The 55095-nt window shown below is 72.5% G+C and carries 55 protein-coding genes and 1 pseudogene (2 of these 56 cut by a window edge); 27 read left to right on the top strand and 29 right to left on the bottom strand.

Annotated elements, in window-relative coordinates:
• Positions 1–1401 carry the 5' portion of a VWA domain-containing protein gene (locus PGH47_RS21975; RefSeq protein WP_271664848.1) on the bottom strand. The gene continues 270 nt to the left of window position 1, outside the view, so 1401 of the gene's 1671 nt are visible here — the first part of the coding sequence; its start codon is at positions 1399–1401; the stop codon falls past the left edge of the window.
• 276 nt (positions 1402–1677) lie between these two features.
• Between PGH47_RS21975 and PGH47_RS21980 the strand changes: the two genes are divergently transcribed.
• Positions 1678–3759: a PhoX family protein gene (locus PGH47_RS21980; protein ID WP_271664849.1), complete on the top strand. Its 2082-nt coding sequence runs from the start codon at positions 1678–1680 to the stop codon at positions 3757–3759.
• A gap of 17 nt (positions 3760–3776) precedes the next feature.
• Here PGH47_RS21980 and PGH47_RS21985 read toward each other — a convergent pair whose 3' ends face one another.
• Positions 3777–4721 carry a LysR family transcriptional regulator gene (locus PGH47_RS21985; protein ID WP_271664850.1) on the bottom strand — a complete coding sequence of 315 codons (945 nt, stop codon included), beginning with the start codon at positions 4719–4721 and terminating at the stop codon, positions 3777–3779.
• A 178-nt stretch (positions 4722–4899) separates the two neighbouring features.
• Between PGH47_RS21985 and snpA the strand changes: the two genes are divergently transcribed.
• Positions 4900–5553, top strand: a complete 654-nt coding sequence (gene snpA / locus PGH47_RS21990; RefSeq protein WP_376051113.1) for a snapalysin — start codon at positions 4900–4902, stop codon at positions 5551–5553.
• A 164-nt stretch (positions 5554–5717) separates the two neighbouring features.
• Here the strand turns inward: snpA and PGH47_RS21995 are convergent, their stop codons facing one another.
• The 3 genes from PGH47_RS21995 to PGH47_RS22005 are packed head-to-tail and all read right to left on the bottom strand — an operon-like array spanning position 5718 to position 9547.
• Positions 5718–7661 carry an FUSC family protein gene (locus tag PGH47_RS21995; protein ID WP_271664852.1) on the bottom strand — a complete coding sequence of 648 codons (1944 nt, stop codon included), beginning with the start codon at positions 7659–7661 and terminating at the stop codon, positions 5718–5720.
• A 29-nt stretch (positions 7662–7690) separates the two neighbouring features.
• Positions 7691–8692: an endonuclease/exonuclease/phosphatase family protein gene (locus PGH47_RS22000; RefSeq protein WP_271664853.1), complete on the bottom strand. Its 1002-nt coding sequence runs from the start codon at positions 8690–8692 to the stop codon at positions 7691–7693.
• A gap of 42 nt (positions 8693–8734) precedes the next feature.
• A complete protein-coding gene (locus PGH47_RS22005; RefSeq protein WP_271664854.1) occupies positions 8735–9547 on the bottom strand; it encodes an alpha/beta fold hydrolase in 813 nt (270 codons plus the stop codon).
• A 76-nt stretch (positions 9548–9623) separates the two neighbouring features.
• Between PGH47_RS22005 and PGH47_RS22010 the strand changes: the two genes are divergently transcribed.
• Entirely contained in the window at positions 9624–10943 is a 1320-nt protein-coding gene (locus PGH47_RS22010) for an aminotransferase-like domain-containing protein (protein WP_271664855.1), read from the top strand.
• Here PGH47_RS22010 and PGH47_RS22015 read toward each other — a convergent pair.
• Both PGH47_RS22015 and PGH47_RS22020 read right to left on the bottom strand, forming a co-directional pair.
• The gene (locus PGH47_RS22015; protein WP_271664856.1) at positions 10858–11775 is read right to left on the bottom strand and encodes a hypothetical protein; all 918 of its coding nucleotides are present in this window, start codon (positions 11773–11775) and stop codon (positions 10858–10860) included. The genes PGH47_RS22010 and PGH47_RS22015 overlap by 86 nt on opposite strands.
• A 203-nt stretch (positions 11776–11978) precedes the next feature.
• Positions 11979–12425: a hypothetical protein gene (locus tag PGH47_RS22020; RefSeq protein WP_271664857.1), complete on the bottom strand. Its 447-nt coding sequence runs from the start codon at positions 12423–12425 to the stop codon at positions 11979–11981.
• A 144-nt stretch (positions 12426–12569) separates the two neighbouring features.
• Here PGH47_RS22020 and PGH47_RS22025 point away from each other — a divergent pair, with 144 nt between their 5' ends.
• Entirely contained in the window at positions 12570–13784 is a 1215-nt protein-coding gene (locus PGH47_RS22025; protein ID WP_271664858.1) for a PP2C family protein-serine/threonine phosphatase, read from the top strand.
• A 70-nt stretch (positions 13785–13854) separates the two neighbouring features.
• Entirely contained in the window at positions 13855–15129 is a 1275-nt protein-coding gene (locus tag PGH47_RS22030; protein ID WP_271664859.1) for a hypothetical protein, read from the top strand.
• Between the two features lie 9 nt (positions 15130–15138).
• On the opposite strand, the gene PGH47_RS22035 is transcribed toward PGH47_RS22030, so the two are convergent.
• Entirely contained in the window at positions 15139–17136 is a 1998-nt protein-coding gene (locus PGH47_RS22035; protein WP_271664860.1) for an Ig-like domain-containing protein, read from the bottom strand.
• 310 nt (positions 17137–17446) lie between these two features.
• Here PGH47_RS22035 and PGH47_RS22040 point away from each other — a divergent pair, with 310 nt between their 5' ends.
• Positions 17447–18223 (top strand): hypothetical protein, encoded by a 777-nt coding sequence (locus PGH47_RS22040; protein ID WP_271664861.1) that lies wholly within the window; start codon positions 17447–17449, stop codon positions 18221–18223.
• Here the strand turns inward: PGH47_RS22040 and PGH47_RS22045 are convergent.
• The 5 genes from PGH47_RS22045 to PGH47_RS22065 form a co-directional block, all read right to left on the bottom strand.
• Positions 18220–18498, bottom strand: coding sequence for a ribosomal protein L7/L12 (locus PGH47_RS22045; protein ID WP_107904882.1), 279 nt, complete (start codon positions 18496–18498; stop codon positions 18220–18222). The genes PGH47_RS22040 and PGH47_RS22045 overlap by 4 nt on opposite strands.
• 11 nt (positions 18499–18509) lie before the next feature.
• Complete coding sequence (locus PGH47_RS22050) at positions 18510–19274, bottom strand: GAF and ANTAR domain-containing protein (protein ID WP_271664862.1); 765 nt, start codon at positions 19272–19274, stop codon at positions 18510–18512.
• A 303-nt stretch (positions 19275–19577) separates the two neighbouring features.
• Complete coding sequence (locus tag PGH47_RS22055) at positions 19578–20384, bottom strand: TIGR03943 family putative permease subunit (RefSeq protein ID WP_271664863.1); 807 nt, start codon at positions 20382–20384, stop codon at positions 19578–19580.
• On the bottom strand, positions 20381–21400 hold the full coding sequence (locus PGH47_RS22060) for a permease (protein WP_271664864.1): 1020 nt from the start codon (positions 21398–21400) through the stop codon (positions 20381–20383). Before PGH47_RS22060 ends, PGH47_RS22055 begins: the two co-directional genes overlap by 4 nt.
• A gap of 138 nt (positions 21401–21538) precedes the next feature.
• Positions 21539–22888 carry a helix-turn-helix domain-containing protein gene (locus PGH47_RS22065; protein WP_271664865.1) on the bottom strand — a complete coding sequence of 450 codons (1350 nt, stop codon included), beginning with the start codon at positions 22886–22888 and terminating at the stop codon, positions 21539–21541.
• 98 nt (positions 22889–22986) lie between these two features.
• On the opposite strand from PGH47_RS22065, the gene PGH47_RS22070 reads away from it, so the two are divergent.
• Entirely contained in the window at positions 22987–23202 is a 216-nt protein-coding gene (locus PGH47_RS22070) for a hypothetical protein (RefSeq protein WP_271664866.1), read from the top strand.
• On the opposite strand, the pseudogene PGH47_RS22075 reads toward PGH47_RS22070, so the two are convergent.
• Positions 23167–23292 (bottom strand): annotated as a pseudogene (locus PGH47_RS22075) (DUF397 domain-containing protein); the annotation flags it as partial. The gene PGH47_RS22070 and the pseudogene PGH47_RS22075 overlap by 36 nt on opposite strands.
• The gene (locus PGH47_RS22080) at positions 23252–24100 is read right to left on the bottom strand and encodes a helix-turn-helix domain-containing protein (RefSeq protein ID WP_271664867.1); all 849 of its coding nucleotides are present in this window, start codon (positions 24098–24100) and stop codon (positions 23252–23254) included. The pseudogene PGH47_RS22075 and the gene PGH47_RS22080, both read right to left, overlap by 41 nt.
• A 218-nt stretch (positions 24101–24318) precedes the next feature.
• On the opposite strand from PGH47_RS22080, the gene thrS reads away from it, so the two are divergent.
• A complete protein-coding gene (thrS, locus tag PGH47_RS22085) occupies positions 24319–25584 on the top strand; it encodes a threonine--tRNA ligase (protein ID WP_271664868.1) in 1266 nt (421 codons plus the stop codon).
• Positions 25585–25736: 152 nt separating this feature from the next.
• Positions 25737–26693 (top strand): nucleoside hydrolase, encoded by a 957-nt coding sequence (locus PGH47_RS22090; protein WP_271668119.1) that lies wholly within the window; start codon positions 25737–25739, stop codon positions 26691–26693.
• 96 nt (positions 26694–26789) lie between these two features.
• Here PGH47_RS22090 and PGH47_RS22095 read toward each other — a convergent pair whose 3' ends face one another.
• Complete coding sequence (locus PGH47_RS22095) at positions 26790–27722, bottom strand: LAETG motif-containing sortase-dependent surface protein (protein WP_271664869.1); 933 nt, start codon at positions 27720–27722, stop codon at positions 26790–26792.
• Positions 27723–27971: 249 nt separating this feature from the next.
• On the opposite strand from PGH47_RS22095, the gene PGH47_RS22100 reads away from it, so the two are divergent.
• On the top strand, positions 27972–29636 hold the full coding sequence (locus PGH47_RS22100; RefSeq protein WP_271664870.1) for a glycoside hydrolase family 13 protein: 1665 nt from the start codon (positions 27972–27974) through the stop codon (positions 29634–29636).
• A 166-nt stretch (positions 29637–29802) separates the two neighbouring features.
• Here PGH47_RS22100 and PGH47_RS22105 read toward each other — a convergent pair whose 3' ends face one another.
• Positions 29803–30270 carry a MarR family winged helix-turn-helix transcriptional regulator gene (locus PGH47_RS22105; RefSeq protein ID WP_271664871.1) on the bottom strand — a complete coding sequence of 156 codons (468 nt, stop codon included), beginning with the start codon at positions 30268–30270 and terminating at the stop codon, positions 29803–29805.
• Positions 30271–30361: 91 nt separating this feature from the next.
• Between PGH47_RS22105 and PGH47_RS22110 the strand changes: the two genes are divergently transcribed.
• Positions 30362–31597 (top strand): amidohydrolase family protein, encoded by a 1236-nt coding sequence (locus tag PGH47_RS22110; RefSeq protein WP_271664872.1) that lies wholly within the window; start codon positions 30362–30364, stop codon positions 31595–31597.
• A gap of 93 nt (positions 31598–31690) precedes the next feature.
• Here PGH47_RS22110 and PGH47_RS22115 read toward each other — a convergent pair whose 3' ends face one another.
• The 4 genes from PGH47_RS22115 to PGH47_RS22130 all read right to left on the bottom strand — a co-directional run bounded on the left by PGH47_RS22115 (position 31691) and on the right by PGH47_RS22130 (position 36593).
• The gene (locus tag PGH47_RS22115) at positions 31691–32341 is read right to left on the bottom strand and encodes a DUF4142 domain-containing protein (RefSeq protein WP_376060130.1); all 651 of its coding nucleotides are present in this window, start codon (positions 32339–32341) and stop codon (positions 31691–31693) included.
• A 159-nt stretch (positions 32342–32500) separates the two neighbouring features.
• Positions 32501–34693: an FxSxx-COOH system tetratricopeptide repeat protein gene (gene fxsT, locus PGH47_RS22120; RefSeq protein WP_271664874.1), complete on the bottom strand. Its 2193-nt coding sequence runs from the start codon at positions 34691–34693 to the stop codon at positions 32501–32503.
• Positions 34694–34768: 75 nt separating this feature from the next.
• Positions 34769–35587, bottom strand: a complete 819-nt coding sequence (locus PGH47_RS22125) for an ABC transporter permease (RefSeq protein ID WP_271664875.1) — start codon at positions 35585–35587, stop codon at positions 34769–34771.
• A gap of 70 nt (positions 35588–35657) precedes the next feature.
• Positions 35658–36593 (bottom strand): ATP-binding cassette domain-containing protein, encoded by a 936-nt coding sequence (locus PGH47_RS22130; RefSeq protein WP_271664876.1) that lies wholly within the window; start codon positions 36591–36593, stop codon positions 35658–35660.
• 179 nt (positions 36594–36772) lie between these two features.
• On the opposite strand from PGH47_RS22130, the gene PGH47_RS22135 reads away from it, so the two are divergent.
• From PGH47_RS22135 to PGH47_RS22170, 8 genes are all read left to right on the top strand, one after another.
• A complete protein-coding gene (locus PGH47_RS22135; RefSeq protein ID WP_271664877.1) occupies positions 36773–37471 on the top strand; it encodes a TetR/AcrR family transcriptional regulator C-terminal domain-containing protein in 699 nt (232 codons plus the stop codon).
• Positions 37472–37550: 79 nt separating this feature from the next.
• Complete coding sequence (locus PGH47_RS22140; protein WP_271664878.1) at positions 37551–37829, top strand: hypothetical protein; 279 nt, start codon at positions 37551–37553, stop codon at positions 37827–37829.
• Positions 37830–37969: 140 nt separating this feature from the next.
• Entirely contained in the window at positions 37970–38800 is an 831-nt protein-coding gene (locus PGH47_RS22145; protein ID WP_271664879.1) for a carboxypeptidase regulatory-like domain-containing protein, read from the top strand.
• A gap of 224 nt (positions 38801–39024) precedes the next feature.
• Complete coding sequence (locus PGH47_RS22150; RefSeq protein WP_271664880.1) at positions 39025–39543, top strand: hypothetical protein; 519 nt, start codon at positions 39025–39027, stop codon at positions 39541–39543.
• 95 nt (positions 39544–39638) lie between these two features.
• Entirely contained in the window at positions 39639–40478 is an 840-nt protein-coding gene (locus tag PGH47_RS22155) for a DUF4097 family beta strand repeat-containing protein (RefSeq protein WP_271664881.1), read from the top strand.
• 110 nt (positions 40479–40588) lie between these two features.
• Positions 40589–41578: an ATP-binding cassette domain-containing protein gene (locus PGH47_RS22160; RefSeq protein ID WP_271668120.1), complete on the top strand. Its 990-nt coding sequence runs from the start codon at positions 40589–40591 to the stop codon at positions 41576–41578.
• Complete coding sequence (locus tag PGH47_RS22165; RefSeq protein WP_271664882.1) at positions 41575–42357, top strand: ABC transporter permease; 783 nt, start codon at positions 41575–41577, stop codon at positions 42355–42357. The genes PGH47_RS22160 and PGH47_RS22165 overlap by 4 nt, the downstream gene beginning before the upstream one ends.
• Before the next feature lie 146 nt (positions 42358–42503).
• Entirely contained in the window at positions 42504–43250 is a 747-nt protein-coding gene (locus PGH47_RS22170; protein ID WP_271668121.1) for a class I SAM-dependent methyltransferase, read from the top strand.
• A 36-nt stretch (positions 43251–43286) separates the two neighbouring features.
• On the opposite strand, the gene PGH47_RS22175 is transcribed toward PGH47_RS22170, so the two are convergent.
• The gene (locus PGH47_RS22175) at positions 43287–43745 is read right to left on the bottom strand and encodes an FxLYD domain-containing protein (protein ID WP_271664883.1); all 459 of its coding nucleotides are present in this window, start codon (positions 43743–43745) and stop codon (positions 43287–43289) included.
• Positions 43746–43921: 176 nt separating this feature from the next.
• On the opposite strand from PGH47_RS22175, the gene PGH47_RS22180 reads away from it, so the two are divergent.
• Positions 43922–44515, top strand: coding sequence for a DUF7144 family membrane protein (locus tag PGH47_RS22180; protein WP_271664884.1), 594 nt, complete (start codon positions 43922–43924; stop codon positions 44513–44515).
• Here PGH47_RS22180 and PGH47_RS22185 read toward each other — a convergent pair.
• The 6 genes from PGH47_RS22185 to PGH47_RS22210 form a co-directional block, all read right to left on the bottom strand.
• The gene (locus PGH47_RS22185; RefSeq protein ID WP_163016870.1) at positions 44475–44663 is read right to left on the bottom strand and encodes a hypothetical protein; all 189 of its coding nucleotides are present in this window, start codon (positions 44661–44663) and stop codon (positions 44475–44477) included. The genes PGH47_RS22180 and PGH47_RS22185 overlap by 41 nt on opposite strands.
• 110 nt (positions 44664–44773) lie before the next feature.
• On the bottom strand, positions 44774–45142 hold the full coding sequence (locus PGH47_RS22190; protein ID WP_126903801.1) for a DUF6479 family protein: 369 nt from the start codon (positions 45140–45142) through the stop codon (positions 44774–44776).
• Between the two features lie 68 nt (positions 45143–45210).
• On the bottom strand, positions 45211–45660 hold the full coding sequence (locus tag PGH47_RS22195) for a VOC family protein (protein WP_271664885.1): 450 nt from the start codon (positions 45658–45660) through the stop codon (positions 45211–45213).
• 86 nt (positions 45661–45746) lie between these two features.
• Positions 45747–46574: a class I SAM-dependent methyltransferase gene (locus PGH47_RS22200; protein ID WP_271664886.1), complete on the bottom strand. Its 828-nt coding sequence runs from the start codon at positions 46572–46574 to the stop codon at positions 45747–45749.
• Positions 46575–46700: 126 nt separating this feature from the next.
• Positions 46701–47363, bottom strand: coding sequence for a DUF305 domain-containing protein (locus PGH47_RS22205; protein ID WP_271664887.1), 663 nt, complete (start codon positions 47361–47363; stop codon positions 46701–46703).
• Between the two features lie 109 nt (positions 47364–47472).
• The gene (locus PGH47_RS22210) at positions 47473–47835 is read right to left on the bottom strand and encodes a DUF6153 family protein (protein WP_271664888.1); all 363 of its coding nucleotides are present in this window, start codon (positions 47833–47835) and stop codon (positions 47473–47475) included.
• Positions 47836–48073: 238 nt separating this feature from the next.
• Here PGH47_RS22210 and PGH47_RS22215 point away from each other — a divergent pair, with 238 nt between their 5' ends.
• The 4 genes from PGH47_RS22215 (at position 48074) to PGH47_RS22230 (ending at position 50217) form a co-directional block, all read left to right on the top strand.
• Positions 48074–48448 (top strand): Tat pathway signal sequence domain protein, encoded by a 375-nt coding sequence (locus PGH47_RS22215; protein WP_271664889.1) that lies wholly within the window; start codon positions 48074–48076, stop codon positions 48446–48448.
• Complete coding sequence (locus PGH47_RS22220; protein WP_271664890.1) at positions 48445–49080, top strand: class F sortase; 636 nt, start codon at positions 48445–48447, stop codon at positions 49078–49080. Before PGH47_RS22215 ends, PGH47_RS22220 begins: the two co-directional genes overlap by 4 nt.
• Before the next feature lie 131 nt (positions 49081–49211).
• Positions 49212–49706 carry an RNA polymerase sigma factor gene (locus tag PGH47_RS22225; RefSeq protein ID WP_107904855.1) on the top strand — a complete coding sequence of 165 codons (495 nt, stop codon included), beginning with the start codon at positions 49212–49214 and terminating at the stop codon, positions 49704–49706.
• Positions 49690–50217: a hypothetical protein gene (locus tag PGH47_RS22230; RefSeq protein WP_271664891.1), complete on the top strand. Its 528-nt coding sequence runs from the start codon at positions 49690–49692 to the stop codon at positions 50215–50217. The genes PGH47_RS22225 and PGH47_RS22230 overlap by 17 nt, the downstream gene beginning before the upstream one ends.
• 15 nt (positions 50218–50232) lie before the next feature.
• On the opposite strand, the gene PGH47_RS22235 is transcribed toward PGH47_RS22230, so the two are convergent.
• Positions 50233–51165, bottom strand: coding sequence for an expansin EXLX1 family cellulose-binding protein (locus tag PGH47_RS22235; RefSeq protein WP_271664892.1), 933 nt, complete (start codon positions 51163–51165; stop codon positions 50233–50235).
• A gap of 190 nt (positions 51166–51355) precedes the next feature.
• Here PGH47_RS22235 and PGH47_RS22240 point away from each other — a divergent pair, with 190 nt between their 5' ends.
• The 3 genes in view from PGH47_RS22240 to PGH47_RS22250 are tightly spaced (at most 51 nt apart) and all read left to right on the top strand, a layout consistent with a single transcriptional unit that may run on beyond the window.
• Positions 51356–52771 carry a hypothetical protein gene (locus PGH47_RS22240; RefSeq protein ID WP_271664893.1) on the top strand — a complete coding sequence of 472 codons (1416 nt, stop codon included), beginning with the start codon at positions 51356–51358 and terminating at the stop codon, positions 52769–52771.
• Positions 52772–52822: 51 nt separating this feature from the next.
• Positions 52823–54073, top strand: a complete 1251-nt coding sequence (locus tag PGH47_RS22245; RefSeq protein WP_271664894.1) for an AAA family ATPase — start codon at positions 52823–52825, stop codon at positions 54071–54073.
• A protein-coding gene (locus PGH47_RS22250; RefSeq protein ID WP_271664895.1) for a vWA domain-containing protein crosses the window boundary here: on the top strand, positions 54070–55095 show its 5' portion. It continues 510 nt past the right edge of the window; only the first 1026 of its 1536 coding nucleotides appear in the window; its start codon is at positions 54070–54072; its stop codon lies off the right edge, out of view. Before PGH47_RS22245 ends, PGH47_RS22250 begins: the two co-directional genes overlap by 4 nt.

Raw genomic sequence — 55095 nt, forward strand, 5'->3', positions numbered from 1 at the left:
GGCGTTCTTGTCGTAGTGGGCGAGCACGGCTTCCACGGCGGCGTGGTAGCTGGTGCGGCCCATGCGGCCGAGGCCGGCGTGCGCGTCGTCGATCGCGGTCTCGGAGGAGGTGGGGGTGAGGTCGGTGGTGCCGTCGACCTCGGTGGAGAAGAAGACGACGTGCACGGAGGTGTCGGGGGCGTCGGGGTCCAGGTGCTCGGCGAGGGCGAGGGTCTGGTCGGCGAGGGCCTGGGCGGAGCCGTCCTTGTAGTACGGGCGCATGCTCGCGGAGCGGTCGAGGACGAGGTAGACCTTGGCGCGGGCGGTGGTGAGGCCGGCCTTTGCGAGGGCGACGGCGGGTGGGGTGGCCGTGGCCTCGGCTTCGCCTTCGGCCTGGTCGTTCCCACCCACACCGCCCGTGCGGCTCTCGTCGTCGGCCGCGAGTGGCCCCTGTGCGGCGTCCTCACCGTCGGCGACCGCGGGTTCGGGAGCCGCGACGGCCTCGGCTTCGCCTTCGGCCTGGTCGTTCCCACCCGCACCGCCCGTGCGGCTCTCGTCGTCGGCCGCGAGTGGCCCCTGTGCGGCGTCCTCACCGTCGGCGACCGCGGCTCCGTCGTCTTCGACCGCCTCGGCCGGAGCGGCCTCGGGCTCCGCGACGGGCTCCGGCTCGGCGTCGGGCGTGACCTCGGCGGACGCCTCGGGCTCGGGGGCCGTCTCCGGCTCGACCTCGGCGACGGGCTCGGGCTCCGCGACAGCCGCAGGCTCTTCAGCCACCGGCTCCTCCACGGCCGGCTCTGCGGCGGGGGTCTCCTCGACGGCGGTCTCTTCGGCGACGGGGGGCTCAGCGACCGGCTCCTCGGCCGCCGTCTCCTCAGCGACCGGCGCCTCCGTGACGGGCTCCTCGGCAGCCGGAGCCTCTTCGGCGACCGGTTCCACCGCAGCCGGCTCCTCGGCCGCCGGCGTCTCCGCGACAGCCTCCTCGGCCGCCACCGGCTCCTCGGCGACCACCGGCTCCTCGACCGCCGCCGGCTCTTCCGCGACCGGCGCCGTCTCGGCAGCCTGCGGCTTCTCGGCGGCCGGCGCTGTCTCCGCAACCGTCGGCTCCACCGGGTCCGCCGGCTTCGGGACCGTTACGTTGTCGAAGGCTGCCGAGACCAGGTCGTGTTCTTCGTCCTGGATGTCCTGGATGTCCTGGTTGGTCGGCTTGGCCGTCTGCTCGGTCGGCTTCGTTGCCTCCGGGGCCGGGCGGTCCGCGCTTCGGGGTTCCGGGACCTGGGCGGACGGGGCCGGCTGAGGTTCCGGGGACGGGGACGGGACCGTCGGCCGGGCTTCCGGCGAAGGCGTCGTCGCACCCTCTGCTTCGGCGGTACGCGCCTTGCGTGACCGGCCGAATGCGTTCCGCAGGAGAGTGAGAATGCCCATGTGCGCAACCCTTCGCGTGAGTTGATGCCCGTAGATCCCTGGCCAGGACGGACACGTAAGGTTAGCGGCCCCGGATGGCGATCTTGGGGAGGGGCGGACACCTGAGGTCCTCAGGAGTCAAGGGGCCCTTCGGGTCGATCAACGGCGGCGTATCAACTGCCGTACATCCACCCCTGGTTCACCCTTCGTTCATTCAAACGCCCCGCTCCCGCACAAACGTGCTTCTACCGTCCCCCACGCTGCATTCAAGGGGAAGCAAGGGGAGTACCAAGAGCCATGCGTATTCAGTTGCCGATCGTCAGCGTCAACAACGACTCGCATCATGGTGGCAGAGCAGCCCTGACCTGCCGTTTCCGGTGTGGAGACGCCTGTTTCCACGAGGTGCCGAACACCACTACCAACCCATATGTCGGTGATGTCATCGCCGACGCCCTCAGCCGCCGTACCGTGATGCGCGCCGCGGCCGTCGTCACCGCGGCCACCGCGGTCGGCGCCTCCGCCACCGTCGCCGCCCCGAAGGCGAGCGCCGCCGAGTCGGCCGCCGCCACCGCCGCGACCAGCACCCGCCACGCCTCCCGCGGCGCGCGCGGTCTGCGCTTCGAGCCCGTCGCGCCGAACACCGCCGACACCGTGACCGTCCCGGACGGCTACGCGCAGAACGTCGTCATCCGCTGGGGCGAGCCCATCCTGCGCGGCGCGCCCGCCTTCGACCCGGAGAACCAGACCGCCGAGTCGCAGTCGAAGCAGTTCGGCTACAACAACGACTTCCTCGCTCTCCTGCCGCTGCCGGGCGAGCGGAATCGGCAGATTCTCGTCGCCAACCACGAGTACACCGACGAAGTGCTCATGTTCCGTGGCTACGACGCCGCCAATCCGACGAAGCAGCAGGTCGAGGTCGCCTGGGCGGCCCACGGCCTCACCGCCGTCGTCGTCGAGGGCGACCGGCGGTCCGGGAAGCTCACGCCCGTCCCCCGGCACCCGCTCAACCGCCGTGTGACCGCCACCAGCGAGTTCAAGGTCACCGGCCCGGCCGCCGGCTCCGACCTGCTGAAGACCTCCGCCGACCCGACCGGTACCAAGGTCCTCGGCACGCTCAACAACTGCTCCGGCGGTGTCACCCCGTGGGGCACCACGCTGCACGGCGAGGAGAACTTCAACCAGTACTTCGCCAACGCCACCCGGGCCACCGACAAGCGGTACGGGCTCGGGACGGGTGCCACCGAGCGCAAGTGGGAGCGGTTCGACAAGCGCTTCGACGTGGCCCAGGAGCCCAACGAGCCGCACCGGTTCGGGTTCGTCGTCGAGCTCGACCCGTACGACCCCACCGCCAAGCCCCGCAAGCGCACCGCGCTCGGCCGCTTCAAGCACGAGGGCGCCACCGTGCGGCTCACCGACGACGGCCGCCCCGTCGTCTACTCCGGTGACGACGAGCGCTTCGACTACTTCTACAAGTTCATCGGCAGCAAGCGGATGAAGAAGGGGTCGTCCCGCGCGGTGCGGGAGCACAATCTCTCGCTGCTCGACGAGGGCACCCTCTACGTCGCCAAGCTCACCGGTGACTCCCCGGCCATCGAGATCGACGGCACGGGCAAGCTTCCCGCCGACGGTGAGTTCGACGGCAGCGGCGAGTGGATCCCGCTGGCCACGGCGACCGCCAAGGGTGCCGTCTCGCACGTCGAGGGCATGAGCGCCGAGGAGGTCTTCGTCTTCACGCGCCTCGCCGGCGACAAGGTCGGCGCGACGAAGATGGACCGGCCCGAGGACATCGAGCCCAACCCGCACACCGGCAAGGTGTACGTCGCCCTCACCAACAACTCCAACCGCGGTGTCGGCTCGAACGCGAAGGCCGACGAGGCCAACCCGCGCAACGCCAACAAGCACGGCCAGATCCTGGAGCTGACCGAGCGCTGGAACCGCGCCGACAGCAAGAAGTTCGCCTGGACGCTGTTCCTGGTCGCGGGCGACCCGAGCGACCCGGCCACCTACTTCGCCGGGTTCCCGAAGGACGACGTCTCCCCGATCTCCTGCCCGGACAACGTCGCCTTCGACTCCCACGGCAACCTGTGGATCTCCACCGACGGCAACGCCCTCGGCAACCACGACGGCCTCTTCGGCGTCGCCACCCGCGGTGACCGCCGCGGTGAGCTGAAGCAGTTCCTGACGATGCCGAACGGTGCCGAGACCTGCGGCCCGGTCATCCAGGACCGCCGCGTGCTCGTCGCCGTGCAGCACCCGGGCGAGATCGACGGCGCGACGGCCGAGAAGCCGCTGAGCGCCTGGCCCGACGGTGCCGGAAAGATCAACCGGCCGGCCGTCGTGGCCGTCTGGCGCAAGGACGGCTGCGACATCGGCGTCTGAGCCGGTGGCATTACGTCCTACGGGAGTGCTGGGACAGGCGGCTGCGGTTCGTCGTCGTGTTCCAGCCACTCCCGGTACGCGGGCGCCTGCCGCGCCGCCTCCCAGTACGCCTCCTCCAGCGCCGGATACACCCCGTCGAGGTCCGTCTCCGTGCGGGCCGCGAGGAGGAGGCGTACGCCGAGCGGGTCGCCGTGCAGGCGTCGTACCGCCATCGTGGGGCTGTCGGCGTGGGTCGGCTGGCAGACGGCGACGACCTCGCCGGTGGCGACCAGGGAGTCGGCCGTGTAGTAGTCGCCGTGCAGGACGTGCGGGTTGACGCCGGCCGCCCGGAACATCCGCTGCACGGCGTCCCACTCCCCGTCGACCGTCGGGTCGACCATCCAGCGGTCGTCGGCCAGGTCACGCAGGCTGACCTCGGACTTCGCGGTGGCCGGATGGTCGGTCGGCAGTGACACGAACTGCGGTTCGCGCTCCATCAACACGCGTAGCCGCAGCTCCGGCGGGATGCGCAGCGGCGAGCCCTCGACCTCGTGCACGAAGGCGACGTCCAGCTGGCCCTCGGCGACCATGCGCAGCAGGGCGTTCGGGGAGACGTTCATGTGGAGCGTCGGGTCCTGGCCCTGCCCGCGCAGCCGGCGCAGCCAGCCCGCCAGGGCCTTGCTCGCGGTGGAGCCGACGCGCAGCTCCGGGCCGCCGGCCGCGGCCGCCCGTGCCTCGGAGACGAGGGCACGCATATCGGCCACCAGCGGGCGTGCGCGGCTGAGCACCAGCCGGCCGAGCGGCGTGGGGCGGCAGCCGGTCCTCGCGCGCAGGAACAGCGTTCCGCCCAGCTCCTGCTCGATGCGGCGCAGTTGTGTGCTGAGCGACGGCTGGGCGACGCCGAGCTGGCGGGCCGCCCGGTGCAGACTGCCGGTGTCGGCTATGGCGCACAGCGCGCGGAGGTGTCTCACCTCGAGCTCCATGCCCTGGGACATTAAAACGGAATCAAAGCTTTCACCAGCCGCACAAACCCCCTCCGATCCTTGCTAATTGGGGCCCCGATAGGGCAGTGCTATCAGCGATTGCCATCATCACAGCGGCCACACAGGAGCAGACACTCGCCTTGACGACTCACCCCCCACCTAGGAGTCATCGATGCGTATGTCCTTTTCCCTGTCCGCCCGTTCGGCGGTCGCGGTCGGTCTCGGCGTAGCGGCTCTCGGCCTCGGCACGGTCGCTCCGGCCTCGGCCGCTCCCGACCACGCCGGCTACGTCGCCAAGTCCAAGTCCTCGGACTCCGACGCCAGTAGGGCCTTCTTCCAGGCCGTCCTGAAGTCGGTCGCCGAGAAGCGTGCCGCGAACCCGGGCGCCGCGGCCGTCACCGTCACCTACGACGCGTCCGGGGCGCCCCAGTTCAGCGCGCAGATAGCCCGCAGCACCCAGATCTGGAACGGCTCGGTGTCCAACGTCAAGCTCCAGGAGGGCTCGAACGCCGACTTCACGTACCGCGAGGGCAACGACCCGCGCGGCTCGTACGCCTCGACCGACGGTCACGGCAACGGCTACATCTTCCTGGACTACCAGCAGAACCAGGAGTACGACTCCACCCGCGTCACGGCGCACGAGACGGGGCACGTGCTCGGCCTGCCGGACCACTACGAGGGTCCGTGCACCGAGCTGATGTCGGGCGGCGGCCCCGGCCCGTCCTGCACCAACTCGCAGCCGGACGCCAACGAGCGGGCCAAGGTCGAGCAGCTGTGGGCCAACGGGTTCGCCGCCGCGATGGACAAGGCCCTGCACAAGGCCAACCGCTAGTAAGACCAGACCCACCCCCCACATGGCGCGGTCGCCCTCCTGCACGGGGCGGCCGCGCCGGCCTTTGGGTACGCCCAACAGCCCGGGGGCTTCTGTTCGTGGGCGGCCGCGGGCCGTGTGTGGCCGGTCGCGCAGTTCCCCGCGCCCCCAAGAAGAGGTCGGATTCAGCGCGGGGACGTGATTGCGCGGGCCGCCGCCACCTCTTGGCGCAAGGGTTCCAGGACGCTTCCCGCCGGGCCCGTGAGGTCCGTGCGGACCTCGTAGAGGGTCTCGGCCTCCCGTACGCCCTCTGCCAGCTCCCGCAGCTGGCGGGCCACCTGGGTGACCTCGGCGGTGGACGGCGGGGCGGCTCCGTGCCGGACCCGGACCCGTGCCGCCGTGGTCGCGTCCACGATCCGTTCCACCGCCACGACCAGGGGCCACCACGCGGCCGCCCGGCGTCCGGTGGGCGGTGGTTCGGTCAGGGCGCGCTGGAACTCCGTGCGGATGGCGGAGAGGTCGCGGTAGAGGCCGCGGCGCATCCGGGCGCGGGCCGCCGGGTCGACGGCGCCCGGCCCGAACGCGGCCTCCACATAGCGCGCCGTGTCCTCCACCGCGCCCGCGAGCCGGTCGCCGACGCGGGTGTGCCAGCTCTCCGGCCACAGCAGGTACCCGGCGACCAGGGCGATCGCGCACCCGATCAGGGAGTCCACCAGGCGGGGCAGCAGCAGCCCCGTGCCCTGGCGGTTCAGGACGTCGGACAGCAGCAGGATCACCGGCGTGATGGCGGCCGTCTGATAGCCGTACCCGCGTGGCGTGAGCGCCGGGATCAGCGGCGCGAGGATCAGCAGCACCGGTACGTCCCACCACCCCCGCGGCACCTCCGCGAGCACCGCAGCCGCGATCACCAGCCCGGCGACCGTGCCGAGGGCCCGTAGCAGCGCCCGGGAGAAGACGGAGCCGAAGTCGGGCTTGAGGACGAAGGTGATGGTCAGGGCGACCCAGTAGGAGCGGGGCACGGCGATGATCGACACCAGTACCTGGGCGATGCCGATGCACAGGGCCAGGCGCAGGCCGTAGCGCCAGGACGCGGCGGACAGCGCGACGTTGCGGGCGGCGCGCGCGGCCCGGATGCTCAGCGCGGCGGGCCGGCCGAGGCGGTCGTCGATGCCGCGGGGGTCGACGTCGGGGTTGGCGACGACCTCGGCGGCGTGCCGCAGGGCGTGTTCGACGGCGCGGGCGGTCTCGGTGGCCGGGACGGGCGTCTTCAGCCCTGTCGGGCCCGTGTACCCGGTCTCGACGGCGGAGGCGAGATGCCGTACCGCCTCCGGGATCTCGGGCGGCAGCCGGATGCCGCTGAGGCGGGCGGCGGGGGCGGCCTCCACGACCGGCGTGATGGCGTTCAACTGGGCGAGCAGCCGGGCGAGTTCGGGGCTGCGGCCGTGGTGGCGGGCACGGTGGGCGAGGACGATGTCGTACGACTGGTTCAGGGACTGGGTGACGGCGTGCCGGGCGTCGTCGTAGTCCTGGGTGTCACCGTCGACGGCCGTCAGGAGCGCGGCGACCTTGCGGTAGGTGTCGGCGACCGCGGCCCGTTCCGGCACCCCCGATCTCAGCGGCCAGGCGAGCAGCGCGAGGAGCAGGACGAGCAGTCCGCCGCCGGACATCAGCAGCGGCGCCAGCCACCACTCGCCCGGCATCGGCAGCCCCGCGCCGACCACGCAGGTCAGCAGCAGCACCAGGCCCGACGCGGAGGCGACCGCGCCGATGGTCGAGATCATCCCGGAGACCAGCGCCACCCCGGTGACGGCGGCGACGGCGACCCAGCCGCGCCCGTACACCAGGGCGCCGACGGTGACGCCGACGGCGCCGAAGAGCTGCGGGATGGCGATCGTGGGGATCCGGACGCGGTAGGCGGCCGCGGTGTCGCTGATGACGCCGTTGAGGGCGCCCATGGAGGCGAGGGCGCCGTAGAAGGGGCGGTCGACGGCGAGGCCGATGGCCAGCGGCAGGGCGATCGCGACGGCCGCCCGGACGACGGCGGGCCAGTTCACGGGGGCGGGCTGGGCCCGCAGGTTCCGCACGAGCCAGTCGGGGGGTGTGAGGCCGATGGGGAGCTCGCGGGGCATGCGGCCCATTATGGGCACCCGTGTTCAGCTCATCGTCGCTGGTGGAGCGTGAGGTCGGCGACAAGGGCGCGATGGTCGGTGCCGGCCAGGTCCAGGAAGCGGACGGCGCTCGCGGAGAGGTCCTCGGAGAGCAGCACATGGTCGATCTGCACACCGAACGTCGGTGTCGTGCGGGCCGGCCAGCTGGGCGTGCGGTCGTGGCCGTCGAGCCGGGCGGCGTCCTGCATGCCGGTGTCCAGGATGCGGCGGAAGGCGGCGTGGTCCTGGGAGGCGTTGAAGTCCCCGGCGAGGACGAGGGGTGTGCGTTGGTCCTCGGCGGCGAAGTCCCGCAGCTCGCCGAGCTCCCGCCGCCACACGTCGGTCCGGCCGGGCAGCGGCGGCATGGGATGGGCGAGCTGGAGCCGTACGGCGTTCCCGCGCACGTCGGCGACGGCGCCGGGCATGGCCATCGTGCCGGGGACGTCGTCGGCGGCGTCGAGGGGGAAGCGGCTGAGGACGAGGGAGCCCTTCGAGCCGGCCAGCACGGTCGCGGCCCGGTGCGGATAGTCGCCGCCCAGTTCCTTCCTGAGGGTGCCGTCGCAGCCGGCGTCGCACTCCTGGACGAACACGATGTCCGGCTTCGCGCGGCGGACCGCGGCGGCGAGGGCGTCGGCGGCCTGCCCGAACTCGACGTTCGAGGTCAGCACCCGGAAGGAGGCGACCGGGGGCCCGGCCGGCTGGGTCGTCCTGCCGTACGGCTCGATGAACCAGGCCAGCGCGCCGAGCAGCGCGAGTGCCCACACGACGCCGAACCACCAGCGGGCCAGCACGGCGAGCAGCAGCCCGAAGCCGGCGGGTGCGAGCAGCCACGGCAGGAACGCCAGGAGCTGCGGGACGGGGGTGATGCCGTCGGTGTCGGCGATCCGGCAGCCGACGACCATGCTGACGAGCAGGAACATCAGGCCGGCCACCCAGGCGCCGAAGCGCCGGCCGCCGCGCTGTGCGGGCATGCCGTCCGGTCGTGCCGTCCACTCGGCAGCCGCAGTGTCCAAGTCCCGGCCTTCCGCTCGTGGGTGCGATGCCCGAATCCTCCCTCAAAGACGGGGCCCGTGGGGCGAAGGTTGCGATGAGCCGTCGACGTGCTCCAGGAACGCGGCCAGCGCCTCGTCGAACTCCTCGGGCCGCTCCAGGTTCGGCATGTGGGCCGCGCCCTCGATCACCCGGAGCGTCGAGTGCGGGAGCGCCGCGTGCATGGCCTCGGCGTCCGGCACCGGCGTGTAGGTGTCGTCGGCGCCCACGACGACCAGCGCGGGGACGGTGACCCGGGTGAGCAGTTCGCGGTAGTCGGGGCGTTCGGCACGGCCGCGCAGGGCCGCCGCGGCGCCCTCGGGCGGGGTCGCCGTCATCATGCCGTGGACGTGGGCCTTGACCTCGGCCGACGCGTACGGCGCGACCATCAGCTCCAGCACCTCGTCGGCGTATCTGCGCATGCCCTCGCGCAGCAGCCGGTCCGCCATGGCGGCGCGGGCCCGCCTGCCGTCCTCGGTCTCGGCCGCGGGGAAGGTGTCGGCGAGGACCAGCCCCCGGATGCGGTCGGGGAAGCGGGCGTAGCACTCCATGACGATCTGGCCGCCCATCGACAGACCGCCGAGGACGAAGGTGTCCACCCCCAGGTCGTCCAGCAGGGCCTCGATGTCCGCGGCGAAGACGGACAGCGGGGTGATGCCGGGGACGACGGGGGAGGCGCCGTAGCCGCGCAGGTCGGGGGCGACGACCCGGCGGGCGGCGGAGAACGTCCCGATCTGCGGGGCCCACATCGTGCGGTCGAAGGGATGGCCGTGGACGAGGACGAGGGGAACCGACGAACTATCGGCGCCTTTGTCCTCGTACGCGAGGAAAGGGGTCATGTGAACGACCCTAGATCGCCTCAACTCCTCGGTGCAATAAGATCTTTGCCCTCGGTGCAATGTCAGGGGAGGGCACGTGAACGACTACCGGCGCATCGCCGACCGCATGGCCGACGACATCACCGCCGGACGGCTGAGGCCCGGCCAGCGGCTGCCCCCGCAGCGGGTGTTCGCGCGCCGGCGGGGGATCGCCGGGTCGACGGCCGGGCGGGTCTACGCCGAACTGGTACGGCGCGGACTGGTCGTCGGTGAGGTCGGCCGCGGCACCTTCGTACGGGCCGCCCCCGAGGGCACCGGCCGGGCCCTCGTCGAGGCCGCGACCGCGGCGCCGGTCAACCTGGAGCTCAACTACCCCTCCGCGCCCGGCCAGTCCGAGCTGCTCGCCCCCGCTCTGGCGCCGCTCCAGCGCCCCGACGTCCTCACCGAGGCACTGCGCCCGTCCCCCGCCACCGGCACCTCCGCGGCCCGCAGGGCGGCGGCCGCGCTGCTCGCCACCCCCGACTGGCGCCCCGCCCCCGAGCAGCTGCTGTTCACCGGCAACGCCCGCCAGGCCGTCGCCGCCACCCTCGCCTCCCTGGTCCGGCCGGGCGGCCGGGTCGGCGTCGAGGCGCTGACGTATCCCGTGGTCAAGGAGATCGCCGCCAGGCTCGGCATCACCCTGGTGCCGCTGGCCACCGACGAGGAGGGCCCGCGCCCCGACTCCGTCGCCGCCGCGCACCGCAGCGCTCCCCTGGCCGCGCTCTACCTCCAGCCCACCCTGCACAACCCGACCTCGCTGACGACCGGCCCCGAGCGCCGCCGCCTGCTCGCCCGCACCGCGCTCGACCTGGGCATCCCCGTCGTCGAGGACCGGATCTGGTCCTTCCTCACGGACGACGACCCCCTCGCCGCGCACGCGCCCGGCCTCACCCATGTCGTCGACGGCCTCTCCAAGCGCGTCGCCCCCGGTCTCACCGTCGGCTTCGTCGCCGTCCCCGAGGCCCGCGTCGAGGCGGTGGCGGCGGCCGTGCGGTCCGGCGGCTGGAGCGCGGGCCGGTTCGCGCTGGAGGCGGCCGTGCGGTGGATCGAGGAGGGCACCGTGCGGCGGCTGGTCGCGGCGAAGCGGGCGGACGCGGCGCGCAGACAGCGGGTGGTCGCCGAGGAGCTGCGGGACTTCGCCGTACGGTCCGACCCGCGCGCCTATTTCGCCTGGTGGGAGCTGCCCGCACCGTGGCGGGCCGACACCTTCACGGCCGCCGCGGCCGCGCACGGCATCGCGGTGACGCCGGGCCCGGCCTTCGCCGTCGACCCCCACCGCACCCCGGACGCCGTCAGACTCGGGCTCGCGTCGGCTCCTGAGCCGGATCTGCGGCGAGCGCTGCGGACGCTCGCCGGCGTCGCGCGAGGTACTCCGTGAGCCGGCACGCCAGGGCCACGGCCAGACCGAGGACGACCAGCAGCCAGGACACCGTGCGCAGGGTCTGCGTCAGGGCGTCGTAGATCGCTCCCGCGGCCGGGCGGTGCGCCGCCTCCCCGATGTCGGCCAGGGTGAGCCGGCGGCCGATCGCCACCGCGAGGGCGAGGAGCGCGCCGCCCAGCGCCGTGCCCAGGGCGGTCGCGGTGACCGCGCGGCGGCGGCACGCGGCGACGGCGATACCGGCCGCGGCGAGGACGGCCGCCGAGACCGGCAGCCAGAATCCGGCGACCTCCAGCACGTCGTACCCCTTCCTGAGCCGGGCGACCTCGTCCGCCGGGAGCACCGGAACCTCGGTGTGCTCGACCGGGATGCGCCGGGCGAGAAGGACGTGGTCCTCGGTGAGCCGGCGTTTGACCTGGGCGGTGATCGGGGCCAGGTCGACGGTGACCGCGTGCTCGCGGTCGTCCCGCAGGGCCCGCAGCACGGCGTCGTGGACGGCCCTGTTGCCCGCGTCCCACGCCGTGTGGAAGGCATCGGTCCGGGTGAACGAGCGGACCGCGTCGTCCACGAAGGGCCGCACACCGCCGGGCTCAGGCGCCGCGGACGACGCCTCCAGCCGGTCGTCGACCTCGTCCAGGATCCCGGCCTCGACGGAGTCCGCGACCGCGCCCTGCACGGCCGGATCCGCGGCGAGCGGCGCCATCGCCGTGACGTAGCGGCCGGTGTCGGCCAGCCCGTACGTCACGCAGGCCGCGAGCGCGCCGAACGGCACGAGCAGGCACGACAGGGCGATCAGCGCTGCCGACAGGGCGTTGCGGAGACGGGTGGGCACCCCTTCAGGCAAGGGTCACCGGGGTGGATCCGCCAGCCGGACGCCCGCATACGGCCGCACGGCACCGCTCTCCGGTGGAGGGTTCACCCGAACGGGTGTCTCATGGATCAGGGGAGAGGACCGGGTTCGTGGGTGGATCAGGGGAAACGGGTCGGCCCGGCCGCCGACAGCGCTGTCGGCGGCCGGGCCGACCCGTGCGTTGCTCAGCGGATGCGATGACCGGCCGCGTCCTCGTGCGTGTAGTAGCGGTAGAACATCACGACGAACGTGACCGCGCCGATCACCGCCCCCATCACACAGGACCTGATGATGGCCGCGCCGGCCTCGCTGTACAGGAATCCGAAGGCGGCGCCCACGAAGGCCGCCCACACGATGGCGTGCAGCTCGCGCCGCATGTGCGGGGCCAGGGCGCGGACACCGACGTAGACGATCATGAACACGGCCGCGGTGACGAAGCCGAAGAGCAGGTTCCAGCCGGTGATCTCACCGCCGGAGCGCCGGTTCGCCGCGGCCCAGTAGCCGTAGATGAGCCCGAGGACCACCGGTGTCACGATGCCCGCGATGCGGTGGGTCCGTGCGCTGAAGACGTCGGGCAGCGGGGTGAGCGCCGCCGGGGTCCGTGCGCCGGGCGCGGGTGCCGCGTGAGCCATGAGAGCACTCCTCTCTCCTCGCCCCCGCCATCAAGGGCACACCCGGGAGCGGTCGGACGGCAAGTCGGCGTGCGTGCCGGCCTGGGTGACACGGGTCCGGGTACCCGGATGCGGCGGGGCTGACGTCGTGCTTGTCTGAGGCGCATGAGGGCCGTCAGCGACGGTGCATCCGGCCTGAAGGGCGACGCGCGCCGGCAGGACCTGCTGCGCGTGCGGGGCCGCAGCGTCGCCTGGGTGCCGCCGCTGGTGCTGCTCGTCGGCATCGTGGTGGTCGACTTCCACACCAGCAGCGACTTCCGGGTGCTGTCCTGGATCGTGCTGGTGCCCGGTATCGCCGCCGCGATCTGCGGGGTGCGGGGCACCGCCTTCTTCGCGGTCCTCGCGCCCGCCACGTACGTCGCCGCGGACGCCGTCCTGCCGCACCAGTACCAGGCCGGGCTGCCCGACCTGGTCCTCGCCGCGCTCGGCGGCGTCCTCGCCACGGCGGCCTGTGTGGTCCGGGTGCGCGGCGAGCGCCGCATGGTGCACATCCAGGACGTCGCCGCCACCATCCGCCGCACCGTGCTGCGCCCCTTGCCGCCGGGCTGGGGCGGCCTGGAGCACGCCGCCGTCTATCTCGCCGCCGACAGCGAGGCCAGGGTCGGCGGCGACTTCTACGACATCCAGATCGGCCTGCACGGCACCCGCGTCGTCCTCGGCGACGTCCAGGGCAAGGGGCTGGGCGCGGTGGAGGTGGCGGCCGCGCTGCTCGGCACGTTCCGGGAGGCCGGGTACCACGAGCCGGACCTGGCGGCGGTCGCCCAGCGCATGGAGGAGCGGCTCCAGCGGCACATCCTCATGCGGGAGGCCCTCGGCCGGGAGGAGCGCGACCGCTTCGCCACCGCCGTGCTGATCGGCTTCCCCGACCACGAGCCGGAGGCCGTGGAGGCGATCGTTCTCGGCCACGACTCCCCGCTCGTCGTCGGCCCCGACGGCGTACGGCATCTGCCGCCCGGCCACGGCCTCCCCCTCGGCATGGCCGAACTCGACCCCCACGCCGAGCCGCTCCCCGTGCTGCACGCCCGCCTGCGTCCCGGCGAGACCCTGCTGATGACCACGGACGGCGTGACCGAGGCCCGGGACGACCACGGCGCCTTCTACCCGCTCGCCGCCGACGTCACCGCGGCCGTCGCCGCCGACCCGGGCATCGCGCGGCCCCTGCGGCTGGTGGCCTTCGTGCGGGAGCGCACGCTGCGGCACTGCGGCGGGCATCTCGCCGACGACACCACGGTGTTCGCGGTACGACGGAGTGCAGGTGCAGGTGCAGGTGCCGGGAAGGGTGGGGGGAATGGGGACGGAAATGGACGTTTGCGGGGCTGAGAACCCTTCTTTGCACCCGCAGCGGTTACGGTGCTGCCGTAAGTGATCGACGGGGGATGGGGAGGGACCGATGCCCGGAACCGTGCTGTTGCTCGCCGCCTCACCGGCGGGCAAGGGCTGTCTGGTGGACGCCGCCTCCGTGCTTCCCGTCCTCGCCGCGGTGCCGCCCCCGGTGCTCTCGGGCACCGACACCGCGAACGTCGTCGAGCTCGCCGACCCGCTGGAGCCGCAGGCCGTCCTCACCCGGCTGCGTGCCGCGGCGACCGCGCCCGGGCCGCTCACCGTGTTCGTCGCCGGGCAGCTCCAGCTCGACCGGCGCCAGCACCTGCCGCACCTCGCGCTGGCCCGCTCGACCCCGGCGACCGTCCGCTACACCGGGTTCCCCTGGCACTGGTTCCGTGAGGAACTGCGGCTGCGCCCACCGGGTTCGACCTCGCTCGTGGCCGACCTGCACGCGGATGCGGAGACCTGGGAGTGGCTGCTGGCCAACCCCCTCGACTCGGGGCGCACCAGTGCCGTGTACGGCCGTGTCGCCCCGCCCCCGAACCGCCGTACGGTGGCGGGCCCCGCGTACATGAAGGCCGTCGCGACACTCCTGCGCAGCGGACACCGGCCGCCCCTGGACCAACTGCACCAGCAGGCCCTCGCCCGTATCGCGCCGGAGGCCGGCGTGGGCACGGACATCGTGCTGACGGCCCAGGCGCCCGCGCAGGCCCCCGTGCCGGCCTACATCCCGAGCCCCCCACCGTCCCCGGCCCCCATCGCGCAGGCCCTCGTGCCCACCGCGCAGGCCCCCGTGCGCACCGCACCGCCGGCCCCGCTGCCGAGCCCCGAACCGGCCCGCGCGACCACCGCCCCGCCGACCCTCGTGCTGACCCCCGTGCCGGGTCCGCCGCCCCGCCCCGCGCACAGTCCCGTCCCCGTCGACCCGCACGCCGCGATCACCGCCGCCGTGCAGTCGGGGCAGCACGGCGACGCCGACGCCTTGGCCGCACTGGAGGAGCACGGGGCGATGCGGGCGCACGGGCCCGCGTCGCCGGAGGCCCTGCACTGGAGCGAGGTGCGCGCGGACCTGGCGATGCTGGCGGGGGACCCGGCGCGCAGCTGCCGTACCTGGCTGACCGTCGCCTCGGCCAGGCTCGGCGCGGGGCAGACCCCGGACACGCCCGCGGTGGAGGCCGCGGTGGACCGGGCCCACCACCAGTGGGGCGAGATCCGCGACGCGATGCTCGCGCGTGAACTGGGGGCCGCCCTCGCCGAGTTGCGCAGCCGGGTGCCGGGGCGCCGCAGGGGCGCCCTGGCCAACGTCCACCAGCGCCTGAAGGAGCTTCAGGTCAGCGGGTGAGGGTGAAGCTCAGCGGGTGAAGGTGAAGTACTTCCAGCCGCCGTACGTCGTCGCGTTGACGTTGTCGCCCGACTTCGTGTCGATGTAGGACGAGCGGATCCGGAAGCGGACGCCCGTGGGCGGGTTGTCGTCCAGCAGGACGGAGTCCTTGCCGTAGCGGTCGAGGCCGAAGTACTCCGTGGCCGTCGTGTGCCAGGCGCCGCTGTAGAACTGCTGGATCTGGAACTGGTACTTGCGGCCCGGGTACATCGTCATCGCCGTGTTGTGGACGGGGTCCTTGGACTGGTGGAAGTAGGAGTACTTCTCGTTCCAGGCCGTGGCCGTCTTGTAGGCGCCGCTCAGCGACGACGAGACGCTCACCTTGGTGTAGACGGTGTTGGTCGTCGTCCGCGCCGCGTACCGCGTGTCACCCGTGAACCTGGCGCTGATCCTGGCGTCCCGGGTCAGGCGGACGGTCGCCGTGAGGTTGCCGTGCGAGTCGACCGTGCCCTTCTTGACCAGGGCGTTGGGCTTGTCGGAGCCGTAGGGGTCGGCCCAGATCTCCAGCGTGCGGTTCTTGTAGGTGGTGCCGAGGTGGGCCGTGAAGGTGACGCTGCTGTTGTAGCCGTACACCTTGAGGTTGTTGTTCAGCGTCACCGTGGCCGTCGACTTGGCGACCGTCACCGAGTGCGTGGCGGTGGCGCCCGCGTGGTCCGCGTCGCCCGCGTAGGAGACGGTGTACGTCACCTTGCCGCCGGCCGGCGGGGTGTCCGCGAACGAGTACGAGCCGTCGGCGCCGACGGCCGCTGTGCCGAGCGCCTTGCCGGCCGGGGACTCGTCGTCGGTGCGGGTGACGGAGACCTTGGTGCCGGCCGGGAACGCGGACGAGGACGTCAACGTGCCGGTGACGGTGAGCGCCTGGGCGCGCGGCGCCGTCGCGGGGGCGTTCGCCGTGAGGGTGACGGGCGTCTTGGTCGGGGCGTCGAGGATCCGCAGCGTGTACACGTCGCTGTCGTTCAGCGACACCGCGAACAGCCTGCTCTCGTCCGGCGCCCAGGCCAGGCCGCGCGGGGCGAGGGTGTCGGAGCCGCTGCTGTTGCCGGTGTTGGGGAAGTCGTACTGCCTCAGCGGGGTCGACACGCCCTGCTTGAAGACGTGCACGTCCGGGTCGTACCAGGAGAAGGTGCCGGCCGCGACATCGCCGTTCGGGGCGATGTCCACCGCGTTCGGGTAGGTGTTGGTGACGTACTTGCCGTCCGCCGACAGGTCGGACAGCTTGTAGACCGCCTGGTAGTACGGGGCGCCGCTGGCGGTGATCACGTCCTTGCCGTCGGGCGTGACCGCGAGGTCGGCGAGGTTGCCGCCGCCGGTGTTGCCGGGGTCGAAGGCGTACGCGCCGCGGCTCGCGGTGCCCGACGAGACGTCGTACACGGCGAGTGCGACGGGGCTCTGGCCGGGCGCGCCCGCGACCAGCGTGCCCGGGGCGCCCGGGGAGGCGTCCAGGATCGGGGCCTCGTAGAAGGTGCGGGCGGTGTCCTGGCCGAGGGCGAGGACCGGGTCGGTGCCGCTCAGGTCGAGCGAGCCGATGTTGCCGTCGCCGCCGGAGCCGTAGCTGAACCAGACCTTGCCGCCGGTGAGGGCCACGTACTTGGGCGCGGCGGTGCCGGTGGACCAGCGGTGGGCCTCCGTCGCGGTCGCGGTGTCGATGGCGACGATCGCGTCGGCGTCGCCGACGGCCGCGTACACGGTGCCCGAGTCGGGCGACAGCTCCAGGCCGCGCACACCAGGCAGCGAGCCGACGGTGCCGACGACGGCGCCGGCGTAGTTCGTGACGACGACCTGGCCCGCGGTCGGATCGCTGATGAAGACCCGCTGGTGGGCGCCGTCGACGACGATGTCACCGGTCGACTTCAGGGGCAGGGAGACATCGGAGTCGGCCGCCGCCGACCCGGCACCGGTCGCGACCAGTGCGACCGAGCTGAACAGGACCGCGAGTGCCGTCGCGGCAGGGAGAGTGCGTCTGCGCACGGTTTTTCGAACCCCCCGGAACGAAAAAAGAAAGGGAGGGCGGCCGCGGCAGGATCACGCGTACCGCCTGAATGATCGAAGGCTAGGTCACGGCACCGACAGCCGGGTGAAGGGGGCCGTAAGAGACCGGTGAGAAGACCGAAAACCCCCGGCGGGCCGGACGATGCCCGGCGCCCCGGCCGTTCCTCCTGGCGGCGCCGGAACATCACTCGGACGGCTCGGCGCGCTGGTGGTCGTCCTCCCGGGGTGGTGCCTTATGAAGACGTGCCGATCTTGGGCGCGTCCTCGACACCAGCCCAGGAGGCCCGCGATGCCCCGTCCCCAGGCCCGTGCCGTCATCGTCTCGGCGCTCTCCGCAGGCGCGCTGCTGGCCGCGCCCGCGTGCTCCGTCTCGTGGCCGGACCGGGCGGCCTCGGCCGGACCCGCCTCCCCCGCGGCGCCGAGCGGCAGGACGACCCGGGCGCCCGCGGCCGCCCCGACGCTCACCGAGGCGCAGGCGCGGTCGGCGCTGATCACCGAGGCCGACCTCGGTGAAGCCTGGGTGGCCACCGAGGGGTTCGCCACCTGGCGGGACACCATGCTGAAGGCGTCCACCGACTCGGCGGAGTGCCGGCGGCTGCTCGACGCCCTGTACGCGGAGGACCTCTTCGGGCCGGACGCCCGCACCCGCGCCTCGACCGGCCTGGACGACACATGGGACGGGGCCCAGCTGCGCTACCGGATCGTCGCCCATCGCCCCGAGGACGTCGACGCGACCCTGGCGTGGCTCGGCAGCCTGCCCGACGAGTGCGGTCAGTTCAGCGCGACCGCGCGCGGCGGGCAGCTGGACGTGGAGGTCAGCGAGGCCGAGATGCCCCAGGTCGGGGACGCCCGCCAGGGTCTGCGGATCGTCCTGCGCGGCGTCTCCGACTCCGAGGAGGCGCCCACGCTCACCCTGCACCTCGCCGCCGTCCGGGTCGGCGACGACGCGATCACCGTCACCAACGGCGGCCTCGCCGACGTACCGGCCGACGCGACCTGGACGGCCGTGGAACTCGGCGCCCAGCGCCTGGAGGAGGTCCAGAAGCGGGGGCGGCAGGACGTCTAGGCCATGCGCTCGACGGCGTCCTTGGCCTCCTTCAGGCCCGCGCCGGTGATCTCCCGGTAGACCTTGATCGCCTGGATCTTCTTGTCGCCCCGCAGCAGCGCGACGACCTCGTCCATGCGCGGGTCGACGGGCTCGCGCAGCCCCAAGTGGTCGATGACCAGGTCGAGTTTGCGCTCGACCCGGGCGACGCGCTTGTCGGCCTTGTCGATCCGGCTCTGGACGCCGATGACGGCCAGGACGCCGATGAGGATGAAGAAGAGACCCGCTATTTCCATGGTCGACGATCCTAGGGGGCGGTTCCTTCGCCCCCCGCGTCCTGTTCCTCGTCGAACCGCAGCCGGTGCGTCACCACGTCCCGTGCCGTGTCCAGTGCCGTTCGCCCGTGCGCGAAGGCGTGTGCCCGCAGCCGGGCCAGCGCCTCGTCGGTGCCGACGCGCAGCTGGGCCATGATCATGCCGGTGGCCTGGTAGACCTGGTCGTGGTCGGTGGCGAGGCCGCTCAGCCACCGCTCGTCGCCGGGCTCGCGGGCCTCGTCCATGTGCGGCAGCGCCATCAGCGCCACGGTCATCATCCCGGCCACCGTGCGGGCCGTGTGCAGCTCCCGGTCGCTGAGGTCACCGGGGGACTCGCGGTAGAGGTCGAGGGTGCCCACGCACACCGTCCTGCTGCCGAGCGGCATCGAGTACACCGCCCGCACTCCGGCGGCGGTGGCCTGCTGGGCGAAGACGGGCCAGCGCGCCACGTCCTGCCCCGCCGTCAGGTCGCGGGCCAGCACGGGGGCGCCGCTCTCGGCGGCCGACTGGCAGGGCCCGTCGCCCAACGTCGCCTGGATCTCGGTCACATACGCCGCCTGCGCGCTGCTCGCGCCCAGTTGTACGGGCAGGCCGTGGCTGTGCAGCGACACGCTCGCGCCGCTCACGGGCAGCAGTTCCACCGCCACGTCGCACAGCCGCCCCGGTATCTCACCCGGCCCCACGCCACGCACGCCCTCGGCAACGGCGTCCGCGGCGCCGACCCCTTGCTCACCACGATGCTCGTCTCTGGGCCGCACGGCTGCCTCCTCGCTCCCGAGCGCGGCCTACTGGTCCCGCCTTTCGACCCCGCCCGACTACCCCTGGCGGCCACCACGAAACGCCCCGCCCACGCCCCCAGAAGAGGCGCGGGACCGCGTCGATATGCGGCCCGGCCGCGTCGCGATGGGGCGCGGGGTCTGTGCCGGTATGCGGCTCGGCCGCGTCGCGATGGGGTGCGGGGTCTGTGTCGGTATGCGGCCCCGCCACGCCGGGAAGGGGCGCGGGGAACTGCGCGATCAGCCCCCACCGGCCCGCGGACGACCACCGGCCCACCCCGCCACTCACCGCTTCTCATACGGATCGGCCGGCTCCCCGACCCGCCGCACCGCCCCGGCATCCACCACAGGCGGCCAAGCCGCATCCGTCCCGAGCGCGCCCCGAGGACGCCACGTCCCGGTCACCGTGACCCACGAGTCGACCGGCGGAGCCTCCCCGCCCCGCACCTCGACCTTGCTGGTCGTCGCGTCGGCGGCACAGCAGGCGACCAGGAGCCGCGTGACGTACCAGGTGCCGTCGTCGTCCCGGGTGACGAACCCGGTCAGCCGCACCGTGCGTCCCGCCAGCGACCGCCCGCTGTCGTAGATCGCCCGCGAGCTGAACTCCGCGAGGGTCAGCTCCACCGGATCCCCACTCGGCAGCGCCGGAAAGCGCCCGACTCCCTGAGCCGCCCGCTGCGCCGCCTCCCGCTCGGCGCTGTAGGAGCCGAGCGCGGGCGGCGGGAAGAGGAGAAGGGCAAGGGCGGGCAGGGTGAGCAGCCAGGCGATACGGGGGCTATGGTGACCGCCGTGCTGATCGTGGGCGTGGCAATCGTCGCCGTACTCGTCGTGCTCGCCGTGCTCGCGTTGCTGATCGCGGCCGGCGTGTTCGTCGTGCTCTGCGTACTGGCCCTGCTCGGCGTGCGATTCCTGTTCCGCTCGCCCGACGAACGCCGCGGCCACCGCCAGCAGCACCAGCAGAAACCCGGACACGACCAGGTATGGCCGTAGTCCCGCCCGCACGTACCGCAGATACAGCTCGCCGAACAGCGAGATCCGCAGGATCGCCGCCCCCGTCAGGAGCAGCAGCACCGCCGGCCCGTACCGCCTCACAGCAGCCACCACCCCACGAGCACGCTGCTCACCACGGCCACCACCCACGTCACGGACGAGAACCGCACCGCGAAGGACCGCCCGAAGGTCCCCGCCTGGAGGGCGATCAGCTTCAGGTCCACCATCGGGCCGACCACCATGAACGCCAGCCGCGCCGTCGGCGAGAAGCCGCTCAGCGAAGCGGCGACGAACGCGTCGGCCTCGCTGCACACGCACAGCACGACCGCGAGCAGCGCGAGAAGCAGCACGGACACCCACACCGACCCGGTGAAGAGGTCCAGAACGGACCTCGGCACCACGATGCTGAACGTCGCCGCGGCCGCCGCCCCGAGGACCAGGAAGCCGCCGGCGTGCAGGAAGTCGTGCTGGAGCCCGGCGGCGAACGCGCGCAGCCCCCGGGCGCCGTGCTCGATGTGCCGCTTCGGCGGACGCAGCCACTCCTCGCGGCCGAACCGCGCCCACAGCCAGCCCATCACGACCGCCGTGGCCAGCGAGGCGACCAGCCGCCCCAGCACCATCTCCGGCTGCCCGGGAAAGGCGACGGAGGTGGCGACGAGCACGACCGGGTTGATGGCGGGAGCGGACAGCAGGAACGCGAGGGCGGCGGCCGGGGCCACCCCGCGCCGCATCAGGCTCCCGGCCACCGGCACGGACGCGCACTCGCACCCCGGCAGGACGACCCCGGCGGCTCCGGCGACGGGTACCGCGAGGGCCTGGTTGCGCGGCAGCAGCCGGCTGAACACCTTCTCCGGCACGAAGGCCCCGATCGCCGCCGAGACGACCGTGCCGAGCAGCAGGAAGGGCACGCCCTGCACCGCGATGGCCGTGAAGACGGTCCACCAGGCGGCGACGGGCGGGGTGTACAGGTCGAGGGCGAGCAGCGGCCCGAGGACCGAGGCGACCGTGGCGATGACGATGAGGGCGACGCCGCCGACCACGGCGTACACGAGCGTGCGTACGACGAGCCGCAGCCCGTCGACCACGGTCCGCTGGTTCTCCACCGTGCCCGTCCCCACCTGTTCGAATAGCTCCGCGAAGGCTAACCGGTGGGGCCTGTGGGCAGGCTGGTGTTCCCCGCAGAGGGGGCTGTGGGACGCGCAGGCCGATCGGTGCGGCGCGCGGACAGGCGGGCTTTCTCCGCGGCGGGGCTGTGCCTAGAGCGGGGGCTGTGCGGGCGCCGGACCCAGGGTGGTCGTGCCGGGCGCCGTACGGTGGCCCAGTCCCGTGCGGTACGCGTCGAGCGCCGCCTCCACCCGGCCGGTACGGCGCAAAAGGTCGCCGAGGAGACGGCACAGGTCGGCCAGGTCACCGGCCGCTCCCGCCCGCTCCAGCAGGCTCAGGGCGCGGACGTAGTGCTCCTCGGCGGTCTCGGTGTCCCGGGAGTCCTCGGCGATGATGCCGAGCAGCCGGTGCGCGGCGGCCGCGTGCAGGGCACCGCGCTCGGGGCTGAGGTCGCTGAGCACCTCGTGCAGCAGGGCGGCGGCCTCGCCGGACTTGCCGCGCCGGTGCAGTACGTCGGCGAGCTCGACGGCGACCTGGCTGGTGTACAGCGCGGCCCGCTTGGCGGTGAGCATCGTCTGCGCCTCGCGCATCTCGGCCTCGGCGCGCTCCAGGTCGCCGTTCTGGGCGTAGACGTAGCCGCGCATCCAGTGGCAGTTGGCGAGCTCGGTACGGATCTGGAGCTGCCGGTACAGCTCGGCGGCCTTGGCCAGGGAGGCGTCGGCCTCGGCGATCCGGCCCTCGGCGAGCAGGGTGCGGGCGACGGACCGGTGCATCCGGGCGACCAGCGCCGGGTCGCCGGCCTGCGGGGCGAGCGCGAGAGCGTACTCGGCGGCCTGGGCGGCCCGCGCGTGGGCGCCCATGTCCATGTACGGGCCGATCACGCTGGCGTAGAGCAGCAGCAGGGCGTCGGGGTCGTGCAGCCCGCCCCGGTTCAGCTCGTCGAGAGTGGACTCCAACAGGTAGACCGCGTAGCGGAGTTCACCGGTGAGGTAGTGCGACACGGCTCGTCCGCGCAGCGCCGGGACGCGGGCCGGCAGGGGAGCGCCGGCCTCCGCGAGGACCTGCTCGGCTCGCTCGAAGTGGTGTCGTGCGGAGGTGAGTTCACCGGCGTCGATGCCGCACTCGCCGAGGCCGAGCAGCGCCGCCGCCCGCTCCTCGGCGAACCCGTTGCCCTCCGCCTCCGCGAGCAGCGTGGTGTACTGCTCGGCCGCGGCCTCGGTGTCACCGGTGGCGAGTATCCGCTGCGCCTCGGTCAGTCGCAGGCGCAGGTCCGTGACGAGGTGCGCGGCACGGCCGGTGGCCAGCTCCTCGAAGGCGACGCCGAGGCGCTCGGCGATGTGCCGCAGCGCGTCGTCGGACGCGCGCACCCGGCCGGCCTCCAGGGTGGAGATGTACGCGGGGGTGTACGCCGGCTCGGCCAGCTGCTTCTGCGTCAGCCCGCGGTCGGCCCGCAGCTGCTGCACTCTTCGCCCGATGGTTCCCGGGTCGTCACGGTCCGACATGGCTCAACTCTCCCTGCACCCCTTGCCGTTCGAGTCTGACGACCATAGGTTAAACCGCGTATTAAACGTGTTTAACCCGTAGCTGTTGCGAGGTCGCCGTGCAGGAACGCACCAGCACCACCGAGCGGTACCGCCGGGGCGTGGCTGCCGCGCTGGTCGCCGTGGCAACGCTGATCCTGGCGGCCAACGCGGGCCCGGCCCGAGCGTCAGCCTTCGGCGACGAACGCCACGAAGGCGGTGTATGCCTCCGGGGCGACGGTGAGGTTGCCGACCCCGGGGTTCTTGGAGTCACGGACGGCTATGCAGGGTGTTAGCTCGGCGACCTCGACGCATTCGCCCCCTGTGTTGCCGCTGTAACTGGACTTACGCCAAAGGACGTTGACCTGTGCCGGCTTGCTGTCCATAACGCTCCTCCAGTACGACCTTGATCAGTTCGGCCGAATCCTCCACGGAGAGGGCGGCTCCCTGCAAGCCAGCGTAACGAAGGGCGGCTTCGCGGATGGTTTCTGAACTGGCCGTCATATGGCCGGAGATCAGGTCTTCTGTATAGACGACGTCGGGGTCGTCATCGAAGCGGAGCAGGGTGAACGACCCGGCCAGACTCACGTGCTCACCCACACGGAACGGCAGCACCTGGAGGCGAATCCAGCGCTCGTCCCTGAGGCTCAACAGGTGGAGAAGTTGGTCCCGCATGACCTCCACGCCGCCGATGGGCCGATGCAGCACCGCCTCGTCGAGCACCACCAAGGTCAGGGGAGGCCGCTTCCGCTTGAGGATGCGCTGCCGTTCCATGCGGGCTGCGAGTAACTCGTCGAGCTTCTCCGGCTGACCCGTCGCCAGCACCGCATGGGCGTACTCCTTCGTCTGAAGCAACCCGTACACCAGCTGACACTGATAGGTGGAGACGTAGGTCGCTTTCGCCTCCATGTCGGCGAAGGGCTGGAACCACGTCGGCAACTGGCTGCGCAGCACCAGCCCCACCAGCCGCGAGAACATGCCGTCCGTCACCAGTGCCGCATCCACCCGCTCGGCGAATTCCCTGGTCGGCACCTTCAGGGTCGTCTCGATCTGGCCGATCAGGGAACCGGAGCAGAACAGCACCGAGCCCAGTTGCTTGAGCGTCAGTCCTGCCTCCTCCCGCTTTCGGCGCAGCTCGTAGCCGAAGTAGTCCAACGGAGAAGCCGTGGGATCGAGTTGACGAATGTGAACCAAGGCGCACCACCCCCAAGTCGGTCTGTGGCTGAGCGTAACCACATGACTTCGCAGTGGTGACGGGAACTGCAAAAAACACCCGCGCCCGCGCGCCCGCCCCTGTTACCGTCGCCCCATGCAGCGCGCCAATCCGTCTCTGACGACGACGCCGGACCCCGTCCCGGCGCCGCGCTGAAAGCTGAGCGAATCCGAAGCCCCGGGGCGAGTGCCCCGGGGCTTTGTCGTGGGCGCTCGTCCCTTCATCCGAAGGAGCAGCCATGCACGACCACCGCCGCCTCGGCCGCGAGCTGGGCATCTTCGACACCGATCCCCTGATGGGCGCCGGCCTGCCGTACTGGCTGCCGGACGGGGCGACCGTCCGGCATGTGCTGGAGGAGTACATCCGGGACGTGGAGCGCGAGGCCGGGTACCGGCACGTGTACTCGCCGGTGCTCGGCAAACGGGAGCTGTACGAGATCTCCGGGCACTGGGACCACTACAGCGAGGACATGTTCCCGCCGATGGAGCTGGGCGCCGAGCAGGTCGTACTGCGGCCGAGCCTGTGCCCGCACCACGCGCTGATCTACCGCTCCCGCGCCCACAGCTACCGTGAACTACCCCTGCGAATGGCGGAGTTGGGCGGCATGTACCGCTCGGAGCTGTCCGGCGTCCTCGGCGGCCTCACCCGTGTGCGCGCGATCCATCTCAACGACGCCCATGTCTTCTGCACCCTGGACCAGGCGGTGGAGGAGGCCGGGGCCGCGCTGGAACTCATCGCCCGTGCTTACGCCGATCTGGGGATCAGGGCCGTACGGCACCGTCTCTCTCTGCCCGGTGAGGGCGGGAAGTACGTCCCCGACCCGGAGCTGTGGGCGCGGGCCACCGCCCTGCTGCGGGAGGTTCTCGACGGCTCCGGTGTGCCGTACGAGGCCGTCGAGGGCGAGGCGGCCTTCTACGGCCCCAAGATCGACGTGCAGATCGCCGATCCGGCGGGCCGCGAGGCGACCCTGTCGACCGTTCAGATCGACTTCCACCAGCCCGAACGCTTCGACCTGCACTACATCGGCGCCGACGGCGCCAAGCACCGCCCGGTCATGGTGCACCGCAGCATCATCGGCAGCGTGGAGCGGGCCGTGGCCCATCTGCTGGAGCAGCACGGCGGCGCGTTCCCGGCCTGGCTGGCGCCCGTGCAGCTGGTGATCCTGCCGGTGGCGGAGGCGCAGTACGAGCAGGCGCGAAAAATTCTGGACCGGGCCCGCCAAAAGGGTCTGCGCGCCGAGCTGGCCGGTCCCGAGCAGGGCACCCTGGGCGCCCGGGTGCGCGAGGCACGGCTCGTGCCGTACGTGGCGGTGCTCGGTGAGCGGGAGGCGGCGGCGGACGGCGATCCCGTGGCCGTAAGGCTGCGCGACGGGCGCAGACCGGGTGCCGTACCGGCGGAGGAGCTGCTGGCCCGGATCACCGGCCGCGTCGCGGCACGCGGCACCGAGCTGTGGGAGGAGTCGTAGAACGAGAAAAGACGCCGTACGGCGCCGCTCGCACATGCCTGCACGGCGGCGCCGTACGACGACGCACTCCACCTGTACGACACCGTAAGGTCGCTCCCGTAGGGGCGCCACCGCACCCGTGACGAGGGGAGCCACTCGTGCCGAACGACGGCATGCCGATTCCGGTGATCATCGACTGCGACACGGGCGTGGACGACGCCCTGGCCCTTTTGTTCGCCGTACGCCATCCGGGGCTGGACCTGCGCGCGGTCACCTGCGTGGCGGGCAACACGGACGTGGACGGCGTCGTGCTCAACACCCTGACCGTGCTGGAGCAGGCCGGTGCCCCCGAGATCCCGGTGGCCAGGGGCGCCGACCGCCCGCTGATCGAGTTCTCGCGCTCGGCACGGCACGTGCACGGCGAGGACGGCATGGGCGACCTCGGCCTGCCGGCCCCGCGGCGGCGCCCGGCCGACGTGGACGCGGTGACGCTGCTGCGCCGCGAGATCCTGGCGTCGCCGCGACCGGTGACCCTGATCCCCACGGCACCGCTCACCAACATCGCCCTGCTGCTGCGCACGCACCCCGAGGTCACCCGCAACATCGAGCGGATCGTGTTCATGGGCGGCGCGGTGGCCTGCGGGAACGCCACGCCGGTCGCGGAGTTCAACGTGTGGCACGACCCGGAGGCGGCGGCGATCCTGCTCACCGCGGGGGTGCCGATCACCATGTACGGCCTGGACGTCTTCCAGCGGGTCGTGGTCCCGGGCGCGGACGTACGGCGCCTGCGCGAGAACCCCGAGCCCGGTACCCGCCTCGCCGGTGAACTCCTGGCCCACCGCCCGTCCGCGCCGGACATCACCGCCGACCCCGAGGCGGGCGGCATCGGCGACGCGGGAGCGGTCTGCGCGGTGGTCGACCCGGCGGGCATCACGACCCGCCTGCTCCCGGTGGAGGTCTCCCTCGCCCCCGGCCCCACCCGAGGCCAGACCCTCGTCGACCGCCGCCCCCGCCCCGGCGAATCGGAACTCCACACCGGCACCCGCGAACAGGCCTTGGTGGACGTGGCATTGGACGTGGACGTCGAACGCTTCGCGAAGCTGTACCTGTCGACGGTGGAACGCGCATGATGCCCCGCCGCGATGCCCCGACCGGCTGAGGCGGTCCGGCCGACTGCACACGAAAGGGGCCCGGGGATCACCCCGGGCCCCTTCGCGTGGGGACGGTCAGGAGTTGGATGTGCGGCGGCGCTTCGAGGCCACGACGAAGGCTGCTCCGCCCGCGACCAGGACGACCGCGCCGATGGCGATCGGGCCGGTCGCGCTGCTGCCGCCCGTCTGGGCGAGGTCGCCGTCGCCGTTGGGGGACGGGGCGGGGGCCGACGGGGAGTCGGAGGGCTGCGGGGACGGGGGCTCGGTGGACGGGGTGTCCGAGGCCGGCGGGGTCGTCTCCTCGGCCGGGGTCGACGGCTCGTCGGTGGCCGGCTCCGACGGCTCGGCCGGCGGCGTGGTCGGGGGCTCCTCGGTCGCCGGGGGCTCGGTCGTGCAGTCCTTCGAGCCGCCGTTCCAGGCCGCGATCAGCTTGTCCTTGATGACCGGGCGGTCCGGGCCCTTGGGCAGGTCACCGTGCTCGAAGCCGTCGTTCGCGTCGAGCTTGCCGTCGAACTTCACCGCACCGCGGTACAGGTCGATCTGCGCGAAGCAGCCCGCGTCCGGCACGGCGATGTCGAGGCTGTCGGTGCCGCCCGGCTTGACCGTGACCGAGTCGAAGTCGACGAAGACCTGCTCGCCGGAGGTCGCGAAGGTCGCCCCGTGGGCGAGGTAGGAGGCGAGCGAGGCCGTGCAGGTCGTCGCGTCGGCGGCGGCACGCACCTTGATGTGCACCTTGCCGTCGTCGGTGACCTTCAGGTTCTGGTCGTCGACCTTGACCGAGTCGTAGAAGTTCGTGCCGTCGAGCGAGAACTGGCAGCGATCGGTGGCCGTCTCCGTGCCGGCGCCTGTGCCGGGCTGGTAGCTGCCGCCGGACTTCCAGCCGTCACCGCCGTGCGACCCGTGGGCAAAGGCGCCGGAAGCGGAGGCGACGGTGGCCGCGCACAGGGCGAGCGACGCGGCACCCGTCCCCAGCAGGCGTCGCGCGATGACACGTCTCGCTATGGGCATGCGTATCCCCTCAAGGGGTGAGTGGTCGAAGAAGAAACACTGGGCTCATTGGTCACATGCGCCACAGCGTGAGCACATCGTCGGGGGACGGAAGAACGCTGTCAACCTGCGGTGACGCAAGGGAAGTTCAAAGAGCAATCACAATTCCGTCACGCTCGGAATGATCCGATCCGCTCTTCGCGGTGTTCGCTTTTCCGGCCAACTGGACAGAGTTCTCACTGTCGCCCGTACACACCCCGAGGAGAACGCGTGACCGTCCGCACCACCACGCCCGACCTCTCGTCCAGCAACCCCGACTGGTGGCGCCAGGCCGTCATCTACCAGGTCTACCCCCGCAGTTTCGCCGACGGCGACGGCGACGGTCTCGGCGACCTGAAGGGCGTCGCCCAGCGTCTCACCCACCTCGCCGCCCTCGGCGTCGACGCCCTGTGGCTCAGCCCCTTCTACCCCTCCGAACTGGCCGACGGCGGCTACGACGTCGCCGACTACCGCGACGTCGACCCGCGCCTCGGCACCCTCGACGACTTCGACGCCATGGTCACCGAGGCCCACCGCCTCGGCCTGAAGGTGATCGTCGACCTGGTCCCCAACCACACCTCCCACCAGCACGTCTGGTTCCAGGAGGCGCTGCGCGCCGGCCCCGGCTCCGCCGCCCGCGAACGCTACGTCTTCCGCGACGGCCGCGGCCCGCACGGCGAACTCCCGCCCTCCGACTGGCAGTCCGTCTTCGGCGGCAGCGCCTGGCGCCGCGTCCCCGACGGCCAGTGGTACCTCCACCTGTTCACCCCGCAGCAGCCCGACCTCAACTGGGCGCACGAGGAGGTGCGCGCCGACTTCCGCACCACCCTGCGCTTCTGGTCCGACCGCGGCGTCGACGGCTTCCGCGTCGACGTGGCCCACGCCCTCGCCAAGGACCTGAGAGAGCCGCTGCGCGACCTCGGCACACCCGAGCTGAGCCGCGAGGACGCCCTGCCGGACCTCCCGCCCGGGACCCACCCCTTCTACGACCGCGACGAGGTCCACGAGATCTACCGCGACTGGCGCAAGATCCTCGACTCCTACCGCCCGCCCCGCATGGCCGTCGCCGAGGCATGGGTGAACCCCAGCTCGCGCCGCGCCCTGTACGCCCGGCCCGACGAACTCGGCCAGGCCTTCAACTTCGAGTACCTGCAAGGGGGCTGGGACGCCGAGGAGCTCAGGAAGATCATCACCGACTCCCTCGACACGGCCCGCGCGGCGGGCGCCTCCGCCACCTGGGTGCTGTCCAACCACGACGTCGTACGCCACACCTCACGCCTGATGCTCCCGCCCGGCACCGACGACAACGCCTGGCTGCTGTTCGGCGGCCACGCCCCGGCCGTCGACGAGGCGGCCGGCCTGCGCCGGGCCCGCGCCGCGACCCTCCTCATGCTGGCGCTGCCCGGTTCGTCGTACGTCTACCAGGGCGAGGAACTCGGCCTGCCCGAGGTCGCCGACCTGCCCTTCGAGGTCCTCCAGGACCCGATCTGGGAACAGACGGGACGGGTGCGCAAGGGCCGCGACGGCTGCCGGGTGCCACTGCCGTGGACGACGACCGGACAGTCGTACGGCTTCGGCGCGGGCGGTTCCTGGCTGCCGCAGCCATCGGGTTTCGCGGCGTACGCCGTCGAGGCCCAGGACGGTGTGGAGGGCTCCACGCTGGAGCTCTACCGCCGGGCCCTGCGCCTGCGCCGCAAGCTGCTGGAGGGCGAGGATCTGACGTGGGAGCCGGACACACCGCCCGGCGTCCTGCACTTCGCGCGCTCGGCGGGCTGGCGCTGCGTGGCCAACCTCTCCGGTACGCCGGTTCAGTTGCCGCCGGGTGAGGTGCTGCTCGCCAGCGGTCCGCTCGAAGGCGGGCTGCTGGCCCCGGACACGACGGTCTGGCTGACGTAGAGCCGTGTTCTAGGTGTATTGCCCACCAACGTTGTTGACAGGTCAGCCGGGGCCTCGGTCGTAGTGGAGAAGATGGATGTGCTGGAGTAGTGGCTGACCGCGACGGAGGGCGGCCGGGCCGGCTCGCACGGTCAGGGGCAGCTGCGGCCTTCAACGAGCGGGCGGCTCATTCTTCGGACTTGCGTCGGGCTGTCCAGGCGCTCGCGTCCTGGCCGTAGCGCGTGAGGAAGCGTGCGAATTGCAAGCGGTCCGCGCTGTCCCAGTTCGCGGTGATCTCCTCGAAAGCGCGACGCTGCTCGGTGGCGTAGGCCCTGCGCGCGGACTCTCCCTCGTCGGTGAGTTCGAGCAGGCTGCTGCGCCCGTCCTGCTGGGAAGCGACGCGACGGAGCAGTCCCTCGGCTATGCATGCAGCGATGGCACGGCTGGCGACCGGCTGAGCGACGCCCATCTCCTCGGCGACACCCCCCACCGTGATCCGGCCTGCCGCGTCGCTGACCACGTTCAAGACGAGGTTGCGGGTCAGGTCCCCGCGTCCGGAGCCCACGCGCCTGCGCAACCGGGACAGCGCCGGGCCCACGTTGTCGAGAAGCGCGTCGTCGGCGGGCGCAGGCTGTCCTTGATTGGTCACGCCCATAATCTACGACACGCCAGATCGACATGCGTAACGCATGTATATGACTTAGGGTATGGATTATTGGGTTGGTCCACCGAAGCGAGGCACGATCATGAGCACTACCGCCATCACCGGCGCGCAGGTCTTCGACGGGGAGAAGTCACTCGGCGTCACCACCGTCGTGATCGAAGGAGGCCGGATTGTCCAGGTCGGCGGCAGCGCCCCGGCCGGGGCCCGGATCATCGACGGAACCGGAGCGACGCTGCTGCCGGGCCTGATCGACGCACACGTCCACACCGACCGTGCCTCGCTCGCGCTGGCCCTGAAGTTCGGTGTCACCACCGAACTGGAAATGCAGGGCGCGAACACCCGCGACCGGCGCACACCGATCAGCGAGGACGACTCGGTGGCCGATGTGCGCTCGTCCGGCTTTGCGCTGACCCCGCCCGGCGGGCACCCGAGCGAGCTGTTCCCCGAGGACTTCCACCCGGGCAAGCCCGCCGGCGGCGGACAGGGCGACGGGCCCCGGGGCGAGCCGCCCTACCACCCTGACGCCACCAGCCCCGAGGCCGCGGCAGCGTCCATCCCGCAGCTGCTCGCGCACGGCTCGGACTACATCAAGTTCATGATCGACGACGGCAGCGTCGAGGGGCACCCGGGCCTGCCCATGCTCGACCAGGCCACCTTGAACGCCGGGGTGGCCGCGGCCAAGAAGCACGGCGCGCTGACCGTCGCCCACACGCTGACCATCGACGCCACCCGCATGGCCATCGAGGCCGGCATCGACGGCCTGGTCCACCTGTTCGTCGAACCGGCCACCGACGACATCATCACGATGATCAAGGACGCCGGGGTATTCATCGTGCCCTGCACCGTGCTGAACGCCTCCATGATGGGCATCACCGGCGACCAGCTGGCCGACGACCCACGCGTGGCCTCCCGCCTGGACACCGATTGGGACGCCACCTTGCGCTCCTGCTTCGGCCACTACCCCCAGGGCAAGCTCCAGGACGTCCTGGACAGCGTCAAGGCCCTCGCCGACGCCGGAGTCGACCTGCTGGTGGGCACCGACGCCTCCCAGCCCATGCCGTTCCTCGGCGGTCTCGCCCACGGCGCCAGCGTCCACCAGGAGATGCAGCACCTCGTGGCAGCCGGACTGACCCCTGCGTCCGCACTGCGCGCGGCGACAGCCACGACCGCCCGCCGTTTCCACCTCTCCGACCGCGGCCGCATCGCCGAGGGCCTGCGCGCAGACCTGCTCCTGGTCGACGGTGATCCCACCACCAGCATCTCCGACACCCTCAACACCCGCGGGGTGTGGCGCCGCGGCACCCGCCTGGCCGCCTGAACCCGTCATAGTTCCAGGGCCGGGCCCCAAAGGGCCCGGCCCTATCGGTCACCCGCCCATCAGCCGTATCAACAACGCTGCGGGGCAATACATCTAGGGCTTCAGCGTCACCTGTGGTTCGCCCGGCGCGGGAGGGGGCGGGGTCACCTGGTCGGCCGGGAGCTTCGGCGGGGTCGTCTCCTGGAACAGGACCTGGTCGAAGTCGACCAGCCCCGTCTTCTCCATGACCGTGATGTGGTCGAGCACGGTGTCGTTGGCCTGGTCGGCCAGCTGCCGGACCAGGCTGTTCCTCGTCGTGGCCCGGATCTTCGCGACCGTGGTGAAGATCTGGCCGTGCGTGGTGCGCAGGATGTTCGCCATGTCGCTGTCGAACTGCTTGCCGGTGTCCCCCTCCAGCGTCGCGACGAACCCCTGCTGCTGGGGGCTGGCCTGGTTGGGCACGGTGATGTTCAGCTTCGCGGCGACCCGGCGGTCGGTGGCGTCCAGCGCGGCGTGCCCGTCGACCAGGTGCCGGCCGGCCGTGCGCACCGCCTGGGTCGTCCCCTTCTGCAGGGCCAGCTTCCCCACCGGGTACTCCCACAGCCCGGCCGCCCGCACCTTCACCACGAAGTCCCGGTCGGCCTCCGTGAGCGGCCCCGTCGAGGTCTGGGCGATGACATGGTCCGCCGAACTGGAGACGGTGCTGAAGCCGAGCATCGACGGATAGGCGAGCGCGACGAGCGTGAGACTCAGCGCGCCGCCCACGAAGAGAGATCCGATCACGCGCCGCGAGATACGCACGGTGCTGCCTCCTGCTCGTCCGGACTGTCGCTGGGAGGTACGGATCGCGGGGGAACGGGAAACCTTTTGGCTTGGCATCGGCTCCGTAAAGCCCTGCCCGTGATGTCTGCGGGGCGCGGTGTTTCAGAGGCCGGGGGTGAGCTCGCTCCGGATGCCCGCCAGATTGTGGACGTTGGTGAGGGTGATGGGGTGGTCGGGCCCGAGCGTGCGGACGCTGAGCAGGACCGCGCGCTCCGCGATCGGCAGCGCCTCCTCGTGGCGGCCCGACCTGGTGTGGACGACAGCAAGGTTGCTGAGCGCGACCGAAAGGTGGGGGTGGTCCTGGTCCAGGATTCGCTCGGCCGCCTCTAGGGCGTGCAGTCCCGCCCGCTCGGCCTCCTCGTGCCGTTCCAGGTCCAGCAGTGCGATGGTGAGGTTGTTGAGGTTCGTCAGGTTGGTCACGTGGTCGGCCGGAAGCGTCTCCCGACTGATCTCCAGCGCCTGTTCGGCCACCTTCAGGGCCTCTTCGTAGCGGCCCAGACCCCGCAGGCTCAGACCGAGGTTGCTGAGGGACACCGAGGTGAATGGGGTGTAGCCCGATCTGGCCAGGGAGATCTGCACGGACCGCCAGTCCAGGCGCAGAGCGTCCTCGAACCGGCCCAGGTTCCGGTAGGTGGTGGCGAGGGCGGTCAGGGCGCCGCTGGTCTCCGCCCACATCCGTTCGTCCTGGCCGTCGCACAACGCCAGGGCGCGCTGGGCCAGTTCGTTCGCTCTCGGGTAGTCGCCCAGGTTGCGGTGGATCATCGCCAGGAGATTCAGCACTGGGGCCAGATGGGGCGGCAGGTGATCCGGGCCGTACAGCCTTTCCGAGGCCTTCAGCAGCATCTCGGCGTAGGGCCGGGCACGGGCGTCGAGGCCTTGTGACATCAGATGGGTGCAGGTGGCCGTCAACAGCTCCGGAAAGAGAAGCCACTGATCCTCCCGGGCCTGCGCGAAGAGTGCCTCCGCATGCGGCAGCAGCGCCCGCCAGCGGGGCCACCTCATGGGATCACCGGCGTCCTCGACAGGAAGAAAGTGCGTGAGGACGTGCCCCGCGGCCCGCATCTCCGCGCCGGCCCGCACCGTCGCCCGACGCACCTGTCTGCGCCTCCACGGCAGCTTGCTGTCCGCCCTGGCCTTGTCCTCGGGGGTGGCGAAGACCCGGACCGCGTCGGCTTCCTGGGACGAGCCTGCGCGGAGCACGGACTGCAGAAGCCGGTGGATGGACACGGTGTCCGGAGTGAGAGTGATGAGGCTGTAGCTGCTCAACAAGGACAGTGCTCGGTCGACGTCGACAGGGTCGAGCTCCTCGTCCCGGATGATGTCCCTGGGGATGTCGTCGGGTGCGAAGTAGGCGATGATCCGCAGGAACTGGACCGCCCAGGGATCGCGCTCCTCCACGGCCTGGAGGGTGTGGTGCCAGATACGGGCCACGGCCCGCTCGGGATCGCCGCCCTCGGGAACGGTGGCGTGCAGCGGGCCCGGATCCGTCCGTAGCCGCTCGAGATAGCCGGACAGGGTGCCGCGCGTCTGGACGACGTACGCGCCGGCCTGCTGCAACGCCAAAGGGAGATGCCCGAGTTCGTGCGCCAGCTCAGCTGCGGCCTCGCTGTGTCCGGTGAGCGCTGTGAGCACCTCTGCCGAGTGTGCATCGTCCAGCAGGTCCAAGCACAGGCCGGAATCGGGCCGGTCGAGGTCCCGGCGGGTGGTGACGAGCACGTGGCCGGTCATGGACTGCCGCAGGAGGGGACGGATGTGCGCCGGGTCCTCCACGTTGTCCAGGACGAGGAGCCAATCAGGCTGTGCCGAGAGCCAGTTGATGGCCCAGTGGGCGGCGTCCTCGCTCCGGACCGTCGTACTGAAGGCGGGGTTGAGCCGGAAGGCGAGGTCGGCCAGCCCGGACGCGACGCTCGCGGGCGAGTCGGCGGTGATCCACCACCGCAGCATGTACTGGTCCCGGTGTCGATGGGCGTGGTGCAGGGCGAGGGTGCTCTTGCCGACGCCGGCCAGTCCGCGGATGGTTTGCACGGTCGGCCCGTCGTGGTCGGCCCGGGCCTCTGCCGTGAGCTGGGCCAAGGCCTCCTCGCGGCCCACGAAGGGGTGCCGGGGGTCGGCCCAGGGGATGTTGTCGACGCCGGGCGCGATCTCCGCGTCGGGGTGGAGGGCGGAGTCCGGCCAGTGGTGTACGTGCTGCTCGATGTGCGCGTGGTCGCCGCTGCTGGCGATGCCTATGTGCTGCGCTGCGATGGCTCGGTCACCGGAGGCTTCGATGCTCTGGCGGCGGTCGTTGGAGGTCATCACTCCTCAGTGTGCCGGGAATCGTACGCACGTGTGCCGCCGCCGACAGGGTGCTGTCGACGGCGGCTCGGTCGGTCAGACGTTCTTGCGGAACGTCGCCCGCGCCCACAGGAAGCCGGTCAGGGTCAGGCCAGCGCACCAGGCGAGGGCGATCCAGGCGTTGTTGCCGATGTCGGTGCCGAGGAGCAGGCCGCGCAGGGTCTCGTTGATGGGGGAGAAGGGCTGGTACTCGGCGAACCAGCGCAGTCCGGTGGGCATCGAGTCGGGGGTGACGAAGGCGCTGCTGAGGAAGGGCAGGTAGATCAGCGGCATCGGGGCGTTGCTCGCGGCCTCGACGGTCTTGGAGTTCAGGCCCATCGCGGCCGACAGCCAGCTCAGGCCGAACGCCAGGAACATCAGCAGACCGAGGGCGGCGGCCCATTCGACGGCACCGGCGTCCGGGCGGAAGCCGATCGCGTACGCCACCCCGGTCACCAGGGCGAGGATGGCGACGACCTGCACCATGTTGCCCAGCACATGCCCGGTGAGGACCGAACTTCGTGAGATCGCCATGGTGCGGAAGCGGTTGATGATGCCTTCGGTCATGTCGGTGCAGACGGAGATGGCGGTGGTGATCGTGCCGGAGGTCACCGCCATCACGATGATGCCGGGGACCAGGTAGTTGATGTAGGCGTCCCGGTCGCCGACGCCGATTCCCTCGCCGATCGCGCCGCCGAAGACGTACACGAAGAGCAGCAGCATCAGGACGGGCAGCGTGACGATCTGGACGGTCAGGGACGGGTAGCGCTGCATGTGCTTGAGGCTGCGCCGCAGCATCGTCATGGAGTCGCGGAGGGCGTAGGAGCGGTTGGCGGAGGGGGTGGAGGCGGGGGCGGGAGCGGCGCTGGTGGCCATCGAGGGGTCCTCTCGGGGCAGGTCGTGGCAGGTCGGGTGGGGTGGCGTGAGGTGAGGCAGGTGTCGCGGGTCAGGCCGCGGCGGGCTCGTGGGTCTCGGTCAGGGCGAGGAAGACGTCGTCCAGGTCGGGTGTGTGGACGGTGAGGGACTCGGCCTCGACGCCGGCCGACTCCAGCAGGTCCAGGACGGCCCGCACGGTGGCGGGGCTGCCGTCGCCCGGGACGTTCAGGGCGAGGTTCTCGGGGTCGCTCTGGGCGACGTCGAACACCGCGGCGGCGGCGTCCAGTTGACCCTCGGCGGCGAACCGGAGGCGGATGTGGCTGCCGGGGATGCGCCGCTTGAGCTCCTCGGCGGTGCCCTCGGCGACGATCCGGCCGCCGTGCAGCACGGCGATGCGGTCGGCGAGCTGATCGGCCTCCTCCAGGTACTGCGTGGTGAGGAAGATCGTGATGCCGCGGTCCTCGACCAGGCCCCGGATCAGCTCCCACAGCATCCGGCGGCTGCGCGGGTCGAGGCCGGTCGTGGGCTCGTCGAGGAAGATGATCCGCGGATCGCCGACCAGGGTCATCGCGAGGTCGAGCTTGCGGCGCATCCCGCCGGAGAAGGTGGCGGCGGTCTTCTTCGCCTCCGCCGCCAGGTCGAACCGCGCCAGCAGGTCCGCGGCCCGGCGGCGCCCTTCGCTGCGGCTGAGGTGGTGCAGGTCGGCCATCAGCAGGAGGTTCTCCTCGGCGGTCAGCAGCCCGTCGACCGCGGCGAACTGCCCGGTGACGCCGATCGAGCGGCGCACGTCGTCGGCCTGCCGGGTGAGGTGGTGCCCGGCGACGCGCGCCTCGCCGCCGTCGGCGGAGATCAGCGTGGACAGGATCTGGACGGTGGTGGTCTTGCCGGCGCCGTTGGGCCCGAGCAGGGCGAAGACCGACGCCTCGGGGATCCGCAGATCGATGCCGTCGAGCACCTGCTTCTCCCCGTACGACTTGCGCAGGCCCTCTGCGTGGATGGCGGTCATGACTCTCCCCGGTGACGTGAGTGGTGGTGCCGATCGGTGACGTGAGTGGTGGTGCCGATCGATGACTTGAACGGTGTGCAACTCGAAGACTTGAACACCGTAAAACCAGACTTGCACGGTGTGCAAGTCCTTTCGTGCAAGAACTTTTACGGTGTGCAAGTGGCGGTTAGGCTGGACCCATGGCGCGAGAGACCCTGAACCGAGAACAGATCGTGCGAGCGGCGATCGAGCTGCTGGACGCGGAGGGCATCGACGGCCTGAGCATGCGCAAGCTCGGCCAGAAGCTGGGCTCGGCGGCGACGGCGATGTACTGGCACGTCGGCAACAAGGAGAACCTGCTGATCCTCGCGGCCGACGAGGTGTGGAGCGAGATCACGCTCCCGGACGTCGAGGCGGTGGGCTGGCGGCCGGCGGCGCGCGAGCTGATGTACGCCGTGCGCGGGCTGTGCGACCGGCACCGCTGGCTGGTGCGCGTGATCACCACGTACTACGCCGCGGGCGAGGGCATGGCCCGCTTCCAGGAGTGCGCGTACGAGACCTTCGACGCCGCCGGGTTCCGGGACGCGGACCTCGACTGGGCCGTCAGCACCCCGTTCATGTTCGTCACGGGGATGGCGTTCATGAGCGGGAGCGAGGTCGCCGGGATCAAGGAGCGGGCGGAGCAGGAGTCGGCCGCGCAGCCGGAGAAGGAGGCCGAGGCCGTCGCGCGGATCAACGCCCTCGCGGCGAAGTACCCGCGGCTGAGCGCCAGCATGGAGGCGCAGGCACAGCGCGGGCAGGGCTTCACGGAGCAGGTCGACGAGGTCTTCGCGTTCGGCGTGGAGACGATCCTCGACGGCCTGGCGGCCCGGCTGGCGGCGCGGTCCGACGCCGTCTGAGTGAGATCCGGCCGCGCGGCGCGCACCGCGGGCGTGGCACACCGGGCGGCGCCGTCCCGCTGCCCGAGGATCCGGACGCGTGGCACGCACCTTCGACGAACTGGTCGCGATGCAGCGGGCGGCGGACCGGGCCCACAGCCGGGTGGAGGAACTCCGGGACGAGTACGGCCCGCCCACCCGCACCCCCTGGACCGGGCCCCGGAACGACTCCTACGAATCCGCCTGGCGCACCTGGCGCGCCCTCGCCCAGGAGGTCCAGTCGGCCGTCACCACCCACGCCGCGGAACAGGGCACGGCACGCAGCCAGGTGGAATCGGACGTGAAGAAGGCGGCGCGGCATCCGGGGGCGGGCGGCTGACTCCGTCCGCGCCCGGACGGGTGGTGCGCGTCGCTCCGACGGCTCCTACGGCCGGTCGGCGCGTGTCATCGGCGCGTCCGGCCGGGAAACTCCCCGGTGAGGGTGGGGTGCCGCCGAGGTGTGTGAGGAGCTCCACCGCGATGAGCTGGTCCCGCAGGTCCTGGAAGACGACGGTGCTCGGGTCGCTCGCGATGGCGGGCGCGGTGCTCGTGCCGGGGACGGCGTACGGCGGTGCGGCACCCGGTGGGCCGGGCGGGCCGGCCGGTCAGGGCGATCCGGGTGGTCAGGAGCTGTGGGCCTCCGCGACCATCGAGCCCGGCCGGAAGGGCGTCGTCGAGGTCGGCGGCTACGAGGGTGAGCCGCTCGGCGAGGGATCGGTACTGACGTTGACGGCGCCGGCCAAGGCACGGGTGACGGGTGTGCCGTTCGCCGGGCTCGGCTACCGCGGCGCGGTGGCGCCGGGCGGGAACAGCGGGACGTACACCTTCGTGGGCGGAGCGGTGTCGACGTGGAAGGGACACACGTTCCCCTTCTCCCTGTCCGTCGACCCGGACGCCGAACCCGGCACCCGTCTCCCCGACTGCACCCTCGCCCTCAGCGACGCCGAGGGCACGGTGCACCGGCGCGGCACCTGCTCCGTCACGGTCGGACTGCCCGCCCCGGTCCTGTCCCACCCGGCCTCGGGCGTACCGCTGAGCGCGCTGCCGGAGACATCGGGCACGGCCTATCCGGGCGCCCAGATCACCGTCCGCGACGCCCAGGAGGACGAGGTCTGCGCGACGACTGCGGCACCGAACGGCACCTGGTCCTGCGTCCCCGGCCGCGCCCTCCCCGCCGGTGCGGGCCGCCTCCAGGCGACGGCCACCCTGAACGGGGTCAGCGCGATGAGCGAACAGATCGACATCGTGGTGACCGGGTCGGCGCGGGACGAGCACGACACGGTGTCGGACGGCGGGGGCGGGCGGCTCTAGGCCCCATGGTTCGGGTGGCGCCGGCTGGCGTCACAGTGGTGTCAGATGGTGCCATCGCGGCGCCACGCGTCGCATTCCAAGACGTCAGGGTGCGCGTGGTGCCGTAGTGGCATCGGTCATTCTCCCTGCATTTTCGCAGGTGAGGGTGCTGAATGGCCCGCTCGGCCCCTCCGTGACGCCAAGGGGGCTTGCGGGTGGCGCCACTGTGGTGTCATGATGGCGTCATGGACCTCACCCCGTATGTCGACAACCTTCGCCGTGAACTCGCGGTGGCCGCCGAGGCCGGTGGGGAGGACGCGCGAGAGCTGGCCGAGCGGCTCACCGCTCCGCTGGAGTCGGCGACCCGGCTGACCATGCTCAACGTGCTCTCCGCCGCGATGGACGAGATCACCCGCGAACTCGCCCCCGGCTCGGTCGACGTACGGCTGCGCGGACTCGACCCCGACTTCGTGGTGACGCTGCCGCCCACCGACAGCGGCGCCCCCGTGGAGCCGACCGTGCCCGCCGATGCCCTCGCCCACCCGGCCCCGGCCGACGCCGACGAGGGCGGCACCGCCCGGGTCAATCTGCGTCTGCCCGCCAACCTCAAGGCGCGCGCCGAGGAGGCCGCCGGCCGCGAGGGCCTGTCGGTCAACGCGTGGCTCGTGCGGGCCGTGTCGGCGGCGGTCGACGGCGGCGCACGGCCGCGTACGCACCAGACGACCCACAGCGTCGGCCAGAGCTTCACGGGCTGGGTGCGCTAGCCGCGCCCGCCCGTCGCGCCGAGCACGAAGCCACTTCACCCACACCACGTCCCACCTGCGGGGACGCCCCAAGGACCCATGAGGACGGTACAGCCATGCCTTCTTTCGACTCTCCCGAACCGATCTCCGTCACCGCGCACGTGGCCGCCGGCTCCATCCGTCTCACCGCGGGCGACCGCGCCGACACCGTCGTGGACGTACGGCCCCGGGACCCGAAGCGGGACAAGGACGTGCGGGCCGCCGAGCAGACCGAGGTCACCTGGGCGAGCGGCGTCCTGACCGTCAGGACCAAGGAGCGCCGCCTGATCGGCCCCAGCGGCGTCGTCGACGTGACGGTCGAACTGCCCACGGGCTCACGCGTCGACGTGACCGACTCCTGGTCCGTGCTCGGCGAGGGCCGGCTCGGCGAGGTCCGGGTCAAGGCCTCGCTCGGCGACATCCGCCTCGACACCACCGGCCCGCTGACGCTGACCGCCGCCCACGGCACGGCCACCGTGGACCGGGTCGAGGGCGCGGCCGAGATCACCAGCAGCACCGGCAACGTACGCGTCGGCACGGTCGACGGCCCCGCGGTGCTGAAGAACTCGCACGGCACCATCACCGTCGGCACCGTGACCGGCGAACTGCGGGTCAGCGGCGCCAACGGCGGCGTCGACGTCTCGCGCGCCGGCGCCTCGGTCACCGGCACCACGACCAACGGCGCCCTCCGCGTCGGCGAAGTCGCCCGTGGCGAGGTCCAGTTGGAGACCGCCACCGGCTCGATCGAGGTCGGCATCCGCACGGGCACCGCCGCCTGGCTCGACGTCCGCTCCAGCCGCGGGCAGGTGCGCAACGCGCTCGCCGCTTCCGATGCCCCGGAGCGGACCGAGGACACCGTCAAGGTCCGCGCCCGGAGCAACTGGGGCAACATCGACATCCTCCGCGCCAAGGCCTGAGCACCCGATCCGTCACCGGCCCCACCGGAGCCCGCGCGCCCCGTCTCTCATCGGCCCCCACTCACCCAAGCCTTCGAACGGAGGGCGTCATGCCTTCTTCTGTCATGCCCATGCCTGGTCCGCGCCGGGGTGACGGTCCGCCGCCCTCCGCCGTCTCCACCATCGGCCTGCGCAAGTCGTACGGCGACAAGACCGTCCTTGACGGCATCGACCTGCGCATCCCGGCCGGTTCCGTGTTCGCGCTGCTCGGACCCAACGGCGCCGGCAAGACCACCACCGTGCAGATCCTGTCCACGCTCGTCGCCGCCGACGGCGGCCGGGCCCAGGTGGCCGGGCACGACGTCGCCGCCTCACCGGACGGCGTACGTGCCGCGATCGGCGTCACCGGCCAGTTCGCCGCGCTCGACGACCTGCTCACCGCCGAGGAGAACCTCCTCCTCATGGCCGACCTGCTGCGCCTCGGCAGGCGCGAAGGCGCGGCCCGCACACGGGAGTTGCTGGAGCGGTTCGAGATCGCGGACGTCGCGAGGAGCCGCGCCGCGACCTTCTCCGGCGGTATGCGCCGCCGCCTCGACCTCGCCATGACGCTGGTCGGCGACCCGGAGGTGATCTTCCTGGACGAACCGACGACCGGGCTGGACCCGCGCAGCCGCCGCACCATGTGGGACACGGTCCGCTCACTGGTCGCGGGCGGTGTCACCGTCTTCCTCACCACGCAGTACCTGGAGGAGGCCGACCAGTTGGCCGACCGGATCGCCGTCCTCGACGGCGGCCGGATCGTCGCCGAGGGCACCGCCGACGAACTCAAGGCGCAGATCCCCGGCAGCCACGTACGGCTGCGGTTCACCGACCCCGACGAATACGAGCGTGCGGGTGCCGCCTTCCCCGGCGCCGCCCGCGACGACGAGAACCTCGCCCTGCGCGTGGCCGGCGACGGCGGCCTGGACGCGCTGCGCGCCCTGCTCGACCGGCTGGACGCCGCCGGCATCCGGGCCGCCGACTTCTCCGTGCACACCCCCGACCTGGACGACGTGTTCCTCGCCCTGACCGGCGACGGCACCTCCGGCACCCCGCTCCACATGAAGGAGACCCCGCGATGAGCACCCTCGCCCACGCCGTGCACGACTCCAGGACGATGCTGCGGCGCAACCTCAAGCACGCGCTGCGCTATCCCGCCGTGTCCCTGGGCCCGGTCATGATGCCCCTGCTGATGCTGCTGCTGTTCGTGTACGCCTTCGGGGACTCGATCGGCGCCGGCATGGGCGGCGGCCGGGACGCGTATCTGGAGTATCTGACGCCCGGCATCATCATCATGGGCGTCGCGGCCGGCGCCATGTCGACCTCGATCGCGGTCTGCCAGGACATGACCGAGGGCATCATCAACCGCTTCCGCACCATGAACATCACGCGCTCCTCGTTCATGACCGGCCATGTCGTCGGCAGCGTCCTGACGACGGTGGTGAGCCTGGTCCTGGTGGTGGGCGTGGCGCTCGCGCTCGGCTTCCGCCCCGACGCGAACCCCGTCGAGTGGCTCGCGGCGGCCGGCCTGGTCACCGCCATCGCGTTCGCGGTGGCCTGGCTGTCGGCGGCGCTGGGGCTGATCTCCAGGACGGTCGAGTCCGCGAGCAACAAGCCGCTGCTCATCCAGTTCCTGCCGTTCCTCGGCTCCGCGTTCGTGCCGGCCGGCTCGATGGCCCCGGGCCTGCGCTGGTTCGCCGAGAACCAGCCCTTCACGCCGATGACCGAGACGCTGCGCGGTCTGCTCTCCGGCTCGGAGATCGGCAACAGCGGCTGGATCTCGCTCGCCTGGTGTGCCGGCATCGCCCTCGTCGGCTACGTCTGGTCGCGCTCGCTGTTCAACGGCACCACCAAGCGCTGAGCGTACGTACACACAGGTCCGGCTCCGGGTTCGTACCCGGAGCCGGACCGCTGCCCGGATCTTCGTGGCTTCCGCCAGTACGGCCCGGCGCCGGGGCGCCGGAAGACTGCCCGCAAGTGACCGGCGACAACGGGGAGGACATCGCGGTGAGCGTGCGGCAGCAGTACGACGACATCGGTGAGGCGTTCGAGGGGTTCAAGTCCCTGCCGCTGGCGCGGTACGGGGAGGTGCCGAGCTTCCTGGCCCTGGTCGGGGACGTGCGCGGCAAGGCGGTTCTCGACCTGGCCTCCGGCACCGGCTTCTACAGCAGGGAGTTCGCACGGCGGGGCGCCTCGGAGGTGCTCGGGATCGACATCTCCGGCGAAATGGTCGCCGTGGCGGAGGAGTTGGAGCGAAGCGCGCCGCTGGGCGTGCGCTACGAGGCCGGTGACGTCGCCGAACTGCGCCCCCTGGAGCGGCGCTACGACATCGCGACCGCGGTCCAGCTGCTCAACTACGCCCAGGACACCGCCGCCATGGAGCGGATGTGCCGCGCCGCGCACCGCAGCCTGGTGCCGGGCGGCGAGTTCTTCCTGCTCAACCAGAGGCCCGACTACCGCTTCGACGGCCCGCCCCTGGACCGCTACGGCTTCCGCAGCGAGCTGACCGGCGACGAGGCCGAGACCGGTCCGCGCGTACGCATCACGGCCCTGCTCGACCCGCACCCGATCTCGTTCGTCACCAACTGCCCGCGCCGCGAGGTCTACGAGAAGTGCCTGCGCGCGGCCGGATTCGACGACCTGACCTGGGTGCCGCTCCAGGTGTCCGAGGCCGGCCTGGAGGAGTTCGGCGCGGACTTCTGGGCGGACGTCCTCGCCAATCCGCCCCTGGTGATGCTCCGCTGCCGCGCCTGACGACGAGCGCGACGAGCCGCACGGCGGGGCCGCCGGCTAGTAGCGCACCGCCCGCTCCACCTCCGCCCGCACGTCCCCGCTCAGGTCACGGGTGCTGCGGGCGGTGCCCTTGCCGGACTGGTTCGCCGCGACGTCCGACACCGTCACCACGGACGCGTCGAGGAGGTTGCCGTCCTCGTCCTTGAAGTCGATCTGGACGGCGAAGGACTTCGTCGAGTCGGTCGTGTTCTCCACCGTGACGTCCACCGAGGCGCGGCCGTCGGAGTCGGTCGTGATGTCGCCCGCCTGCACCGAGCCCTTCGCGTCGATGCCGCCCTTGATCTCGTCGAACTGGCGGCCCGCCTCCGCCGTGGCCGAGGCGAAGGCGGACGCCGCCTTGCTGGCCACCGAGGTGGGCGTGTCGTCGTCCGAGCAGGAGGTCAGGGCGGTGACGGCCAGGGCGAGGGTCACCAGGAGGGTCGTGGTCGTTCGCCGGTTGGGGCGGTGAGCGGGCATGCGGGCTCCAAGGGTGCGTTCCGGTCCCTCCAGTGAAGATCCGCACCGGCACCTCCGCACGCCGGGCGTCACCCGATCGGCGTCTCCCCCGTGGTGGGCGACCCCTGTCCGGCCGATCGTCGTACCGACCCAGGAACCCGACCGCGGAAACCCGCGAGAAGTGGGGTACGGCAGCCATGAGCCAGCAGCAGTCGCAGCCGCAGTCGCATGCCAGCGATGCCGCCCACGGCCCTCCGGGGTCCCAGGCGGCCGGCGGGCCCGGTGGATCAGGTACGTCCCGGGCGACCTGGCCGTCCGCCGGGGCCGGCACCGAGCCGTCCGCCGCGTCCGGCGGTGCCCCCACCTCCGACTGGACCACCGGCGGGCTCGTCTTCGCCGGTGTGCTGATGCTGGTGAACGGGCTGCTGGCCATCCTCCAGGGCATCTCCGCGATCGCCGCGGACGACGTGTACGCCCGTATCGGCGACTACATCTTCAAGGCCAACCTCACGGCATGGGGCTGGATCCTGCTCGGCCTCGGCGTTCTCGCCCTGGGTGCCGGCGCCGGCATCCTCCAGGGAGCCTGGTGGGCGCGGATCACTGGCATCTTCCTGGCGTCCCTGAGCATGGTCGCCCACTTCCTGTTCCTGCCGTACACCCCGGTCTGGTCCGTGATCATGGTGGGCATCGACTTCTTCGTGATCCTCGCCCTGGCCCTGGCCCCGGACGTCTCCCGCCACTCGGACGCGGCTAGCGCTTCAAAGCGCGGTAACGCCGCAGCAGCTCACTGACCCGGGCCGGGTCCTTGCGGCCGTTCAGCTCGGTCAGCAGGTCGTCGGGGCACAGTTCGTAGAGGTCGCCCCAGAAGCGGCGGCCGTGGTTGTCCCAGATGCGATAGCCGCCGGGCACCCCCCTGGCCACGAAACGTCGCCTGCTCACTCGAACCCCCAGCCACCCTGTCCTTATGCGGACAGGGTGGCATCGGGCCGTGGCTTCCGTCGCCCGAATTCCGGGCCCAGCCGGCTGTTCGGGCTCTCAGGGGGTGTGGCTCAGGCGTGGCCTATTCCGCCGCCGCCGAAGGAACCGCTCTTGCCGGGGAGCCAGCGTTTACGGTTCTGGTCCTCGCTCCGTCTGCTGCCCGCATGGTGCAGGTCGTGCGGCAGCAGGCGTTCCCGGCCTTGCGCGTGCGGGACCTCGTCGGGTTCGCGCACCTCCCGGAGCTCATGGACCGGGCCGGTGTCGGGCAGGTGTGTCTGTTCATCCGGAGTGGGCCGTGGCAGCTCCCTGTCACGGACCCGCATGCCGAACTGCACCGCCCAGACCAGTGCGCCGGCGATGACCATTCCACCAACGAAGGCGGCGATCACGTTGAGTACTTCGCTCGACGTGGCCGCGAGTTCAAACGTCGCCGTACTCATGCCCCAATTATCACCGAAACGGCCGAATAAGCTCCCGGAGGAACGAACGGTTCCGCGCCCCGGCGGGTCTACGCGCGTTCCTCCCACTCCTCCTCGTCCCCCAGATCCGTGAACAGCGTCAGCTGAAGGGCCCCCGGTGCTTCGAGGCGCGAATTGAGGGAGTTCCACGGCGTACGGGTCGGCTCCGCCAGGACCTCGGCCCCGGCCGCCGCCAGCCTCGCGGTGGTGGCCGTGGAGTCGTCCACCTGGAAGGCGACCCTGATGTGCCCGGCCACGCGGCGGCCGACCTCCACCTCGTCGATGAAGCCGGCGTGGTTCGGGTCGGTCAGCTCCAGGGTCGCCCGGCCCGCGTCCAGGATGGTCACCCTGCCGTCGGGCGAGGAGAACGCGGCACGCTCCGGGAGCCCGAGCTCGTCCCGGTAGAAACGCAGCGCCTCGTCGTAGTCGGCGGCCGTGACCACCAGACGGAGCTCGTGGACGCGGGCGGGACGTTCGGCCGGGCTTGCGGACTCGGACATGAGCGGCTCCTCTTCGACGCTGCGACTGCTCGACGCATCGGCTCTTCGACGCATCGGCTCTTCGGCTCTTCGACGGTCGTCCTCGGTCAACCCGGTCGCGACGGCGGTTGATTCCGCCGGGGCCGTACGCCCCGCACCGCCCAGGCCCGTGCCGTGAGCCGGACGGAACCGTCCGGCGCGATCGGCACCCGCGCGTGCAGCGCGTCGCGCAGGCGGTCCCGGGCGGCCGGCGCGAGGGTGGCGACGTAACCCGGGGCCGGGCCCTGGCCCGTGAGGAAGGGATCCCAGAGGTCGGCGAAGTCCGCGAAGACCGTCGGCACCTCGACCGGGGTCGTCGAGATGTCGGCGAGTCCCGCGTCGGTCCACAGCCTGTGGAGAGCCTCCGGGCCGCAGCCGGGGAAGCGGCGGGCCTCGTCCAACGCGGCGGCGGCCGGGTCGGTCGCGGCGGCCGCCGTCCAGAAGGCGTGCAGGAAGCCCATGCCCTCGCCGTAGTCCCAGACGTACGCCGCGACCGGCCCGCCGGGGCGCACGGCTCGCGTCAACTCCCGTACGGCGACGGCCGGTTCGGGCAGGAAGTTCAGGGTCAGACCGCTGACCGCCACGTCGAACACGCCGTCGCGGACGGGCAGCGCCATGGCGTCCCCCACGACGAAGCCGGCCGCGCGGATCTTCGCGGCGGCGGCCGTGGCCACGAAGGCCTCGGAGCGGTCGCAGCCCAGCACCCGGTCCGGGTCGTGCATCTCCGTCACCAGCGCCGACAGCGCACCCGTGCCGCAGCCCACGTCCAGCCAGCGCAGACCGGCCGGGCGGTCGAGCCAGGCCAGGAACCGACGTGCGGCGGCCCGGGACCACCGGCCCATGTACCGCTCGTAGGCGGCTCCCGACGACCACACGTCGAAGCGCTGTTCTGCCATACCCGCAACGATCCTCCGTACCGCCGGGCACCGAAACCTCCGCAGGCTGCGGCAGCCACCGAAGAGGCACCGCGAACGGCGGGCGGCGGCCCCGGGACCGGGGGAGGGCCGCCGTCCGCCCCGGTGTCAGCCGGCGGTCTTGCCGAGCAGCTTGTTCATCTCCTGGATCTCGGCGGTCTGGGCGGTGACCACGGCGTCCGCGAGTTCGGTCGCCGGGCCGTAGCGGCCCTCGGACTTCTCGCTCTCGGCCATCTCCACGGCACCCTCGTGGTGTTCGACCATGAGGGTGAGGAACAGGGTGTCGAAGGCCTTGCCGGACGCCTTCATGAGCTCGTCCATGTCCTTCGCGTCCATCATCCCGGCCATCCCCGAGCCGCCGGAGTGACCGGAGTGGCCCATGCCGGGCGCGGCCGACGGCACGTCCTCACCCCAGGTCCTCAGCCAGCCGGACATGGTCTTGATCTCCGGGTCCTGGGCCTTGCGGATCCGCTCGGCGAGGTCCTTGACCTGCGTGGACGAGGCGCGGTCGGCGGCCATTTCGGCCATCTGCAACGCCTGCTGGTGGTGCGGGATCATGCCCTGCGCGAAGGTGACGTCCTGCGCGTTGTGCGCGCCGGCGTTCGCGGAGGGCGAGGAGGACGAGGAGGACGCCTCGGCGGCCGCGTCCGAGTCGCCGCCGTCTGCGCCGCACGCGGCGAGGACGAGGGCGGCGGAAACGGCCGTGGCGGCCAGGGCGGTCCGGCGGACGAACCCGCGGGTCGTGCCGGTCGCGCGAGTGGTGCTGGTCATGCTGGAACTCCTGCGGTGTGCATGGGATGCCGCGCCCTCGCGGGGCGTGGCACGGACATGGCTGAGCGCCGTACGCCCCGGTGGTGACGGGGGACGGCTCGGCCTTGTCCTAGGTCCGCAGGATCTGCAGTTCGGCCAGTGAGGGAGGCGCGCGATCGCCGTCCGGCACCGCGGCCGGGGAGCGGCGGTCGAGGTCGCCCGTGACGCCGGTGCCGGCCGGGTCGGGCACCAGGGCCGGGAGTGCGGGACCGGCGCCGACGGCGCCGGAGGCGCAGGTCGGGTCGGCGTGCTGGGCGTGTCCGCCACTCGTGCCGCCGCCGTGGCAGACGGCCTCGTCGGTCATGGCCGTCGGATGGCCGCTCATGGCGCGGGCGTGCCCGTGCCCCGCCGCGGAGTGCGACGCGACCGTGCCGCCGGGTCCGAGCCCGTGCATGCCGAACAGCCCGGCGAGCAGCCCGAGCAGCAGAAGCATGCGCCACGGTCCCGGGATCGGGAGCCGCGGCGCACGGTGATGCTGTGCACGGGCTGTCACGCCCTCATCGTACGTAGGCCGCGCGCGAGCGACTCAACGGACCTCCGGCAGACGGCCGTACGGCGACTTTGCCATCTCTTTACAACCCGTCCCGCCGCTGCCTCGTCTCTCCGCTCGACCCGTCACCCAGCCCGCCGGACACGGCAGTACCGGCGGACCGACGAAAGAGAGCGAGTCCATGCGCCGCACCACGTTCAGCGCCCTGGCACTGACCTGCACGGCCCTCCTGGCCGCCGCCACCCCCGCGTTCGCCGACTCGGCCACCCCGAGCCCCGTCCCGACCCGGCCCTCGGCCGCCTCGCCGACCCCCACCGCCGAGCCGACCCGGCACCCCTCCCCCGTCCCCTCGGCACCGTCGGCCGAGCCGACCCGCGCGCCGGGCAGCGGCCAGGTCTCCGTCCGGCCGTCCGGCGCGCCCGACACCGGCGTGACGCCGACCTCGGGCACCGGGAGCGACAAGGGCGGGCTGATCGGCGGTGGCGCGGCCGCCCTGCTGCTGGCCGGCGGCGCGACCACGTTCGTCGTACGGCGTCGGAGGGCGACCGGCGCATGACGGGGCTCTCCAGGCGGGCGTTCACCACGGCGGCGATGGCGTCGCTGCTGGTGGGCTGCGCCGGGCAGGCCACCGAGCAGGACGCGAGCGCCAGAAGGTCGAGGGGGCGGGAGGAGACGGGCGACGGCTCGTCCTCCGACTCCTCGGCGTCGGCGAACTCGGGGAGAGCGCTGGGCCGTTCGGTGCCGGTCCGGCTGCGGATCCCGGCGATCGGCGTCGACACCCCCGTCATGGGGCTCGGCCTGGCCCGGGACGGCACCGTCGAGGTGCCGCCGATCACCGCCGACGACCGGGCCGGCTGGTACCGGCACTCGCCGACGCCGGGCCAGGTCGGCCCGTCGGTGATCCTCGGCCATGTCACGGTCGGCGCCTACGGCGACGGTGTCTTCCGCCGCCTGGGGGAGCTGCGGCGGGGCGACCGGATCGTGGCGCGCAGACAGGACGGCTCCTCGGCGGAGTTCACGGTCGGCGCCGTACGGACGGTGGCCAAGGCCGACTTCCCGGCGGACCAGGTCTACGGCGACGTCGACCGCCCGGAGCTGCGTCTGATCACCTGCGGGGGCCCGCGCGAGGGCAAGGAGTACCGCGACAACGTGATCGTGTTCGCGTCGCTGAGCCCGGCGGCCCCTTGACCGAGGAAGAGGGATCCGGAGCCGGGCCGGGCGGCCGTGGGAACGCGAGCCGACGGTCCGGCATCCTCCCTCATGAGCCCGCGGGAGCCGGGCCCACGAATGCCGATCCGCCGTCCCGATCATGGAGTGCGTTGAAACGGTCCCGAGACAGGGCAGCGTCCGAGCTGTTCGCTGCCCTGTACCCGCGCCTGGCCGGCTGGTGCCGCCGTCTCGTCGACGACGACGAGACGGCGCACGAGATCGCCTCCGAGGCCTTCACCAGGCTGTGGGCCCGCTGGAACCGGGTGGAGGAACCGCGCGGCTTCCTCTACGTCACCGCCGCGAACCTCGTCCGGGACCACTGGCGCAAACTGGAGCGCGAGCGCCGGGCGATGCGGCGGGCCACGACGGAGGCGGCCGTCAACAACGCGCACACGGAACAGGCGGACCCGTCGGTGCGCCTGCTGGTCCAGTCCCTCCCCGAACGGCTCCGCACCCCGATCCTCCTCCACTACTACGCTGACATGCCGATCCGGGAGGTGTCCGTGCTGACCGGTCGCAAGGAAGGGACCGTCAAGGCCGACCTGCACGCGGCCCGCGAACTGCTCCGCGTCCACCTGAGGAGAAGCCTTGACCACACGCTTTGACGAGGACGACGTGGACGGCCCGGAGTTCTTCCCCGACGACCCCCTCGCGGTCATCCTCCGCGCGCCCGCGGACCATCTCGCCCCGCCCCCCGGCCACTACGAGACGCTCCGCCGCAAGGCGTCCCGCCGACGCATGCTGCGTACGGCCACCGGGGTGGGCGTGACCTGCGCCGTGGCGCTGCTCGTCGCGCTGCCGTTCACCACGGGCCGCCCGGACGGTCCGGCGAACCCCGCGCCGCCGCTCGCACCCCCGCCCACGAGCGACCGCACGACACCGCCCTCCCCCTCGCCCACCACCCCGAGTCCCTCGGCGTCCGCGGCCCGCACCCCGTCACAGGGCAGGACGGCGCCCCCGACGCCGACCCCGCGGCCCGGGACACCGACCTCGGAGCCCACCCGCGATCCACAGGCTGTTTCCCGGACGCCGGGCGTGACGCCGACCCCCACGGCCCGGCCGTCGACCGAGCCGACGCGCGGGACCGGCGACGAGGCGACACCGTCCGCCGGGTAGTCAGGTGGCGACGGGTCAGTGCGCCGCGAATTGGACCCCGGTCGGCTGCGCCACGTCGGGACGTATCGCGAGCCCGTCGACCGTCAGCGTCTCGCCGTAGATGTCCGTGAGCCGGATCGCCGCCCCGCAGCCCGCGCCCTGCTCGGACCGGAAGTAGTTGTACTCGGTGCGCGTCAGCCGCTGCCAGCCGCCGGCCGTCCGCACCTCCAGGCGGGCCAGGGGGTTCCGGTGGCTCACCGCCTGGATCTCGCACCAGTAGCGGCTGGAGCCGGTCTTGTAGCGGACCGAGATCTTCTCGGAGACGGCCGGGCTCAGCAGCCGCCAGGTGATCGGGATCTGCCCCGTGACGGGCGCGGCCAGCCTGGCGAACGCCTGGGCGCTGAGGTCGAGTTGGCCGGGTGCGCAGGGCAGGGGGCACTCGTTGGTGATCCGGACCGTGACGGTGGCGCCGCTCGCCGCCCGGACCCGGACGTACGCCCCGCAGGCCATGGCGGTCTCGTAGTCGGTGGTGTTCATCGCCGCGGTCATGACGTCGTCGGTCGGGCCGAACAGGCAGGCGCCGTCGCCGTCTCCGGTGCCGTAGAAAGTGGCGGTTCCCTTGTGGTCGACGCCGGGGCGTATCCGTCCTGCCAACGGGGCGGAGGCCGAGGCGGGTCGAGGGGTGGGGGTGGGGGACGCCTTGGTGGGCTTCGGCTTCTTGGGTGTGGACGTCGGCTCGGGCGTCGGCTTCGGCTTCTGGGTGGGTGTCGAGTGCGGGGTGGCCGAGCGGGCGGTTGCGGCGGCCGGCTTGGCCGTCGACGCGACCGCCTTGGTCTCACCGTCGGGGCGCAGGGCCACGACCAGGGACACGGCCACGGCGACGGCCGCCACTACGGCGGCGGAGACGAGGGCCGTGCGCCGCTTGTCCGGGGACCGGCGATGGGGACGGGAACGGGGACTGGATGCCACGGGTGGGTCCTTACGCGGTTCGGTGAGAGCTGGCCATGTGTCAGTGGTCGCCGGGCGCGGAAAGGTTGCCGCGCGTTTCGGGGTGCGCGGAAATTCCCTCGCGGGCTCCGCGCGCGGGGTTTACGCTCGCCGCGATGACGACTCATTCTGTTGACAGATCGGGGGTCCCGTCCGCGCAAGGTGAGTGCTGATGGGCACTCCGAACGCGAACGGGGAACCACGGGTTTCCTTCTGGCCGCGCGTGCGCGAGTTCGCCGTGCCGGCCTCCATGATCGAGACCGCGACCGCCCGCCGGCTCGCCGGGGACTGGGCTGGGGCCTGTGCCGCCGCGGGTGTCGACGTCGATCTCAATCTGCGCTCCCTGGCCCGTGACCACGGGCGTGAGGCCGCTGCCCGGGTCCGCGACGACCTGCGCGCCCTGGCTCCCGACCTGCTGCGCTGGCACATGCCCCGGATCGCCCCCGACGGACTGCTGCGCCCGGGGGTGACACTCGCGCTCGCCCGTTACGGCGGCACGGGACGCGGGCGCCGGCAGCCGCTGCAACTCGTGGTGCGGACTCCGCCCGCGTGGGCGGACGCCGGCCAGCGGATCAGCCTGGCGCTGTGGGACGGGGGACACGGGCGCGGCGGTGCGGCCCCGCCGGACGGACCTGCCCCTCCCCATCCGCACCCCCGGCCCAGCCGGCGGTTCCGGCTCGATCTGCACCGGCATCTCTGGGACGCCCGCCGCGCCGGTGAGCTGCGGATCCGTGCCGGGGCCGGGGCGGGTTCCGACCTGCCGGGCGACGGCGTGCCGTACGGGTCCCTCTGTGCCGTCGACCGGTGGGCCGACGAGGCGTCGCTGCTGCTGCGTGCCGAGGGACGCTCCCGCGGTGCCGTGGTCGTGCGACTGGGGGACCGGCACCGGCTCCTGCTGGAGGTGTCCGGGGACGGGGACGGGCACGGAGCGGACGGGCCGCGGATCGTGGAGTCCGCCGGGCGCCGTGCCTCCGCGTCGCCCGCCCTGCCCGTGCTGCCCGACGCCGCGACCTGGGTCCTGCCCGACCTGGAGCTGCTGCGGGCCGGTGCGATCGACGCCGGCCGGCTGCATCCGCTGGTCGCCTCCGCGCTCGTACCGGAGCGTTCCGGGACGGGAACCGTCCGGTCCGCCGAGGGACACGGATCGGCGCGGTACGTGACGTGCCGGGGCGACCGGCATCGGATCGGGCTGGTCGACGGGGTGCTCGCGCCCCTCGACCACGCGCCCGACGAGATCCGGCGCGAGGAACTCCTCGCCGCGCTCACCGGCACCCCGCTGCCCTGTCTCCAGGCCATCGACGACGCGCACCGCCGTCCCGAGTGCCTGCCCGACGTCCGCGAACGCCTCTGGCACGGCGACGTCGCCGGGGCGCTGGCCGTCGTCGAGGGGCTGTTGGGGCCGGACGCGGTGCTGCGGGCCGGGGCGCTGCGGGACGAGCTGGAGGCGATCGCGCGGCGCCGGGTCGCCTACGGGCTCTTCCGGGCCGGGCTGGCCGGCCCCCGGCCGGGACCCGTCCGCTACGACGAACGCGTCCCCCAGCGCTCCGGCGCCCACCGCGCCCGCCCGCGGCACGCGACCTTCTCCTGACCCGCGCGACCGATCCTCTGCCCACTCCGCACAGACCCACGGTGATGACACATGCCTGCTTCCACCCTGCCCTCCTCGCCCTCCACCTCCCAACTCGACGTGGCCGCCGACCTGTTGGCGCTCCTTCGGGACACCACGACCGAACCCCGCCCCGACCCTCAGCTCGAAGCCCTCACGCTGGCGGTGGCCGCCGATCTGCCCGTCCTGCTCTGGGGCGAGCCGGGTATCGGCAAGACGGCCGCGCTCACCCAGCTCGCCGCCGAACTCGACCTGCCGCTGACCACGGTGATCGCCAGCGTCCACGAACCCTCCGACTTCTCCGGGCTGCCCGTCGTCGGGGACGACCCCGCCGAGCAGGGCGTGCCGATGGCCCCGCCGGACTGGGCCGTACGGCTGGTGCGGGCCGGGCGGGGACTGCTGTTCCTGGACGAGCTGTCGACCGCGCCGCCCGCCGTGCAGGCCGCGCTGCTGCGGCTGGTGCTGGAGCGCAGGGTCGGCGCGTTGCGGCTGCCGCCCGGGGTGCGGATCGTGGCCGCAGCCAACCCGCGCTCCTCGGCCGCCGACGGCTGGGAGCTGAGCGCGCCGCTGGCCAACCGGTTCGTGCATCTGCAATGGGCCCACGACCACGAGGTCGTCGTACGCGGACTCGGCGGGACCTGGCCGCGGGCGACCCTGCCCCGGCTCGATCCCGAAAAGCTGGCCGGGGCCGTGCACTTCGCGCGGCGCGCGGTGCGCGGGCTGCTGTCCGGGCGGCCGGCGCTCGTGCACCGGCTGCCGAGCGGGGAGGCGCGCCGGGGCGGTGCCTGGCCGTCGCCGCGCAGCTGGGAGATGACCCAGTCCCTGGTCGCGTTCGCCACCGCCGCCGGGTCCTCGCGGGAGGTGCTGTCGATGCTGGTGCGGGGCACCGTGGGCGACGGGCCGGGACTGGAACTGCTGGCGTGCGTGGACCGGATGGACCTGCCCGACCCGGAACTGCTGCTGGCCGACCCCGCGCGTGCCGAGCTGCCCGAGCGCGGGGATCTGCGGCAGGCCGCGCTGGACGCGGTGGTGGAGGCGGTACGGTCCCGGCCCGACAGGTCCCGCTGGGACGCGGCCTGGGCCCTGCTGGTCCGCGCCCTGGAGACCGGCGCCCCGGACCTGGTCGTCGTCCCCGCGAGCACCCTCGCCTCCTTGCGCCAGGAGAACTGGGACGTCCCGTCATCGATCGAACGCCTCTCCGGCGTGGTGACCCTGTCCCGCCGCGCGGACCGGGCGGCGGCCCGAACGGCGTCGATCGCGGAGAAGCCGAAGGCCCGCCGATGACCCCGGACCACGAGCGGACCTCGCGGCCCGGCCCCGGCATGTCGCCCGGTCTCGACCGTGCCAGGCCCTCGGCCCGTGCCGGTGACGGGCTTCCCGCCCCGGCCAGCGACCGGTCGGGGCGCCCGGACCGCGAGCGGACCTCGCGGCCCGGCCCCGGCATGTCGCCCGGTCTCGACCGTGGCAGGCCCTCGGCCCGTGCCGGTGACGGGTTTCCCGCCCCGGCCAGCGACCGGTCGGGGCGCCCGGACCGCGAGCGGACCTCGCCGTCCGGCCCCGGCGGACTCGCGTCCCTCGATCGGGACAAGCTCTTCTCCGCTCGGTTGCATGCCGCGCGGGTGCGGCCCTATCTGGCTACCGCCCTCTTCGCGCTGCACGTCGTCGAATCGAGGTCGGTGCCGACGATGGCGGTCGACCGGCACTGGCGGTGTTACGTGTCGCCGGCGTTCGTGGCGCGGACGCCGGTGGAGGAGCTGGCCGGGGTGTGGGTGCACGAGGTGTCGCATCTGCTGCGCGACCATCACACGCGCAGCGACCGGGTGGCACGCGAGCGCGGGCTGACCGGGCCGGGGGAGCGGCTGCGGATGAACATCGCCGCGGACTGCGAGATCAACGACGACGTGTACGGCGACGGCCTGGCCCGCCCCGAGGGCGCCGTCGACCCGGCGAGCCTGATGCTGCGCGACGGCGAGCTGATGGAGGACTATCTGCGCCAGTTCCGGCTGGGCCCGCGGATGCAGGACCTGGCCTGGCTGGACTGCGGCAGCGGCGCCGACGGCCTGGAGCGGGCGTGGGACCTCGGGCCGGACGGCGCGCACGGCCTGAGCGCCCAGGAACGGGACGCCGTCCGGTTCCGGGTGGCGCAGGGCATCACCGGCCGCCCCGGCAGCGCCCCAGACAGCTGGCGGCGGTGGGCGGAGGAGGCGTTCCACCCGCCGCAGCCCTGGCGGGAGTTGCTCGGCGCGGCCGTACGGTCGGCCGCCTCCGGCCCAGGCGCGGGCGAGGACTACACCTACGGCCGGCTC

The sequence above is a fragment of the Streptomyces sp. HUAS 31 genome (assembly GCF_028198125.1).
GTDB classification, from domain to species: Bacteria; Actinomycetota; Actinomycetes; order Streptomycetales; family Streptomycetaceae; genus Streptomyces; species Streptomyces chartreusis.

Bases quoted from the DNA above. Each gene is read 5' to 3' on its own strand.
- PGH47_RS22105 (WP_271664871.1), bottom strand. From the start codon at position 30,270: ATGGGCGTGACCAATCAAGGACAGCCTGCGCCCGCCGACGACGCGCTT.
- PGH47_RS21985 (WP_271664850.1), bottom strand. From the start codon at position 4,721: ATGGAGCTCGAGGTGAGACACCTCCGCGCGCTGTGCGCCATAGCCGAC.
- PGH47_RS21980 (WP_271664849.1), top strand. From the start codon at position 1,678: ATGCGTATTCAGTTGCCGATCGTCAGCGTCAACAACGACTCGCATCAT.
- PGH47_RS22215 (WP_271664889.1), top strand. From the start codon at position 48,074: ATGCGCCGCACCACGTTCAGCGCCCTGGCACTGACCTGCACGGCCCTC.
- PGH47_RS22040 (WP_271664861.1), top strand. From the start codon at position 17,447: ATGCCCCGTCCCCAGGCCCGTGCCGTCATCGTCTCGGCGCTCTCCGCA.
- PGH47_RS22210 (WP_271664888.1), bottom strand. From the start codon at position 47,835: ATGCTTCTGCTGCTCGGGCTGCTCGCCGGGCTGTTCGGCATGCACGGG.
- PGH47_RS22200 (WP_271664886.1), bottom strand. From the start codon at position 46,574: ATGGCAGAACAGCGCTTCGACGTGTGGTCGTCGGGAGCCGCCTACGAG.
- PGH47_RS22150 (WP_271664880.1), top strand. From the start codon at position 39,025: ATGGACCTCACCCCGTATGTCGACAACCTTCGCCGTGAACTCGCGGTG.
- PGH47_RS22160 (WP_271668120.1), top strand. From the start codon at position 40,589: ATGCCTGGTCCGCGCCGGGGTGACGGTCCGCCGCCCTCCGCCGTCTCC.
- PGH47_RS22220 (WP_271664890.1), top strand. From the start codon at position 48,445: ATGACGGGGCTCTCCAGGCGGGCGTTCACCACGGCGGCGATGGCGTCG.
- PGH47_RS22090 (WP_271668119.1), top strand. From the start codon at position 25,737: ATGCCGATTCCGGTGATCATCGACTGCGACACGGGCGTGGACGACGCC.
- PGH47_RS22045 (WP_107904882.1), bottom strand. From the start codon at position 18,498: ATGGAAATAGCGGGTCTCTTCTTCATCCTCATCGGCGTCCTGGCCGTC.
- PGH47_RS22165 (WP_271664882.1), top strand. From the start codon at position 41,575: ATGAGCACCCTCGCCCACGCCGTGCACGACTCCAGGACGATGCTGCGG.
- PGH47_RS22005 (WP_271664854.1), bottom strand. From the start codon at position 9,547: ATGACCCCTTTCCTCGCGTACGAGGACAAAGGCGCCGATAGTTCGTCG.
- snpA (WP_376051113.1), top strand. From the start codon at position 4,900: ATGTCCTTTTCCCTGTCCGCCCGTTCGGCGGTCGCGGTCGGTCTCGGC.
- PGH47_RS22135 (WP_271664877.1), top strand. From the start codon at position 36,773: ATGGCGCGAGAGACCCTGAACCGAGAACAGATCGTGCGAGCGGCGATC.
- fxsT (WP_271664874.1), bottom strand. From the start codon at position 34,693: ATGACCTCCAACGACCGCCGCCAGAGCATCGAAGCCTCCGGTGACCGA.
- PGH47_RS22025 (WP_271664858.1), top strand. From the start codon at position 12,570: ATGAGGGCCGTCAGCGACGGTGCATCCGGCCTGAAGGGCGACGCGCGC.
- PGH47_RS22205 (WP_271664887.1), bottom strand. From the start codon at position 47,363: ATGACCAGCACCACTCGCGCGACCGGCACGACCCGCGGGTTCGTCCGC.
- PGH47_RS22130 (WP_271664876.1), bottom strand. From the start codon at position 36,593: ATGACCGCCATCCACGCAGAGGGCCTGCGCAAGTCGTACGGGGAGAAG.
- PGH47_RS22245 (WP_271664894.1), top strand. From the start codon at position 52,823: ATGCCTGCTTCCACCCTGCCCTCCTCGCCCTCCACCTCCCAACTCGAC.
- PGH47_RS22030 (WP_271664859.1), top strand. From the start codon at position 13,855: ATGCCCGGAACCGTGCTGTTGCTCGCCGCCTCACCGGCGGGCAAGGGC.
- PGH47_RS22065 (WP_271664865.1), bottom strand. From the start codon at position 22,888: ATGTCGGACCGTGACGACCCGGGAACCATCGGGCGAAGAGTGCAGCAG.
- PGH47_RS22145 (WP_271664879.1), top strand. From the start codon at position 37,970: ATGAGCTGGTCCCGCAGGTCCTGGAAGACGACGGTGCTCGGGTCGCTC.
- PGH47_RS22195 (WP_271664885.1), bottom strand. From the start codon at position 45,660: ATGTCCGAGTCCGCAAGCCCGGCCGAACGTCCCGCCCGCGTCCACGAG.
- PGH47_RS22155 (WP_271664881.1), top strand. From the start codon at position 39,639: ATGCCTTCTTTCGACTCTCCCGAACCGATCTCCGTCACCGCGCACGTG.
- PGH47_RS22020 (WP_271664857.1), bottom strand. From the start codon at position 12,425: ATGGCTCACGCGGCACCCGCGCCCGGCGCACGGACCCCGGCGGCGCTC.
- PGH47_RS22125 (WP_271664875.1), bottom strand. From the start codon at position 35,587: ATGGCCACCAGCGCCGCTCCCGCCCCCGCCTCCACCCCCTCCGCCAAC.
- PGH47_RS22240 (WP_271664893.1), top strand. From the start codon at position 51,356: ATGGGCACTCCGAACGCGAACGGGGAACCACGGGTTTCCTTCTGGCCG.
- PGH47_RS22180 (WP_271664884.1), top strand. From the start codon at position 43,922: ATGAGCCAGCAGCAGTCGCAGCCGCAGTCGCATGCCAGCGATGCCGCC.
- PGH47_RS21995 (WP_271664852.1), bottom strand. From the start codon at position 7,661: ATGCCCCGCGAGCTCCCCATCGGCCTCACACCCCCCGACTGGCTCGTG.
- PGH47_RS22190 (WP_126903801.1), bottom strand. From the start codon at position 45,142: ATGAGTACGGCGACGTTTGAACTCGCGGCCACGTCGAGCGAAGTACTC.
- PGH47_RS22110 (WP_271664872.1), top strand. From the start codon at position 30,362: ATGAGCACTACCGCCATCACCGGCGCGCAGGTCTTCGACGGGGAGAAG.
- PGH47_RS22095 (WP_271664869.1), bottom strand. From the start codon at position 27,722: ATGCCCATAGCGAGACGTGTCATCGCGCGACGCCTGCTGGGGACGGGT.
- PGH47_RS22175 (WP_271664883.1), bottom strand. From the start codon at position 43,745: ATGCCCGCTCACCGCCCCAACCGGCGAACGACCACGACCCTCCTGGTG.